The sequence below is a fragment of the Caballeronia sp. RCC_10 genome (assembly GCF_041360715.1).
In the GTDB taxonomy this organism is placed as follows: Bacteria; Pseudomonadota; Gammaproteobacteria; order Burkholderiales; family Burkholderiaceae; genus Caballeronia; species Caballeronia grimmiae.
The window spans coordinates 1-54,719 of the sequence record NZ_JBFUPT010000020.1 but is presented as its reverse complement, the minus strand read 5'-3'; the positions used below and the strand labels follow the sequence as shown (position 1 = coordinate 54,719).

Annotated in this window: 47 protein-coding genes and 1 pseudogene; 21 read left to right on the top strand and 27 right to left on the bottom strand. The window is 62.1% G+C overall.

Annotated elements, in window-relative coordinates; genetic code table 11:
* Nucleotides 1–699: 699 nt before the first annotated feature.
* From AB6804_RS25310 to AB6804_RS25295, 4 genes are all read right to left on the bottom strand, one after another.
* Nucleotides 700–1,152: a GDP-mannose mannosyl hydrolase gene (locus tag AB6804_RS25310; protein ID WP_035959888.1), complete on the bottom strand. Its 453-nt coding sequence runs from the start codon at nt 1,150–1,152 to the stop codon at nt 700–702.
* Between the two features lie 146 nt (nt 1,153–1,298).
* Nucleotides 1,299–3,230 carry a hypothetical protein gene (locus AB6804_RS25305; RefSeq protein WP_370888765.1) on the bottom strand — a complete coding sequence of 644 codons (1,932 nt, stop codon included), beginning with the start codon at nt 3,228–3,230 and terminating at the stop codon, nt 1,299–1,301.
* Between the two features lie 43 nt (nt 3,231–3,273).
* Nucleotides 3,274–3,399: a hypothetical protein gene (locus AB6804_RS25300; RefSeq protein WP_280519418.1), complete on the bottom strand. Its 126-nt coding sequence runs from the start codon at nt 3,397–3,399 to the stop codon at nt 3,274–3,276.
* A 452-nt stretch (nt 3,400–3,851) separates the two neighbouring features.
* The gene (locus AB6804_RS25295; RefSeq protein WP_244794222.1) at nt 3,852–4,211 is read right to left on the bottom strand and encodes a hypothetical protein; all 360 of its coding nucleotides are present in this window, start codon (nt 4,209–4,211) and stop codon (nt 3,852–3,854) included.
* A 162-nt stretch (nt 4,212–4,373) separates the two neighbouring features.
* Here AB6804_RS25295 and AB6804_RS25290 point away from each other — a divergent pair, with 162 nt between their 5' ends.
* The 9 genes from AB6804_RS25290 (at nt 4,374) to AB6804_RS25250 (ending at nt 16,886) form a co-directional block, all read left to right on the top strand.
* Complete coding sequence (locus AB6804_RS25290; RefSeq protein WP_035959886.1) at nt 4,374–5,375, top strand: GlxA family transcriptional regulator; 1,002 nt, start codon at nt 4,374–4,376, stop codon at nt 5,373–5,375.
* 192 nt (nt 5,376–5,567) lie between these two features.
* Nucleotides 5,568–7,091, top strand: coding sequence for a mannose-1-phosphate guanylyltransferase/mannose-6-phosphate isomerase (locus AB6804_RS25285; protein WP_244794223.1), 1,524 nt, complete (start codon nt 5,568–5,570; stop codon nt 7,089–7,091).
* Between the two features lie 123 nt (nt 7,092–7,214).
* A complete protein-coding gene (locus AB6804_RS25280) occupies nt 7,215–8,594 on the top strand; it encodes an undecaprenyl-phosphate glucose phosphotransferase (RefSeq protein ID WP_244794224.1) in 1,380 nt (459 codons plus the stop codon).
* A gap of 51 nt (nt 8,595–8,645) precedes the next feature.
* Nucleotides 8,646–9,800 (top strand): polysaccharide biosynthesis/export family protein, encoded by a 1,155-nt coding sequence (locus AB6804_RS25275; RefSeq protein WP_244794751.1) that lies wholly within the window; start codon nt 8,646–8,648, stop codon nt 9,798–9,800.
* Between the two features lie 85 nt (nt 9,801–9,885).
* Nucleotides 9,886–12,114, top strand: coding sequence for a polysaccharide biosynthesis tyrosine autokinase (locus AB6804_RS25270; RefSeq protein WP_244794225.1), 2,229 nt, complete (start codon nt 9,886–9,888; stop codon nt 12,112–12,114).
* 78 nt (nt 12,115–12,192) lie between these two features.
* Nucleotides 12,193–13,311 carry a GDP-mannose 4,6-dehydratase gene (gene gmd, locus AB6804_RS25265; protein WP_035959759.1) on the top strand — a complete coding sequence of 373 codons (1,119 nt, stop codon included), beginning with the start codon at nt 12,193–12,195 and terminating at the stop codon, nt 13,309–13,311.
* A 6-nt stretch (nt 13,312–13,317) separates the two neighbouring features.
* Nucleotides 13,318–14,274, top strand: a complete 957-nt coding sequence (locus AB6804_RS25260) for a GDP-L-fucose synthase (protein ID WP_244794226.1) — start codon at nt 13,318–13,320, stop codon at nt 14,272–14,274.
* Between the two features lie 35 nt (nt 14,275–14,309).
* A complete protein-coding gene (locus tag AB6804_RS25255) occupies nt 14,310–15,452 on the top strand; it encodes a glycosyltransferase family 4 protein (protein ID WP_244794227.1) in 1,143 nt (380 codons plus the stop codon).
* A 117-nt stretch (nt 15,453–15,569) separates the two neighbouring features.
* Nucleotides 15,570–16,886: a glycosyltransferase WbuB gene (locus AB6804_RS25250; protein WP_244794228.1), complete on the top strand. Its 1,317-nt coding sequence runs from the start codon at nt 15,570–15,572 to the stop codon at nt 16,884–16,886.
* A gap of 47 nt (nt 16,887–16,933) precedes the next feature.
* On the opposite strand, the gene AB6804_RS25245 is transcribed toward AB6804_RS25250, so the two are convergent.
* Complete coding sequence (locus AB6804_RS25245) at nt 16,934–17,386, bottom strand: hypothetical protein (RefSeq protein ID WP_370888764.1); 453 nt, start codon at nt 17,384–17,386, stop codon at nt 16,934–16,936.
* Nucleotides 17,387–17,707: 321 nt separating this feature from the next.
* Between AB6804_RS25245 and AB6804_RS25240 the strand changes: the two genes are divergently transcribed.
* The 3 genes from AB6804_RS25240 to AB6804_RS25230 all read left to right on the top strand — a co-directional run bounded on the left by AB6804_RS25240 (nt 17,708) and on the right by AB6804_RS25230 (nt 20,757).
* Nucleotides 17,708–18,391, top strand: a complete 684-nt coding sequence (locus AB6804_RS25240; protein WP_244794230.1) for a DapH/DapD/GlmU-related protein — start codon at nt 17,708–17,710, stop codon at nt 18,389–18,391.
* A gap of 86 nt (nt 18,392–18,477) precedes the next feature.
* Nucleotides 18,478–20,202: an FAD-dependent oxidoreductase gene (locus tag AB6804_RS25235; RefSeq protein ID WP_244794231.1), complete on the top strand. Its 1,725-nt coding sequence runs from the start codon at nt 18,478–18,480 to the stop codon at nt 20,200–20,202.
* 105 nt (nt 20,203–20,307) lie between these two features.
* Complete coding sequence (locus tag AB6804_RS25230) at nt 20,308–20,757, top strand: hypothetical protein (protein ID WP_244794232.1); 450 nt, start codon at nt 20,308–20,310, stop codon at nt 20,755–20,757.
* On the opposite strand, the gene AB6804_RS25225 is transcribed toward AB6804_RS25230, so the two are convergent.
* Both AB6804_RS25225 and AB6804_RS25220 read right to left on the bottom strand, forming a co-directional pair.
* Entirely contained in the window at nt 20,738–21,940 is a 1,203-nt protein-coding gene (locus AB6804_RS25225; RefSeq protein ID WP_244794233.1) for a glycosyltransferase, read from the bottom strand. The two genes, AB6804_RS25230 and AB6804_RS25225, sit on opposite strands and share 20 nt — an antisense overlap.
* A 58-nt stretch (nt 21,941–21,998) precedes the next feature.
* Complete coding sequence (locus AB6804_RS25220; protein WP_370888763.1) at nt 21,999–23,480, bottom strand: hypothetical protein; 1,482 nt, start codon at nt 23,478–23,480, stop codon at nt 21,999–22,001.
* A gap of 450 nt (nt 23,481–23,930) precedes the next feature.
* Here AB6804_RS25220 and AB6804_RS25215 point away from each other — a divergent pair, with 450 nt between their 5' ends.
* A complete protein-coding gene (locus tag AB6804_RS25215) occupies nt 23,931–25,067 on the top strand; it encodes an acyltransferase (RefSeq protein WP_244794235.1) in 1,137 nt (378 codons plus the stop codon).
* Between the two features lie 57 nt (nt 25,068–25,124).
* Here the strand turns inward: AB6804_RS25215 and AB6804_RS25210 are convergent, their stop codons facing one another.
* Entirely contained in the window at nt 25,125–26,309 is a 1,185-nt protein-coding gene (locus AB6804_RS25210; RefSeq protein ID WP_370888762.1) for a glycosyltransferase, read from the bottom strand.
* A 350-nt stretch (nt 26,310–26,659) separates the two neighbouring features.
* On the opposite strand from AB6804_RS25210, the gene AB6804_RS25205 reads away from it, so the two are divergent.
* The 3 genes from AB6804_RS25205 (at nt 26,660) to AB6804_RS25195 (ending at nt 29,766) form a co-directional block, all read left to right on the top strand.
* Complete coding sequence (locus tag AB6804_RS25205; RefSeq protein ID WP_370888761.1) at nt 26,660–27,883, top strand: oligosaccharide flippase family protein; 1,224 nt, start codon at nt 26,660–26,662, stop codon at nt 27,881–27,883.
* Nucleotides 27,883–28,965 (top strand): glycosyltransferase, encoded by a 1,083-nt coding sequence (locus tag AB6804_RS25200; protein WP_244794238.1) that lies wholly within the window; start codon nt 27,883–27,885, stop codon nt 28,963–28,965. The genes AB6804_RS25205 and AB6804_RS25200 overlap by 1 nt, the downstream gene beginning before the upstream one ends.
* A gap of 96 nt (nt 28,966–29,061) precedes the next feature.
* Nucleotides 29,062–29,766 carry a dienelactone hydrolase family protein gene (locus tag AB6804_RS25195; protein ID WP_244794239.1) on the top strand — a complete coding sequence of 235 codons (705 nt, stop codon included), beginning with the start codon at nt 29,062–29,064 and terminating at the stop codon, nt 29,764–29,766.
* A gap of 49 nt (nt 29,767–29,815) precedes the next feature.
* On the opposite strand, the gene AB6804_RS25190 is transcribed toward AB6804_RS25195, so the two are convergent.
* From AB6804_RS25190 to AB6804_RS25170, 5 genes are all read right to left on the bottom strand, one after another.
* Nucleotides 29,816–30,925, bottom strand: coding sequence for a glycosyltransferase (locus AB6804_RS25190; protein WP_244794240.1), 1,110 nt, complete (start codon nt 30,923–30,925; stop codon nt 29,816–29,818).
* Nucleotides 30,926–30,997: 72 nt separating this feature from the next.
* Entirely contained in the window at nt 30,998–32,044 is a 1,047-nt protein-coding gene (gene galE / locus AB6804_RS25185; protein WP_370888760.1) for a UDP-glucose 4-epimerase GalE, read from the bottom strand.
* Between the two features lie 25 nt (nt 32,045–32,069).
* The gene (locus tag AB6804_RS25180; RefSeq protein WP_370888759.1) at nt 32,070–33,209 is read right to left on the bottom strand and encodes a glycosyltransferase family 4 protein; all 1,140 of its coding nucleotides are present in this window, start codon (nt 33,207–33,209) and stop codon (nt 32,070–32,072) included.
* Nucleotides 33,210–33,224: 15 nt separating this feature from the next.
* Nucleotides 33,225–34,028 carry a glycosyltransferase gene (locus AB6804_RS25175; RefSeq protein WP_370888758.1) on the bottom strand — a complete coding sequence of 268 codons (804 nt, stop codon included), beginning with the start codon at nt 34,026–34,028 and terminating at the stop codon, nt 33,225–33,227.
* Complete coding sequence (locus tag AB6804_RS25170) at nt 34,025–35,287, bottom strand: oligosaccharide flippase family protein (protein WP_370888757.1); 1,263 nt, start codon at nt 35,285–35,287, stop codon at nt 34,025–34,027. The genes AB6804_RS25175 and AB6804_RS25170 overlap by 4 nt, the downstream gene beginning before the upstream one ends.
* A gap of 436 nt (nt 35,288–35,723) precedes the next feature.
* Here AB6804_RS25170 and AB6804_RS25165 point away from each other — a divergent pair, with 436 nt between their 5' ends.
* The gene (locus AB6804_RS25165) at nt 35,724–37,124 is read left to right on the top strand and encodes a phosphomannomutase/phosphoglucomutase (protein ID WP_244794245.1); all 1,401 of its coding nucleotides are present in this window, start codon (nt 35,724–35,726) and stop codon (nt 37,122–37,124) included.
* Between the two features lie 48 nt (nt 37,125–37,172).
* Here the strand turns inward: AB6804_RS25165 and AB6804_RS25160 are convergent, their stop codons facing one another.
* Nucleotides 37,173–37,604: a DUF29 domain-containing protein gene (locus AB6804_RS25160; protein WP_244794246.1), complete on the bottom strand. Its 432-nt coding sequence runs from the start codon at nt 37,602–37,604 to the stop codon at nt 37,173–37,175.
* A 175-nt stretch (nt 37,605–37,779) separates the two neighbouring features.
* Between AB6804_RS25160 and waaC the strand changes: the two genes are divergently transcribed.
* From waaC to AB6804_RS25140, 4 genes and pseudogenes are all read left to right on the top strand, one after another.
* Complete coding sequence (gene waaC / locus AB6804_RS25155) at nt 37,780–38,775, top strand: lipopolysaccharide heptosyltransferase I (RefSeq protein WP_244794247.1); 996 nt, start codon at nt 37,780–37,782, stop codon at nt 38,773–38,775.
* Between the two features lie 49 nt (nt 38,776–38,824).
* The gene (locus AB6804_RS25150; RefSeq protein WP_244794248.1) at nt 38,825–39,709 is read left to right on the top strand and encodes a Kdo hydroxylase family protein; all 885 of its coding nucleotides are present in this window, start codon (nt 38,825–38,827) and stop codon (nt 39,707–39,709) included.
* Between the two features lie 41 nt (nt 39,710–39,750).
* Nucleotides 39,751–41,064, top strand: a complete 1,314-nt coding sequence (gene waaA / locus AB6804_RS25145; RefSeq protein WP_244794752.1) for a lipid IV(A) 3-deoxy-D-manno-octulosonic acid transferase — start codon at nt 39,751–39,753, stop codon at nt 41,062–41,064.
* A gap of 84 nt (nt 41,065–41,148) precedes the next feature.
* Nucleotides 41,149–41,565: pseudogene (locus AB6804_RS25140) on the top strand (phosphatidylserine/phosphatidylglycerophosphate/cardiolipin synthase family protein); the annotation flags it as partial.
* 48 nt (nt 41,566–41,613) lie between these two features.
* On the opposite strand, the gene AB6804_RS25135 reads toward AB6804_RS25140, so the two are convergent.
* The 13 genes from AB6804_RS25135 to urtA form a co-directional block, all read right to left on the bottom strand.
* Nucleotides 41,614–42,021: a hypothetical protein gene (locus tag AB6804_RS25135; RefSeq protein WP_370888756.1), complete on the bottom strand. Its 408-nt coding sequence runs from the start codon at nt 42,019–42,021 to the stop codon at nt 41,614–41,616.
* Between the two features lie 779 nt (nt 42,022–42,800).
* Nucleotides 42,801–43,451, bottom strand: coding sequence for an urease accessory protein UreG (ureG, locus tag AB6804_RS25130; protein ID WP_244794250.1), 651 nt, complete (start codon nt 43,449–43,451; stop codon nt 42,801–42,803).
* Between the two features lie 28 nt (nt 43,452–43,479).
* Nucleotides 43,480–44,160, bottom strand: coding sequence for an urease accessory protein UreF (locus AB6804_RS25125; protein ID WP_370888755.1), 681 nt, complete (start codon nt 44,158–44,160; stop codon nt 43,480–43,482).
* Nucleotides 44,147–44,734, bottom strand: coding sequence for an urease accessory protein UreE (gene ureE, locus AB6804_RS25120; protein WP_244794252.1), 588 nt, complete (start codon nt 44,732–44,734; stop codon nt 44,147–44,149). The genes AB6804_RS25125 and ureE overlap by 14 nt, the downstream gene beginning before the upstream one ends.
* Nucleotides 44,735–44,740: 6 nt before the next feature.
* On the bottom strand, nt 44,741–46,447 hold the full coding sequence (gene ureC, locus AB6804_RS25115; protein WP_370888754.1) for an urease subunit alpha: 1,707 nt from the start codon (nt 46,445–46,447) through the stop codon (nt 44,741–44,743).
* 15 nt (nt 46,448–46,462) lie between these two features.
* A complete protein-coding gene (locus AB6804_RS25110; RefSeq protein WP_244794254.1) occupies nt 46,463–46,768 on the bottom strand; it encodes an urease subunit beta in 306 nt (101 codons plus the stop codon).
* An 8-nt stretch (nt 46,769–46,776) separates the two neighbouring features.
* Entirely contained in the window at nt 46,777–47,079 is a 303-nt protein-coding gene (locus tag AB6804_RS25105) for an urease subunit gamma (RefSeq protein WP_008342482.1), read from the bottom strand.
* A gap of 170 nt (nt 47,080–47,249) precedes the next feature.
* Nucleotides 47,250–48,110 carry an urease accessory protein UreD gene (locus tag AB6804_RS25100; protein WP_370888753.1) on the bottom strand — a complete coding sequence of 287 codons (861 nt, stop codon included), beginning with the start codon at nt 48,108–48,110 and terminating at the stop codon, nt 47,250–47,252.
* Nucleotides 48,111–48,140: 30 nt separating this feature from the next.
* Nucleotides 48,141–48,833, bottom strand: coding sequence for an urea ABC transporter ATP-binding subunit UrtE (gene urtE / locus AB6804_RS25095; RefSeq protein ID WP_370888752.1), 693 nt, complete (start codon nt 48,831–48,833; stop codon nt 48,141–48,143).
* 131 nt (nt 48,834–48,964) lie between these two features.
* Complete coding sequence (gene urtD / locus AB6804_RS25090; protein ID WP_370888751.1) at nt 48,965–49,834, bottom strand: urea ABC transporter ATP-binding protein UrtD; 870 nt, start codon at nt 49,832–49,834, stop codon at nt 48,965–48,967.
* Nucleotides 49,831–51,024 (bottom strand): urea ABC transporter permease subunit UrtC, encoded by a 1,194-nt coding sequence (gene urtC, locus AB6804_RS25085; protein WP_370888750.1) that lies wholly within the window; start codon nt 51,022–51,024, stop codon nt 49,831–49,833. The genes urtD and urtC overlap by 4 nt, the downstream gene beginning before the upstream one ends.
* 3 nt (nt 51,025–51,027) lie before the next feature.
* Entirely contained in the window at nt 51,028–52,644 is a 1,617-nt protein-coding gene (gene urtB / locus AB6804_RS25080; RefSeq protein WP_370888749.1) for an urea ABC transporter permease subunit UrtB, read from the bottom strand.
* Nucleotides 52,645–52,744: 100 nt separating this feature from the next.
* On the bottom strand, nt 52,745–54,055 hold the full coding sequence (urtA, locus tag AB6804_RS25075) for an urea ABC transporter substrate-binding protein (RefSeq protein ID WP_244794260.1): 1,311 nt from the start codon (nt 54,053–54,055) through the stop codon (nt 52,745–52,747).
* Between the last annotated feature and the right edge of the window lie 664 nt (nt 54,056–54,719).

The following is a 54,719-nucleotide window of genomic DNA, read 5'->3' as shown; positions in this document are numbered from 1 at the left end:
CATCAAGCATCAAGCATCAAGCATCAAGCATCAAGCATCAAGCATCAAGCACTGGTCACGGGTCGCTAAGCGCCGAATACCGAGCGATGAGCATCACGCATTAAGCAACGCGCAAGAGTGTCGAGCAGTGAGCATCGTGCATCTATCACGCAGTACGCGTCACCGACCATCGAGCACTGAGCACCGAGCACGAAGCTCAAAGCGCCAAACACAAAGCCCGAAGCAGAAAGCTCGAAGCCCAAGAAGACACTCGAAGCATTGTGACCGCCCTCGACGGTCTTTCACGGCTGCGTGTGGCAGACCGAGACAGCCTCATGCGCAGCGACGTTGTTGTTGGTACGTGTGCATCGCTAGCGTGATTGGGTCCGGAATCACGGGTGAACCGTATACGCGTGGCGAGGGTAGTGTCCTGTTGGTGTTGTCGAGCCAAAGGGCTCGGAGGACGTTGGTTGTCAGCGGGCGCGGAAGGTGATTCAAGGCTCTATCAAGCTGAGTGCCACCGATGTTCTACCAAGTGGCCACGCAAGTTAGTGCTTTGTGCAGTTCGAAAAAAAGCTGCTTTCTTGGTTACTTTCTTTGCACGGGACCAGAGTAAGGCGCTGAAGCGCCAACTCTGGTCGACAGCCAAGAAAGTGACCCCCGCCCAGGGGTGGGGCGCGCCAATAGACCGACACGAAAAGAAAAAAGCCCCTCGCGGCATCAGCGAAAATAAGCCTTGGTATTCTCATGCACATCATGAGCAGCTAGCAGATCATCAGCGTGCAACCACTGATACTCGCTGTGCTGATCAAAGCGCCCAATGGCCACATTGCCACTCAACGGCAGAGCGTAAGCAAGCACCACATAGTGCGTCCCAAACCCCTCAGACCCAGAAAAATTATCGCAATAGCGATGCTCGAACACCCCATAAAACCGCGCAGAAGACCGCTCGACACTGGCGACGCCTAGCTCACTCCGCACGATGCGCCGAAACGCGGCATCGAGCGATTCGTCCTTGGCGATGCGCCCGCCGGGCACGAACCACGTCCCCTGTGCAGGCCGATTTCGCCGCCGCCCCACGAGCACTCGCCGATTCCCATCAGTGACTATGAGATCGATCGACACGAGCGGCGCAAGCCGAACCACTGTCATGAAATCCGCTTCGCTCAGCATCGCCGTTGCATTGGTCATTTTCTTTTGATCGTTATGAATGATGGATGCCGGTCCCCGTTTGAACAGACGCAGCGCCAATTCAGTGTAGCGCGCACAGGCATGCGACAGTCCGCCGCAGCACTGGTCTTAAACGACTAAATCAGTCCCTATTGCCCCACATAACCCGCAGGCTTCGTGACGTTCGCGCGCATCGCTGCGGCGTTATCGGACACGACATAGACCGGCGCTTCGCTCAAGACGAGCGGCAAGCGTCCATCGCTGTATTGCATCGCCGATGCATTGCCCATCATGTCGAATACCGTCACCGTGCCCGACTTGCCCGGCGCATCCACGACGAGGCTGTAGTCGACGCCATGCGTCGAATCGAAACCGTCGCGGCCCGGCCACGATGCATTGCGATGCGTCCACAACGCAGTCACGACCTTGCCGCTATTCAAACGCTGAAACGCGTACGCATAGACGCCCCGCGGCGTGCCATTGAGATAACCGAGCGTCGTCGTGCCATCGATGATGCGCGTCATCGCGGCCACTGCCATCGCAGCGGGCTTCGGGCTGATCTGCGTCTGCCCGAAGCCGCCCTCCGCATTGACGAGATCGAAGAACACGCCATAGCCCACTTCGGGCGGATCGGCGCTATAGAACACGAAGCTCACGTCCGCACCCTCGCCAAGCAGCATCAGATGCGCGCGCGCGACAACCGCGCCTTGCGCATAGAGCACGTTCCAGCCGGGCGTATGCGGACCATACTTGCTGCCGATGTCATAGCTCACGCCCGTCTCGGTGACGAAGAGCTTTGCGCCAGGCTTCACGATGTCCGTCATCGCGCGACGCAACTCGCGCATCGCGGCGGGCATCGCTTTGGCCGACGTCGATGCATCGGCATCGAAACGCTCCGGCGGATGCGACGGCGACGTGCCCACGTCGTAGTAGCCATGCACGCTTACGCCATCCAGATACTTGCCGATGCCAAGCGGCGCGAGACGCCTGAGCCACGTCGTATTCGATGCGAGATTCGACAGCGTCAGCCCCATCACGACCGCGTTCGGATCGCTCGCATGGATGGCTTCGTGCGTGGCCTTGTACATCGCGACGAGGTTGGCATCGGAGTCGCGCCACGGCAGGCCGCCTTCGTAATCCGGCTCCCACGTCACCTGATAGTAGTTCTGCGACTGTCGCGGGAACCACGTCTTGCGCACGGTGTTCGACTCGGCGCCCACGCGCTTCATGTAGTCGCGGTAAGCATCGAGGGATACCGGCGCGTAGCTGTGCGTGCGCTCCTTCGTCGGGCTCGCCCAGGCGGGGATGCCATCGAGCTGAATGAGGCGCAACAGGTCGCCGGGTTTGAAGAAGGGCGCGAGATTGTCCGCCGCTGCATCGAACGTGTGCGGGTCTTTCTCCTCGGTCACGTACCAGTTGCGATTGTCATTGACCCACGTGAGACCGAGATCGGGATAGAGCGGCCGATAACCATCGCCCGAGCAGCATGCCTCGCCCGGCTTCAGATACGCGGCGCCCTGACCGCCGAAGCGATGCTGATCGACGCGCGCATCCGTCACGGCCGGCAGCGCCGCGGATACATCGGGCAGCACGCCGAACGTCGCGATGCCCGAAGGCCGTGTGCCGCGTCGAGGTAACGCGGCCTTGTCCGATTCGAGCGATGCGCTCACCGCGAAGTACCCCGCCGCACGCGATGAGCACGCGAGCGTGTACGTGCCCGGCTTCGCATCGACGGCGAAGCGGCCGCTCGCTTTCACGACGTTCCACGCATCGCGAATCTCCCAGCTCACCGCGTCGGCAGCCTTTGCGCGAGTCGTGATTGCAACGGAAAGCGGCGCGTTCAGCGCGAACATGCGCGTGCCGTTGCTGCCGGGCGTATCCGCTTCGATCGAGGGACCGCTTTTCGCAGCCGGTACGGGCGTTGCGGGCGCGTCGCAGCGCAGCGGCGGCGTATCGAAGGAGGCGCGCTTGCTGGCCGCGGGCGTGACGGGTTCGTCGGACGTTGCGTTGTCGCAGGCGGTCATCGTCAAAAGCATGGCGATGGCGGCTGTCGCGCGGCGTGCGGTCGGAAATCGGTTCATCGTGCGAATGATCGGATTGTGAGGGGCAAGGCGATTCGCGGCACTACAGACCGCGTGCAAGCGCCCACGATGACCGCAGCGCCCGCCGCGAACCGTGCGCATGCGCACGCGCGCCGCCCGTTCGTCCGATGAATGCGTCGTCGGAGCCGGCGAGGAACTGATCAGACATGAAACACATGCGCCTGCGGCACGGTTACTGGTTGCCAATCGAGACCGGCAAATTTGACCGGCTTCCCTCACCGTTGCGTCTTACGATTTCTTTTGACAGTACGCGCAATTAATCGGGTCAATCCAGTGGTATTCCCCGGACGAATCGTGACGACTCGGAACCGTTCGTTCGTATTAACCCTGAACTGTGCACCGCCGCAAATGAACTAGGTTTTGGCGGAAATGTCCGGCTGGGGCCGCCTTTGCTCGCGGTGCTTCCCGGGCTTTTTGCCCTCGTGCGGCGCAGCATGTCAATTCATATAAAACGCCTGGATTATGTCGGTGAATAAATAGTCGTGGTGTTATTAAAGAAACGCTGATTCGCATTCGTTGAATTAAATCGACGTTAAACGGCGATTAATAAATCAACGGATTTCGGATTTATTCGGTGGTCTGGAAGCGCCGCCGTCTGTATCAAAATCTTACCGGCGATAATCCAAAAATTGCCGATTCAACGCGTGCGAACGGCGCGCTTTGAAGCGGCCGATGTTTCATCGGTGAATCATTTTCAAACGGGCAGTTGAAAAGCGCTGGTTGGTTCGTTTGACCGCAAAAGGCCGTGCGACAGGGCTTCTGGCGATTTGAGCGGGGAACCGCACGGAAGGGAAGCCATACGGCATTGCCGAACAGATCGACCGTTCGTATGAAGAATAAATGAAATCCAGGCAATTGGCATTCAAAGACGCTCAAACCGAATGCGGACATGGATATCAATGTGCGGTCAGCCTCATAACCGAACAGATTTTGTGGTTTAAGCGCGAAAATCGAACCCACGGAAAACATTGTCTGCTTATTATTCACACCAGCGGAGACGATTCCGCCAACCTCTCGTTCCCATCGGTCACGGCAACCCGGCGAAGTTCGGGAACGCCTTGATGCAATGCAATGGCCGAGTAACTCTTCCGCACCCTGGAAACAAAGCTGCAGAGGATGACCATGCCTTACGCCACTCTCGAACCCGCAGTGATGGGTTGGATGCCTCCCTCGACGAGACCGTCGCAGGCAGAGGTGAAACGGATTGCGATTTTGCTGTTCGACGGATTCTCGCTACTGGGTGCCGGAATCGTCGCTGAAGTCTTTCACATGGCCAATGAACTGTCGTCGGCCAAGGCGAAAGCGGACTGCACCTATGACGTGCGATTCCTCTCCGTCGAAGGCGGCAACGTCGCGTGCTCGTCTTCGGTGCGTGTCTGGACCGACGGTCTCGACGCACGCCACTACGGCGGCTTCGATGCGCTCTTCGTCGCTGGCGGACGCGGCGCCGAGGAAGCCGCGAAGGACGATCGCATCGTCGAATGGCTGCGCCGCGTGAACGGCAAGACCACGGCGATCAAGTCGATCTCCGAAGGCCGCAAGGTGCTGGAGGCGGCGGGCATCGGTTACGCACACGATGCGCAGGCCCGCTATGGCAACGCGATCATGCCGCTCGTGCGCGACGAGCAATCGGGTGAAGGCGGCGATCGCTACGAATCGATGAAGGGCGCGCTGATGATCGTGAAGCGAGATCTCGGACTCGACATCTCGCGCAGCGTGGCCGAACGTCTCATGCCCGGCTCTGCCGCGAAGCTCGTGTCGATTCTTGGCGACAGCGGCGCGGCATCGGCGGGCGACAAGATTCGCGCGGCGGCGCGGTGGCTCCAGGACAACTGCGAGCGGCCGATCTCCGTCGTCGATGCGGCGCAAGTCGCCGCGATGAGCGAGCGCAACTTCCTGCGCCGCTTCAAGATCGAGATGGGCATCACGCCATCCGATTATCTGCTGCAGGCACGCCTTGCCGTGACCTGCGCGCTGCTCACCGACTCGGAGTTGCCGGTGGACAAGATCGCGCGCAGAAGCGGCATGGGCAACGGCGACAGGCTCGCCAAGATTTTCCGCAAGCGCCTTCTGATTTCGCCGACCGAATACCGGATGCAAAGCCGGCGCGAGGCAAACGGCTGAGAGCCGGACGCGTCAGAAGGGCCAGGAGACAGCAAGGCCGAAGCATCAGCGTCCCTCTGTGTGGGGTACCGGACAGGGGTGGCGTAAAGCGTCGAACATTTGGCCGGACCATCTTGGTCCGGGGCCCAATCATTCTCGGGCGGCAGTGATGTCAAGCAAGCCGCGAACGAACATGCAGGCAGGAGTCCTACGATGAGCAATGAAACACGCACGCAAGGCGAAGTGACGACAAGCAGCGAGGTGCAGGTGGGCGCCGTGACGGCCACGCCGTGCCGCCGGCTGGTTTCCGTCATTTTGGCCGGCGGCTCGGGCACGCGCCTGTGGCCGATGTCCCGTGAACAGTTTCCGAAGCAATTGATCGGCGTCGTCGGTCGCGACTCGCTTTTGCAAGCCACCGTTTCGCGCATGAAAGGCTTTACGGGCGACTTCAACGTGAGCGCCGAGCCGATCATCGTGTGCGGTGAAGAGCATCGCTTCACGACGGAAGAGCAGACGCGCGAAAGCGGCGTCAGCGCGAAGATCATCGTCGAGCCGGCACGCCGCGATACGGCGCCCGCGCTCACGCTGGCCGCGCTCGCCGCATGCAAGGATGGCCGCGACGCGATCATGGTCGCGATGCCCGCCGATCACTCTATCGCCGATATCCCGGCGCTGCATCGCGCAATCGCGATCGCCGCCGAGCACGCGGAACGCGGCGCGATCGCCACGCTCGGCATTCCGCCGACGCGTCCCGACACCGGCTTCGGCTATATCCGCCTCGGCGGCGCGCTCTCCGACGGCGCGCATCAGATCGACCGCTTCGTCGAGAAGCCCGCCGCCGAACTCGCCGCGCAATACGTCGCAGCGGGCACGTACTGGTGGAACAGCGGCATCTTCGTCGTGCGCGCAAGCGTGTGGCTGGCCGCGCTGCAGAAGCTCAATCCCGAGATGTTCGCGGCATGCAGCGCGGCGCTCGGCGAAGGCAAGGACGACGGCAAGTTCTTCCGCCCCAACGCGGCGCAGTTCGGCAGTACGCCGTCCGATTCGATCGACTACGCGGTGATGGAGCACATCGGCACGCCGAACGCACCGTGCGAAGGCATCGTGGTGCCGCTCGTCGCAGGCTGGTCCGATCTCGGCTCGTGGGACGCCGTCTGGGACGCGATGGACAAGGACGACTCGGGCAACGTCGCGAGCGGCCGCGTGGTGTTCGAAGGCGCGACTTCGAGCTATGCGCGCTCGGAAGGCGGACGCCTCGTCGCATGCGTCGGCACGACGAACATCATCGTCGTCGAAACGGATGACGCGGTGCTCGTCGCCGATCGTTCGCGCGTGCAGGACATCAAGGGTCTCGTCGCGCGCATCCGCGAACAGCATGCGCCCGAAGCCGACACGCATCGCAAGGTGCGCCGTCCGTGGGGCTTCTATGACTCGATCGAGCATGGCGAGCGGTTCCAGGTGAAGCGCATCGTCGTTGCGCCGGGCGCGCAGCTTTCGCTGCAGATGCATCACCATCGCGCGGAGCACTGGATCGTCGTGTGCGGCACGGCGCTCGTCACGCGCGGCGAAGAACAGTTTCTTCTTTCGGAGAACGAATCGACGTTCATTCCGCTGGGCGTGCGGCATCGCCTCGAAAATCCGGGCAAGGTACCGCTCGAGATGATCGAAGTGCAGTCGGGCAGCTATCTCGGCGAGGACGACATCGTTCGTTTCGACGATACGTATGGCCGTAGCTGAGCACCGCGTTTAGCGGGTGCATGGCACTGGGTCCCTCGCAGCGGCGCGCGATAGTTCGCCGCGGCATGCGAGGGGTAAATGAAAACTTAGCTGGGCGGGATCGATTTCGTTCGGGGAAAAGACATGCGCGATTTACAAGGATTGCTCGCGCGCCTCTTCGACGTCGCCATGATCGTCGGCGGCGCGGCGGTGGCGTCGCAGATCAGGTTCGAAAACATAGCGGTGCCCGCCTATTCGGCGGTGTTCGTCGCTTTTGCGGCAGCGTTTTCGCTTGCCCTCTTTCCGGGCTTCGGCGTCTATGAATCATGGCGCGGCCGCAGGAAGGTGATGCTCATCTGCCAGGTGTCGCTTGGCTGGCTGGTGGTGCAGGGCTGCGCGCTGGCGCTGATGTTCTCGCTGCATCGGCTCGACTATGTATCGCGCCTCTGGTTTGCGTACTGGACCGCGATGTCCGGCGTGCTCATGATCGGCGGGCGGCTTCTCACGCATGTCGTGCTTGCACGCATGCGCAATGCTGGCATCAACCTGCATCAGGTGGCTGTCGTCGGTTGCGGCAAGCATTGCAATTCCATCGTCAGGAAGCTCGAACGTGCGAAGAATTCGGGCTTTCGTGCGAGCGCCGTGTTCAACGTGGCGCCCGAATCGGGCCGGCTCAACGCGCGCGTTCCCGTGTTCGAGGATCACGATGCCTTCGTGAACTACGTACGCACGCACAACGTGCATGAAGTTTGGCTCGCGCTGCCGCTTTCCGAGGAACGCACGATCCATCGCTTCGTGAACGAGTTCCGCGAAGAGCTCGTGAACGTGCGCTTCATGCCGGACGTGCGCAGCCTCTCGCTCTTCGAAAGCAGCACGACGGACCTGCTCGGCGAAACCGCGATCAACCTCGTTGCATCGCCGATCTCGCAAAGCGCGCTGTTGCAGAAGGAAATCTTCGACCGCGTGTTCGCGCTCGGCGCGATCATCGCCATCTCGCCGCTGCTGATCGCCATTGCAATCGCGATCAAGCTGACGTCGCGCGGTCCGGTCTTCTTCAGGCAGCGTCGCAAGGGCGCGGACGGCCGTGTGTTTCGAATCTACAAGTTCCGTTCGATGCGACTGCACACGGAACAGGCCGGAGTGGTTCGGCAGGCCACGCGCAATGATCCGCGCGTGACCCGTGTCGGGGCATTCCTGCGCCGTACCAGCCTCGATGAGCTGCCGCAGTTCTTCAACGTTCTGCTCGGCGACATGTCGGTCGTGGGCCCGCGTCCCCACGCACTGGAGCATGACGATCTCTATCAGAAGGTCGTGTCGGGGTACATCCATCGTTACCGGATCAAGCCGGGTATCACCGGCTGGGCGCAGGTCAACGGCTTTCGGGGAGAGACCGATCTCATCGAAAAAATGGAAGGACGCGTCGCTCACGATTTGTACTACCTGGGTAATTGGTCGTTCGGCCTCGACATGAAAATCATTGCCGCAACGATCTTCAAGGGACTACGCCACACCAACGCTTATTGAATGCAGGGGACGACCATCATGCACAATCAACAACAACCGGGCACCACGACCATGGCCGCCAATACCAACGTGTCGGGCGTCTTCCGGCTTTCGAGCCTGGCGGCTGCAGCTTCTCTCTGCGTGATCTTCGCAGGATGCGCGCTCGCACCGGGCATGCACATGGAAAAGCCGGCCGCGCTCGCCGAAACGTCGACCGACCAGGGCGATACCGCGACCGCCGTGAACATTCCGATCACGCCGATCGACCTCTCGCTCGTGCGCAAGCTGAAGGCCGCGCAGCCGTCGTCAACGGTCGATCCGAACGCGAGCCTCTACGGCAAGCCGACCGCATACGTGCTCGGACCGGGCGACGTGCTCCAGATCACGGTCTGGGATCACCCTGAACTGGTCGCCGCGCTCGGGCAGCCGCCGCAGCAGACGCGTCCAGCCGATGCCGCGCCTGGCTTCGTCGTCGATGCCGACGGCAATCTGCAATTCCCGTATGTGAACCGCGCGCTGCACGTCGCGGGCAAGACCGAATCGCAGGTCCAGCGCGAACTGTACGCGGAGCTGTCGAAGGTCTTCGTGAAGCCGCAACTGACGGTGCGCGTCGCTTCGTTCCGTGCGTCGCAGGTTTATATCGACGGCGAAGTGCGCACGCCCGGCTCGCTGCAGATCAACGACATTCCGATGACGCTCACCGAAGCCATCGGGCGTGCGGGCGGTTTCGCGACGAGCGCGGATCAAAGCCGCGTCACGCTGATTCGTGACGGCGTCACCTATCACATCAACATGGCGGGCATGACCGCGAAGGGCCGCAGCCCGGCGGATATCATGCTGAAGCCGGGCGATGCATTGCGCATCGATTCACGCGAAGACAACGGCGTGTACGTGATGGGTGAAGTGACCAAGCCGGCCACGGTGATCCCGATGCGCAACGGCAAGCTGACGCTCTCGGATGCGATCTCGCAGGCCGGCAGCTTCAACGCCGAGACGTCGGATCCGAAGGAGCTGTACGTGATTCGCAATGGCCAGACGGACAACCCCGAGGTCTACAAACTCGACGCGCGTTCGCCGGTGTCCATGCTGCTTGCGAACAGCTTCGAGCTGCAGCCGAAGGACGTGGTCTACGTCGATAACAACGGCCTTGTCCGCTTCAGCCGCGTGCTGAACCTGCTGCTGCCCGCGATCAACGCGGGTCTGACGGCAGCGGTCATCACCAAGTAAAACTTCGTTTTTTTGGCTTCAACCGGCGCGCGCGGGGCGCGCCGGCGTTCTGTGCGACTTTTCAAAGAAATAAGCGAGCGAGACCATGGCCATAAACTTTGATGCACGCTACTCGGACGTCTCGACCGGCGACGAGTTGCGATTATCCGACTATCTGGCGGCCGTCTTCGGCAACTGGAAACTCGTGACGGTCGTTATGCTCGCGGTGGTCGCATTGGGCGCCGCGTATGCATTCGTTGCGCCGCCGACCTACAAGGCCGACGCGCTGATCCAGACCGAAGAGACCAACGCCAACAACAACGCGAACGCGAACGTCAACGCGGTGCAAGCCGTGTCGCAGATGTTCGACGCGAAATCCACCACGGCCGCGCAGATCGAACTGCTGCGCTCGCGCCTCGTCGTCGACGATACGGTGCGCCGTCTTCACCTCGACATCGCCGCCGCGCCGCATACGGTGCCGGTGCTCGGCGGCGTGATCGGCAGCGCATTGTCCACGTTCGACGTGAAGGTGCCGGAAGGCTATCTGTCGCGCTTCGCATGGGGCAAAGAGCAGATCGACGTGCCGCTCTTCGATACGCCGAAGGAACTGTACGAGCAGAAGTTCACGATCGTGGCGGGCGAGAACGGCGCGTATGTGCTGAACGATCCGAACGGCGTGGCGGTTCTGTCGGGCAAGGTCGGCCAGGAAGCGTCGGGCATGACGCCGCAAGGTCCGATCAGGCTGAAGGTCGACAAGCTCGTCGGCGCGCCGGGCGTGCACTTCGACGTCCAGCGTTTCTCGACGCTCACGACCATCGACAATCTGCAGCAGCGTCTGACGGTCGCTGAAACGGCCCTGCAATCGGGCATCATCAGCGTGAGCCTCGAAGGGCGCAACCCGAAAGAGATCTCGCAGATCGTCAACAACATCGCGAACCGCTTCGTGCAGCAGGACTCGGACAAGCGATCGGCCGAAGCGGAGCACACGCTCGCCTTCCTCGATCAGCAATTGCCGGTGCTGAAGAAGCAGCTCGACGAAGCGGAGCAGCGCTACAACACGTTCCGCAATCGCCAGGGCACGGTGGATCTGAGCGAGGAAAGCCGCCTGCTGCTGCAGCAGATCGTCGACAACAAGACGAAGCTCACGGACCTGCAACAGCAACGCGCGGAACTGTCGCAACGCTTCACGCCGCATCATCCTTCGGTGCAGGCGCTCGATGCGCAGATCGCTTCGCTCTCCGGTGCGCAGACGCGCCTCGGCAAGAACGTATCGACGCTGCCGGACACCGAGCAAACGGCGCTGCGCTATCTGCGCGATGTCCGCGTGAACACCGAGCTGTACACGAACCTGCTCAACAGCGCGCAACAACTGCGCATCGCGAAGGCCGGGCAGATCGGCAACGTGCGCGTCGTCGACTATGCACAGCCGGCGGACGATCCGGTGCGCCCGAAGCGCCTCATCGTCATCCTGATTTCGGCTGGCGTGGGCCTCGCGCTCGGCATCCTGTTCGCGTTCGTCCGCAAGTCGCTGTATGGCGGCGTGGAGCGTCCGGAAGAGATCGAGAAGCAGCTCGGCGTTCGCGTGTTCGCCATCGTGCCGCGCAGCGATACGCAGCTTCGCCTGCAACGCAAGGTCGGCATGCGCAGTGAAGGCATGCACGTGCTGGCCGCCCAAGCGCCCGAAGATGCAGCGGTCGAGGGCATTCGCAGCCTGCGCACCTCGCTGCAACTGCAACTCGCCGATGCGCGCAACAACGTTGTGATGATGACGGGCTCGCGTCCGGAAGCCGGCAAGTCATTCCTGTCGGCGAACCTCGCGACGCTGGTTGCATCGACGAGAAAGCGCGTGCTTCTGATCGACGGCGACATGCGCCGTGGCGATATCCACTCGCACTTCGGCGTGCGCCATTCGCCGGGCTTGTCCGACGTGCTGATGGGCGCGGATGTCAACAGCGCGATCCTGCATGACGTGTTGCCGGGCGTGGACCTGATCACGAAGGGCACGTTGCCGTCGCATCCGTCGGAATTGCTCGCAAGCGAGCGTCTCGGCGAAATGCTCGATCAACTGAAGCAGATGTACGACCTGGTGATCGTCGATACCCCGCCGGTCCTCGCCGTCACCGACGCGACCGTGATCGGCAAGCACGCGGGCACGAGCCTGCTCGTCGTGCGGCACGGCAAGAACCAGGTCCAGGAAATCGGCGAGACGATGAAACGCCTGCAGCACGGCGGGGTGAACATGAAGGGCGTTCTGCTGACCGACGTGCCGCAATCGAAGATGTTGATGGGCAGCACGTACGCGGGCTACTACGGCTACGAGAGCATCGCCGAATAAAAAAATAGGCAAGGCCAGCAATAAAAATAACGCGGCGCGTACGCGCGCCGCATTCAGACCGAAGAATAGGGGTTAAGCATGGACCGCAAAGTTGCTTTGATCACGGGGATCACGGGGCAGGATGGGTCGTATCTGGCCGAACTGCTGCTCAACAAGGGCTATGAAGTACACGGCATCAAGCGCCGCAGCTCGCTTTTCAACACTGACCGCATCGACCATCTTTATCGCGATCCGCACGATCCGGATCAGCGTCTCTTTCTGCATCACGGCGACCTGACCGATTCGACGAGCCTCGTGCGCATCATTCAGCGCGTGATGCCGGACGAAATCTACAATCTGGCTGCGCAAAGCCACGTGGCCGTTTCCTTCGAAGAACCCGAATACACGGCGAACGCCGATGGCCTCGGCGCACTGCGCATTCTCGAAGCGATCCGCATTCTCGGCCTCGAGAAGAAGACACGCTTCTATCAGGCATCGACCTCGGAACTGTATGGCCTCGTGCAGGAGATTCCGCAGCGCGAAACCACGCCGTTCTATCCGCGCAGCCCGTATGCGGTCGCGAAGCTCTACGCATACTGGATCACGGTCAACTACCGCGAAGCGTATGGCATGTACGCATGCAACGGCATTCTGTTCAATCACGAATCGCCGGTGCGCGGCGAGACCTTCGTCACGCGCAAGATCACGCGCGCCATCGCGCGTATCGCCGCGGGCCTGCAGGACGATCTGTATCTCGGCAACCTGTCCGCGATGCGTGACTGGGGCCATGCGCGCGACTACGTCGAGATGCAATGGATGATGCTGCAGCAGGAGCAGGCCGAGGACTTCGTCATCGCAACGGGCGTGCAGTACAGCGTGCGCGAATTCGTGCAGCAGGCGGCAGCGGAACTCGGCGTGCACGTGCGCTTCGAGGGCGAGGGCGTCAATGAGATCGGCATCGTCGATCGCGTGGAAGGCCGTGAGACGAAGCTGCGTCCGGGACAGGTCATCGTGCGCGTCGATCCGCGCTACTTCCGCCCGACCGAAGTCGAGACGCTGCTGGGCGATCCGACCAAGGCGCACGAGAAGCTCGGCTGGCGTCCGGTCACGTCGTTCCAGTCGCTCGTGAAGGAGATGGTGCGTGCGGATTATCAGATTGCACGTCGCGACGCACTCGTCACGCTGGCCGGTTTCAAGGCCCTCGAACATCACGAGTAAGCCGCCATGGACAAGCAAGCACGTATCTTCGTGGCGGGGCATCGGGGCATGGTGGGATCGGCGCTGGTGCGCCGTCTCAAGGCCGCCGGTTATCAGAACATCATCACGCGCACGAAGGCGCATCTCGATCTCACCGATCAGGGCGGCGTGAATCTCTTCTTCGAAGAGAATCAGATCGACGTGGTGTTTCTGGCGGCAGCGCGCGTGGGCGGCATCCTCGCCAATTCGACGATGCCCGCCTCGTTCATCTACGAGAACCTCGCGATCGAAACGAACGTGATCCATGCGGCCTGCCGCTGGAACGTGTCGAAGCTGGTTTTCTTCGGGTCCTCGTGCATCTATCCGAAGGCCTGCCCGCAGCCCATCAAGGAGACGTATCTCCTGCAATCGGAGCTGGAGCCGACCAACGAAGCGTATGCCATCGCGAAGATTGCGGGCCTCAAGATGTGCGAGGCCTATAACCGTCAGTACGGCACGCACTTCGTTTCGGTGATGCCGACCAACCTGTACGGCCCGAACGACAACTACGATCTGAAGAGCAGCCATGTGTTGCCCGCGCTGATGCGCAAGGCGCACGAAGCGAAGCTGCGCGGCGATGAATCGCTCCCGGTGTGGGGCACCGGCTCGCCGCGCCGCGAGTTCCTGCATGTCGAAGATCTCGCCGACGCCGCGACTTTCCTCATGGAAAGCGACGTGAACGACGGCGTGTTCAACGTGGGCGTCGGCCATGATCTGACCATCCGCGAACTGGCGCAGACCGTGTGCCGCGTCGTGGGCTTCGAAGGCGAACTCGTGTTCGATGCGAGCAAGCCGGACGGTACGCCGCGCAAGCTGCTCGATGTATCGAAACTGGAAAGCATGGGATGGAAGGCGTCGATCGCGCTCGAAGAAGGCATACGCGCGACGTACGGGGACTTCCTTGAACGCTATGCATCGATGCCGCAGACCCTGGTGACTGCCTGAGTCGCGACGCATCCTTTCGCGGGGATAAAACAATAATGTCAGCTTCAGTGACCATCTTTCATAACGTGGTGTGGTCGCGGCACAAAGGGGAAGTCCTGTCCGCGCTGCACAACATCTCGGGGACCGGCTCCATCCGCTATTCGATGGTGCAGATCGCGGATACCGAGCACGACCGCATCGGCTTCTCCGATGTCGATTACTCGTTTCATCGCTATCCGATGAAGAAGCTCTACAACGGATGCTATGAAGACGTGCCCACCTGGCGCATGACCGCGCGCCTCGTCTGGGAAGTGCTGAAGGCGAAATCCGATCTCGTGGTTTTGCCGGGTTATCACCGTCCCGAATACTGGGCGATGATGGCCGCATGCATCGTGACGGGGAAGCGCCGCGCCGTGTTCTGCGATTCGACCGCACGCGACAATCCGCGCCGCATGCTGACGTCGATTCCTAAGCGCGTGTTCTTTGCGCTGTGCGATGGTTATTTCGCATTCGGCACGCGCAGCCGCGAGTATCTGATGTCGCTCGGAGCGAAGCAGGAGAAGATTTTCATTCCGTGCCAGGCCGCTGCATTGCCGCGCTCGTTCTCGCCGGAAACGGTGGTTCCCGACCGGCTCGCGCATCGGCAAGGCAACAAGCCTGTGTTTCTGTTCGTTGGGCGCTTGTCAGCGGAGAAAGGTATCGATACGCTCGTCGAAGCGTTCAAGATACTGAGAAAGAGCGTGCCGGATGCGGAGTTGCGCATCGTGGGAACGGGGCCGCTCGGCGATGAACTGAAGAAGCAGGTGGCCGATGCGGGCCTGCAAGGCGCGGTGCATTTCCTGGGCAGCCTTCAGGACGCGCCGCTCTCGCGCGAATACTTCGGCGCAAGTTGCATGGTTTTGCCGAGCAAGCGCGAGCCGTGGGGCCTCGTGACGAACGAAGCATTGAATCACGGCTGTCCTGTGATCGTGAGCGAGAGCTGCGGCTGCGTGCCGGAGCTGGTCGTCGAAGGGGTGTCGGGCTATGCGTTCCCTGCGGGCGATGTCGCGAGCCTGCATCGAACCATGCTCAAATCGCTGGAAGCGTTCGCCGATACGGCGGGCGTCGCGAAGCGCTGCACCGAAGTCATTCAGCGCTTCGATCCGCCATCGGCTGCGGCCAGCATAGCTCGGGGCTGTGCGCTGCTGCTGACGAACTGATGAGTCGGTCGACACGGGGAAGGAGGGCGCTACACACGCAGTGATCGAGGGTTGGCGCTTTGCGGGCGACGAGGACACGCCCGGGATTCGAAGCGCGATTGTCGGGCGAGGGACCACATGAAAATACTGATATACGGGCTGAACTACGCGCCCGAGTTGACGGGAACCGGCAAATACACGGCGGAAATGGCGGAAGCGCTGGCGCAGAGTGGGCACGACGTGCGCGTCGTCTGCGCGCCGCCGTACTATCCGGAATGGAAGGTCGGCAAGGGCTATGCAAGCTGGCGGCCTCGCTTCGAGACGCGCAAGGGCGTGCGCCTGTCGCGCGCGCCGTTGTGGGTGCCGAAGAAGCCGAGCGGAGCGAAGCGCATGCTGCATCTGGGCTCGTTCGCGGCCCTGTCGCTGCCTGCGCTGATGCTGCACGCGCTCTGGCGTCCGCATGTCGTGATGACCATCGCACCGAGCCTGGCGAACGCGCCCGGCGCGCTCGCACTGGCCCGATTCACCGGCGCGCGGTCATGGCTGCATATTCAGGATTTCGAAGTAGATGCGGCGTTCGATCTCGGCCTGCTGAAGAACGCACGCGCGGCGCGTGGCGCGCTTGCGTTCGAACGCTGGCTGATGCGCCGCTTCGACGTGGTGTCCTCGATATCCGACAAGATGGTCGAGCGCGCGGTGAAGAAGGGCGTCGCACCCGCCGATGCCTTCCATCTCCCGAACTGGGTCGATACCACCGCGATCTATCCGCTCGACGGTCCGAACGCGTTCCGGCGCGAACTCGGCATTGGCGAGCACACGAAAGTGGTGCTTTACTCGGGCAACATGGGCGCGAAGCAAGGCCTCGAAGTGTTGGCGGCCGCCGCCGCTGAATTTGCATCGCGCGATGACGTGGTGTTCGTCTTCTGCGGCAACGGCGCGACCAAGGCCGAGCTGCAAAAGCGTTGCGCGGATTTGCCGAATACGCGCTTTCTCTCACTGCAACCGGTCGAGCGTCTCAACGAGCTATTGAATCTCGCGGACATCCACGTGCTGCCGCAACGCGGCGATGTCGCCGACCTCGTCATGCCCTCGAAGCTCACCGGCATGTTTGCAAGTGCGCGCGCTGTCGTCGCGATGGCCCATCCCGGCACCGAGTTATATGAAGCGGTATCGGGGCGCGGTGTCGTGATCGAGCCGGAAAGCGTCGACGCATTGACCGATGCCATCGAGATGCTCGTGCGCAACCCGGCGCTGCGTGCGCGCTATGGTGAGGAAGGGCGCCTCTTCGCGCAAGAACGGCTTTCGCCGCAATCGGTGTTCGCGCGGCTCGAAGAGCGCTTGAAGTCGCTCGTCGGCGATGCGGCCGCAGTCCGTGGCGGCGACGCCGTCGAACTGCCCATCGTTCGCATGAAGGAACGCGCACCGATCATGCCGCAAGTCGAAAAGATCGAGTGAGCAGTATCGTCGGCCGTTCGGTGATCTGAACGGCCGATCACCCGTCCTCAATACGGCGACTTGTAAATCTCTCTCGGCCGCACGGCTTTCGCCGGCGGCTTCAACCCATCGGGCGTGCGATAAAGCGTCGCTGCCGCGGCCTGAGGCATCATCATCGCCTTCGCATCCGCATTGCGTCCGACGCGCCGCAATTGCGCGCCCGCGCCACGATTTCCCGCATAGCCATTCTGTTGCGCGAGCAGCTTGTCCGTTGGCGATATGCCCTGCGCGGTCTGCGCATTCGTGATCGGCCCGCGCTGTCCGCCTTTGCCGTTGACCGGCGCGCCGTAGGGATCGGCGTATCGATCCGGACTGCCTAGCAAATCCATTTCCGACGGCACGCCGCCGCCCGCCTGCTTCGCGATCGCCGCATCGGCGAAATTGCCCGCATGCGCAAGGGGCGATGCGATCAGCGTAGCCAGCACAAGCGGCATGAGCGCCGCGCGTAGCTCGTGTTTCATTCGATCCTCCGGGACTTTGTTGCAGTGATCGGCATGCATTCCTGAATGCTCTGTCATGCGTTGTACAGAGATTGCACCGGCGCATCGGTACGCTACTCCACGCGGCGTGATGAATCGCATACGCATGGCCGGGAGCTTACGGTCAGGCTCCGACTAGTGCCGCCAAATGTCTTGCCGATGCGGCCAAGCGTGTCATAGCGCACGTGGCGCATTTTGACGTTCGCTGATAATCGGTTCACCGTATGCGGTCCAGCGCCATGGCGCGATCGATACGAATAACAAGCAACGAAGACTGCACATCACCTTGTATTCGAAGAATCAATGCGCGCGACCACGCGCAGCAAGCGCACAGCGAACAAGGCCGGGGATTACATGGACAGAGCGATCGACGAGCGATGCATCGGCGCGCCCAGCGACGGGCGCAGCGACGACAAACACGACGCGCGGATCAAACGCGGCAATGTCATCGATCTTTCGCTCGCGGGTCCGGGCAACTTCGTCGCGAAGCGCAGCTTTCTCATCGAGCTCGTGTGGTTCTTCGTCGAAGCATGCTTCATCAATAACAAGCTGATTCCGGTTTCGTTCGTGCGTGTGGCGCTGTTGCGGGCGTTCGGCGCGCGCATCGGCAGGAACTGTCGCATGCCGCATCCCATTCGCGTGAAGGCGCCGTGGAATCTCGAAGTCGGCGATAACTGCTGGTTCGGCGTCGATGCGTGGATCTATAACCAGACCGATATCCGCATCGGTTCGAATGTGTGCATTTCGCAAGGCACGTTTCTCACGACCGGATCGCACGATGCGGCCGGCAGCATGGATTTGCAGGTCGCGCCGATCGTGATCGAAGACGGCGTATGGATCACATCGAAATGCGTCGTGCAGATGGGCGTCACCATCGGACGATCGGCGCTCGTTACGCCGCTTTCCGTGGTGCATCGCTCGCTGGAAGCCGAGGGCGTGTACGGCGGCAATCCGGTGCGATTCATCAGGAAGCGCTTTCCTGCATGACAGACGGGCAAGGCATCACGAGGGCGCTGCATGAAGGCCGCAGCGCGGCATCGCTTAAAGCATGAAAATAAGAGGGAGCACGGGGCATGTTCATTGACAGCCGGAGCGTGGACGAAGGCGCAGTCATCGAGACCACGGTATGCATCGTCGGCGCGGGTGTCGCCGGCATAACGCTGGCGCTGGAGCTGGAGAAGCAGGGCATCAGCGCGTGTCTGCTGGAAAGCGGCGGATATAAGGCGGACAACGACACGCGCGATCTCTATCGTGGCGAGAACGTTGGCGTTCCTTACGAATTCGCCGATGGATGCCGCAGCCGCTTTCTCGGCGGCAGCAGCAACTGCTGGGGCGGATGGTGCCGCCCGCTCGATCCGTGGGACTTCGAGAAGCGCGACTGGGTGGCCGACAGCGGCTGGCCGTTCGGCCTTGAAGAACTGCGCCCGTATTACGAGCGCACCCATGCGCTGCTGCAACTCGGCGAGAACAATTTCGATCCCGCGCATTGGGAAGCGGCGATCAACCGGCCGGACGTGCGGCGTCATCCGTTCCTGAGCGGCAACGTGCGCGACACGATCTCGCAGTTCAGCCCGCCCGTGCGCTTCGGCAAGGTGTATCGCAAGGAGCTGCTGGCGGCGAAAAGCGTGCGCGTGTTCCTGTACGCGAACGCGTTGAACATCGACACCGATACCGATGCGCGCTCCGTCACGAAGATCGATGTCGGCACGCTGTCCGGCCGCCGCTTCGCGATTCGCGCAAAAGTGTTCGTGCTCGCGACGGGCGGCATCGAGAATGCGCGGCTGCTGCTTTCGTCGAACAAGGTGCAGGCGGCAGGTCTTGGCAACGGCAATGATCTGGTCGGCCGCTATTTCATGGACCATCCGCGCATCATGTCGGCGAGCGTGCACTTCAAGAAGGAGTGGGCGCGCAACAAGCTCTACGACATCAAGTATCACTATCAGAACAAGGCGGTCTCCGCGAACGGCACGTTCATCTCGTCGCAGTTTGCGCTGACGCAAAAGACACTGAAGCGCGAGAAGCTGCTCAATGCGCGTGCGTGGTTCTATTCGGTGTTCCGTGGCGAGAACACGAAGGGCTCCGAGGCGCTCATCCGCGCGAAGCAGGCCATGCTCAAGAAGGACCAGCCGGGCTACAGCATGGCGGCGGACCTCGTCACGATGATGACTCATCCCGTCGATACCGCCTGCTTCGGTCTCGCGCGTCTGTTGCAGCCGCGTCCGCTCATCACGGAAGTGAAGATTCAGACCATCGTGGAAGCGGAGCCGAATCGCGATAGCCGCGTGACACTGTCCGCGCAAAAAGACGCGCTCGGCATGAATCGCGTTAAGGTGGACTGGCAGGTGACCGAGCTCGTGAAGCGCACGTTTGATCGCACTGTCGCGCATATCGCGACGGAACTGCGGCGCGGCGGCGTGGCCGATGTCACGCTCGACGAGCCGCTGCAAGGCAAGCCGTGGCCGGCGCAGCTCGAAGGCACGTGGCATCACATGGGCACGACGCGCATGCACGATTCGCCGAAGAACGGCGTGGTGGACCGCAACCTGAAGGTCCACGGCATGAGCAATCTGTACGTGGCGGGAAGCTCGGTGTTCCCGACCGTCGGCGCGAATTTCCCGACGATCACCATCGCCGCGCTGACCTTGCGACTGGCGGGGCATCTTCAGCGCGTCATCAAGAGCGACGATGCAGCGCCGACGATCGTCACGGCGTCCGGCAAGCCGATGCGTCACGAGAAACAAGCCGAATCGCTGCCGATGGCGGCATCGGCCATGCATATGCGGGGAGACCTGGCGTAAAGCCTGGCATGTAGGGGAAGGGGGCGCCGCCGGTTCGGAAGACCGGCGGCGTTTTCTTTGGTGGCTATAATCGGCATCCGTTCATCGCTTCGAATTGGATCGCCTGTGAAAAAGCTCACCGTCATCGCTATTGCTTCCGTATTGCTCGCAGCATGTTCCTCGCCCGAGAAGGACGCGCTGAAGGCTCAGGGTTTCACGCGCTCGGAACAGGCGCTCGAGACGGCGCAGCGAAACGCGACGCTCGCGTGTCGCGACGCCGCGCAATGCAATGCGATGTGGGATATGACGAAGCGTTATATCGAGCAGAATTCGAATCAGCCGGTGATTCGCGCCGATGCCGACGCTATCGAGAGCGACTTGCCTTTGCGTTCGGGCAAGCCGGTTTATTCGGCCACGCGCGTGGCAAAGGGCAATGGCGCGACGATCTCGCTCTATGCGCAATGCCGCGGCATGTATGGCCCCGAGCGCGCGAAGGGCTCGGATTACGACGACTGCGCAAGCAAGATCATCGCGGTGCAAAACCGCTTTGCGAGCGCTATCCAGTCGCCTCGCTGACCAGACCGCGCGTGACGCCGCCATCGCGCCGGTTTGCCGTTTCGCGCAGCACACGCACGAGGTCTTTCGACATCGCATCGACGTGAAAGCGCTGCATGAAGGTGGCAAGCGCCTGCTCGCGCATCGCGGCTGCCGCGTCGGCGTCCATGCGCAGCCAGGTCGATAGCGCTTCAATGGCGCCGTCGACCGTATCGCTCGTGACGATGCCCGCGCCGTCTTCCTTCACTTCGCGCCAGATGTTGACCTTGTCGGAGATCAGTACCGGCAGCTTCGAGCCCAGCGCTTCTGCCACGGCAATGCCGAAGTTCTCCTGATGCGACGGCAACGCGAATACGTCGCTCGTGCGGAAAGCGCCCCACTTGAGATCGCCGGTGAGCATGCCCGTCCACGTCGTGCGGTCCTCGATGCCGAGTTCCTTCGCAAGGGTGCGCAGCTGTCTGGCCCATTCGCTATCGTCGGGACCGGCCATCACCAGATGCGCGCGAGGGTCGATATCGCGCACGGCCGCGAAGGCCTTCAGCAGCAGATCACATCCTTTCTTCTCGTGAATGCGGCCGAGGAAGAGAATCGCGCGCTTGCCCGCGAGTTGCGGAAACTTCGACAGAAACGCGTTGCGCAATGTCGTCGAATCAGCGGGCGGCTGGCGCGTGCCGAACGACACGACTTCTTCGTTCGCACGATAAAGCCTGAACGATTCGCGCGCGAGCAAGCGTTCCTCTTGCGTCGTGAAGAGCACGCGCCTTGCATCGCGCAACACGCGATATTCAGCCCAGGGCCAGTACAGGCACTTCTTCAGATGCTTGAGCGGATACGTGCGCTTGAACCACGGATCGAGCATGCCATGCGGGAACACGTAATACGGCACGTTGCTGCCGCGCAGCGCCTTCCATGCGCCGAAGCTGTGGTATTGCCAGAGACCGTTGACGATGATCGCGTCGAAGCGAACCGCATGTTCGGCGAGCCACGGCACGAGCCGCGGACATAGCCCATAGAAGCCGCGCGACGGACCGAGCGCATGCAGACGCAACGGAAACGCCTTGAGATAGGGCGCATCCGGTGCATCGAGCGATACGACTTCGATTTGATGGCCCATCGCGCGCATGCTGAGGCCGCTTTGCAGCACGCCCTCTGTGGGACCGCCCGCACGCGGATCGACGGTGGACAGCAGATGCAGAATCTTCATGAAGCAACGAGCCCCGGAATCGTTGACATTGACATATGCGATGGCACTGGCGATCGCATCATGCGTACGGTGCGAGCGAACCCGCACCCGATGGCGGCTCGTGTCGGTCTTGTCCATGATGATCGTGCGCGATGGCTGCTGCGTGTGATGGCAGCATGTCCGGCATCGGCCCGTAAAACGGATCGTAGTTCGGATGAACGTCCGGTCGCGTGCCGCCATAGCGCCTTCTCATCGATGCCTGATGCGCCGAAGCATGTGCCGCGCGCATCCGCATGTTTTGAGCGATGCGTGCAAAGGCCGCGACGAGCAAGCCAAGCGCGACGCCGAACACGATGCCGGAGAAGCGGTTGCCAAGCGGGTTGCCGCCGACCGATGTCGCAGGCAGCGCGGCGACGACGAGCAGCGCGCGGCCAAGCACGGGCAGATAGACGGCATCCGGCGAGCGGCGCCGCCACGCGCGATACGCCATCGAGCCGCGATACAGCGCCCACAGCACGGCGATCGGCAGCGCGATGCCGAACAGCACGCCGCCGGCGAAGAACTGATAGACCCAGAAGTTGTGTCCCGCCGCCCATTCCTTGATCGCGTAGAAATCCTTCGGCGTGAACTGGCCGGCGAGGTCCGGCAGATAGTCCGGCGAATAGCGATAGTCGTGGCCGTAGCCCTTGCCGACGATAACGGACAGCGTGTCCGACATCGTTTGATCGTACTGGTCCTTCATTTCTGCAAGACGCGTGATGGTCGTCGGATCGCGGCCCGATTCCGTGGCCTTCGCAAACGACATGCGCTGCGACCAGTGCTCGGCCACCGCAGGGAAGAACGCGGCGGAAGCGGCGACCATCGCGCCGAGCAAGGCGGCGATCATGACTGCGCGCAGTCCCGCCTTGAAGAGATGCCTGGCCGAAGGCGCGGCGAGCCACGTCGCGAAGGCGAAGAGCAGCATCGTGCCGACGAGCAGACTGCGCGTGACGCTCAGCAGCTCGATCACGACCGTCGCGAGAAACAGCAGCACGGTCAGCTTCGTCATGCGCTTGGCGACGACGAACTCATGCAGCAAGAGACCTTGCAGGCAAAGGAACGTGACCGATACGATGCGAAAGCGCACGTTCTCCAGTCCACCGCCGGTCGCCATGCCATAGGCGAAGCTGAACACGAGCGATGCCACCATCGACCAGAACATCGCGCGTTCAATCTGTTCGAGCCGCTGCGAATCCCACGGACGGCAAGCGACGAAATAGCCGAGCAGCATGAGCGCGAACGGCAGGATCACGCGCATGTAGTTCCCCGAATCGTTTCCTTGCAGCACTTGCGTCGCGACACTGCCGAGCATCGTGACGAGAAAGAGCGACGTGATGATCGTGCGCAGCCGCGAGCGCTGTGCGAATCGCGGAGCGATCATCAGCAGGGCGCAGGCCGCGCCTATCGCGGGAATGGTGAGCAGAATCTGTATGGCCTTGCTGGCGGTTTCTGCGGCCTTGAAGTCGAAAGCGAGCGGCAGCAGAAAAAGCCAGATCCAGACGACGGCGAACTTGTTGCGCATGGCGTTCTCTTTAGATGGCTTCGCGGCATTGAGCCGGTGCGTGCCCTGGAAGCCTGAAGTCGCGTGTCGGATGCTTGGTCAAAGCTCGAGCGACGGTCCCCGGGTACCCCGTATTTGTGCGTCGAATATATCAGCGGGTAGAAGCGCGATCCGCCGGCGCGGCGTTTAGCAACTAGTCTTCGGCGCGAATCGACGGATGGCCATGTGCGCCGCACCACGCTCGTCAAGTTCGCATCGTTCGTGTGTTGGCGAGGTCACGTAGCGCGCGACGCGCTGTCGGCTAAGAACGCGATTCTGGCCGATTGCACCGCCCTTCTCGAACGAACATTGCACTGCCGGAATACCGGTGTGAGACCACGATAATCGCGATGCGCGTGCGTGCGCCGATATGAGGACCCGGGCGGCGAGGCATCCAATACAAACAAGACCTTCGCAGACAGGGGGAAGGCCATGAGCCTTTTCGGCGCCACACGCATGTCAGGACCCAATCGATCGATCGAGCTCGATTTCATCCGGGGCCTTGCCATCATCGCAGTCATGGGGTTTCACTTTCATTCGTATCCGACGGGCAGTGCGTTCATTGCCGCGATCGAATATCCGCTCAAGAGCTTCGGCCATGAAGGCGTGAATCTTTTCTTCACGCTGAGCGGCTTTCTCGTCGGCGGCTTGCTGTTGAAGCAATACGCGCAGGAAGGGCGCATCGATGCAGGGCGCTTCATCGTGCGGCGCATCTTCAAGATATGGCCCGCGTACTACGCGCTGATCCTGTTCCATGTGATCGTGGGGCGGCATCCGGCCGATACGTTCCTCGTGCAGAACCTCACGCACATGCAGAACTACTTCGGTTCGTCGGTCGCGCAGACTTGGAGCCTCGCAGTCGAGGAGCATTTCTATCTGTTCCTGCCGCTGCTGCTGATCGTGTTCGCGCGCTGGCAAACCCGGATCAATACGATACTGACCGTGCTCGCCGGCATCTGCGTCGCCGTGCTGATTGCGCGCAGCATCGCGGTCTATAACGGCGATCTCCAGGGGACCTTCTTCTATACGCAATACCGCATCGACAGCCTGCTGTTCGGCGTGATGCTCGCCGCGATCTACTGGCTCAAGCCCGCGGTGTATCGCGGGATCGCCGAGAGAAAGGGCGTGCTGATTGCGATCGTCGCGGGCCTCGCGCTGTGGCTCGTGCTCGGCACGCGCAACCCGGCGGTGGATCAAAGCATCGGTTATACGGTTCAAGCGCTCGGCTATTGCGCGTTGATCGTGCTGACGCTCGAGTACTCCGGGCGCGTGCGCGAGACGCTGATCTATCGCGTGATCGGGTGGATCGGCGTGTACTCGTATGGCATCTATCTGTGGCATTCGCTGGCGCTCGCGCCGGGCGACATGCTCATCCGCAAGGCCGCGGCGCTGAATCTGCCGGCGATACCCGCGTGGGGCGTCATCATGGCGGCGCAATTCGCCATCGCAATCATCGTGGGCTATGTAACGACGCGTGCTGTCGAGTTTCCGTTCCTCCGCATTCGCGATGCGTTGTTCCCTGCGAAGCGGAAAGTCGAAGTGTCCGAAGTGGTGGGCCGTCAGGCTTGAGATGAAAAAAGCCGGTGCTTGCGGTTATCGCAAGCACCGGCTCTTTATTGCAACGGATCAGGCCATCGCCTGACGCAGCGTTTCCTTGAATTGCGCAAGCGTGTTGCGTTCGAGCAGATGCCCTTGAACGACAGGCCGAGTGCGTCGCGCGAGCACATCGTCGAGCGCACGGTTGATCGATGCAGGCGACAGATCATCGATGACGGGCCCCAAATCCCCCGTGCGGCAGAACCAGCCGATCAGTCCATCGGCCGTCGCGACCACCGGCTTGCCGAAGCGGAACGCCTGCACGAGCACGCCGCTCATGCCGTAGTGGCCTTTATAGCCGAGCCACACCACATCGCACGCGGAGAAAAGGTCCAGCTCCATCTCGCTCGGGATGAAGCGATCCAACACGACCGGCGCGGGCGTGAGCCTGGCGACCGCCGCTGCCAGCAAGGCGCGCGCATCGTTGTCCTGCTTGCCGGCGATGACGAGCGTCGGCGCATGTGCATCGCCGTTGCGCGCGGCGAGCGCATCGATCAGTTCGAAGAGGCCCTTGCGATCGTTGATCGCGCCATACACGAGCACATGCTTGCCGTCCGAAAGCCCGAGCCTTTGCTTCGCCGCCGATGGCTCGGCTGCGCGCGCATCCGGAAACGGATCGGCGAGATATTCGATCGCTGTGCGCCCGCTATGGCCCGCGTTGCGCTTCCACCAGTCCGACAAAGTCGGGTCGATGGTCAGCAGCGTCTTCATGCCGCCCACGCGAACCGCACGCGCGAAGAGCTTCGATTTCACCGCATTGACGAGCGGCCGGCGCGGCGCGCGCACGCCGACGAGATGATGATGAAAGTTCGAGCGCATCGTGACGCCGACCCACGGCGTCTTGCCGAACGGCGAGCGCAGAAACGGCAGCGCGAGCAGAAAGTAATCGACATAAGGCACGACGACGAGCGCGACCTTGCGCTCGCGGCTGGCCATTGCATACGCATGCCGGAACTCTTCGTGCGAGCGCATATAGCTGATCGAAGAAAGACCCTTGCGCCCGCGATGCTCGGGCGGCGCAACGAGCGTGATGTCGAGCGCACCGCCGCCTTGCTCGCGAATCTTCCTGACGAGCGGATGCTCGGCGTTACGCGGCTGCGTCACGATGAGGCAGCGATAACCCGCTTCCATATACGCGTTCGCGGCCCATTCCGCATAGCGCCAGCGATGGCCGCTGAAATCGGGCTCGATGATGAGGACGGTCTCGTTCGCCATGATGTTGGTATCCGGCATGGTAATGGTGGAGTGAGGCACGCTGCATTTTGAGGCGTCACCGGCATCGCCGGATGTGGTCGAGGACACGCAACGCGATCCGTCAATCCTCACTACCACCACGCAGGGCCGATTAGCACTACGCGTTGTCGTCCGCAACGGATGCGGTCACGATACTTTGCGTCAGTCGCCTGAAAACAAGCGTCGTCGTGCGCGCACCCGTCGTCCGGACATGGTGCGTCGGCGTGGCGCGCAAGGTGGATCGCGCGCGATACCGACATATCGCCGCGCCACGAATCGAATAAACATCAGCAGCGCGGGGAAATTGAGTGAGATCTGTCCGGCTACCTTTTATGCCAGCACGCGCGCGATTCGGGCACGATGCCGCGTTCTGGGTGCTCCTGCAACAAGTGGTGGTGCGCGGCCTCGTTGCCGTGAAGTTCCTGGCCATCGGCCGCATACTCGGGCCGGAAGCGATCGGCGCGGTGAGCATTGCGCTGCTTGCGGTGGCTATCGCCGAATCCTTGTCCGATACCGGGCTTGCACAGGCCGTCGTGCAAGGGCGTGATGCGCCCACGCACGATGAGCTCGGCGCGGTATGGGCCACGCTCGCGATGCGCGGCGTGTTGATCGGCCTCCTGCTTGCCGCGCTCGCGCCACTGATGACGAGCCAGTTCCACATGAGCGGCTCCATCGGACTGATTCTGCTTGCGGCCGTGTTACCCATCATGCGCGGCGTTGCCTCGCCGGCGTATTTCATCGTCACGCGACATCGCGGCTTTCAGGCGCTGGCGGGCGTGGAGACATCGGCGGCGTTCACCGATTGCGCAGTGGGACTCGTATGCGCGCTATCGGGCGCGGGCGCCTATTCGGTGCTCATCGGCCTCGTTGCGGGCGAATTGCTGAAGACCACGCTGACCTGGACCGCCATGTCGCCGCGTCCGCCGATTCGCTTTTCGTTTGCGGGCATCTCGCACTACGTCAACTTCAGCCGATGGATCTGGGCAGGCAGCGTCGTCAATCTGCTGCTCAATCAGTTCGACAAGGTGGTCGTCGCCAAGCTGCTCGGACCGATGCAGCTGGGCGCGTATCAGATGTCGTCGAAGCTCGCGCAGATGCTGCTCGCCGATGCCGCCATCGCGATGTCGCAGTATCTGTTTCCGACGTTCTCCGAGCATCTCCGGCGCGACGTTGCAGGTGCACGCAAGCTGTTTCGCCGCTATCTGCTGCTCGCGGGCGTCGGCCTGACGGTGCTCGTGATCGTGCTGCGCATCGCCGCCGAGCCGCTCTTCAATTTCGTGCTGGGACCGGCGTGGCTGTCGGCGGTGCCGCTCTTCAGGATCTTCGTCATCAACATGGCGATCGGCGCGGTCATCGCGGTGCTCGTGTCGTGGCTGCGTGCGGCGGGCATGCCGAAGGTCGCGACGCACGCGTCGATCATTCAGGCGATCGTGCTGTGCGTGACCGTGCCTGTCGCGATGCATCTGTGGGGTGTGACGGGCATTGCATGGGCGATGACAGCGGGCCTCGGTTCGGCTGCTGCATGGATGCTCTATCGAAGCGTGAAGGAGGCTTAATGCGGATCATCCATCTCGTGCTCGCGCCGCGTCTTTCCGGTGCGGAAGTGCTGGCGAAAGACTTGGCGATACATCAGCAACGCGGCGGGCAAACGGTCGCGATCGCATCGCTGACGCCTGCACATGACGACTTCACCGCGTTGCAGGCGGAACTGGTGGCGAACGGCGTGCAGTGTCTCTTTCCGCAGCACGCGCAAGGACGCTTCGGCAAGCTGTGGAATCTGTATCGGACCATGAGCGGGTATCGCGCGGACGTGATCTTCGCGCACGCGACGATCCCCGCGTTCTATGCGCGCATGCTGCCGCTCGGCGTGCCGGTCGTCTACGTGATGCACTCGGCCACCAACGACTTCGAGAGCGCGATGTTCCGGCGTGTCGAACGCATGCTGTCGCGGCGGGCGCGCGCGGTGATCGCCGTATCGCCGGCGAATATCGACGATTACGTGCGCGCCGTCGGCCGTCATCCGTCGATGACGCTGATCCCGAACGGCGTCGACATGTCGCGCTTTTCGATGCGCGCGGCGCATGGTGCAGTGAACGCATCGCAACAGATCGTGCAGATCGGACGCTATACGTCGGTGAAGAATCAGCTCTCGACGGTGCATGCGTTCCAGCGGGTCGTCGAACGCGTGCCCGATGCGCGGCTGCTTCTGTGCGGCGTGATCGAAGATCCGGCGTATCACGCAGCCGTGAGCGATCTCATCGACAAGCTCGGCCTCTCCGATAACGTGACGCTGCAGGGGCCGCGTTCGGATATCGCGGAACTGCTGTTTTCGTCGAGCGTGTTCGCGATGCCTTCGCGCTCGGAAGGACACAGCATCGCTTTTCTGGAGGCGCTGGCGTCAGGCGTGCCGGTGGTCGCGAGCACCATCCGGCCGTTTGCATTCGCGGCGGATTTTCCCGGCGTGCGTCTTTGCGATCCCGACGATACCGCCGCCTACGCCGATGCGCTCGTTTCCGCGCTGACGCAGCCGCGTTCGCACAGGCCGCTCAACGGCCTCACGCTCGCTGATACCGCTGCGCAATACCTCGCCGTCGCTCGCGGCGTCGCGCGCGGCCTGCCGGGTGCAGCGCCTGCCTGAAGGATTGGACGGCGATCGCGCTGGCGAATCGTGCTGGCGCATCCGTCGTTTTTCGCGTATCAAAGAGATGCCGCAGCCCTCATGGAAGGAGAACCCATGTCCGACATGCTCAGCATCTCTACACCCGATGGCGATTTCGACGCCTACATTGCGTTTCCCACGCAGACGCCCGCGCCCGCCGTCGTCGTTCTTCAGGAGATTTTCGGTATCAACGGCGACATGCGCGAAACCACCGACGAATACGCACGACAGGGTTACGTGGCGTTATGCCCGGACCTTTTCTGGCGGATCGAGCCGAACGTGAATCTCACGGATCGCACCGAAGCCGAATGGCAGCAGGCGATGAAGTACTACAACGCATTCGACCTGAACACCGGCGTCGAGGATATCGCGGCGACTATCGGCTTCGCGCGTGGCCTGTCCCAAGTGCAGGGAAAGATTGGCTCGGTCGGCTTCTGTCTCGGTGGGCTGCTGTCGTTTCTCAGCGCCGCGCGCACGGATGTCGATGCATCGGTGTCGTACTACGGCGGCGGCACGGACCAGCACCTGGATGAAGTGCCGAACATCAAGATTCCGCTGCTCATTCATCTGGCGGAAGAAGATGAGTTCATCAATGCCGAAGCGCGCAATCGGGTGCTCGCGGCGGTGCAGGGGCGCGAGAACATCGAGGCGTACACCTATCCCGGCTGTCATCATGCGTTCGCACGCAATCAGGGCGCACATTACGATGCCGCCGCAGCGAAACTTGCGAATGGCCGAACCGCCGATTTCTTCAGAAAGCACCTGAAATCTGGCGTGTAATGAAAACGCCGCCCGAAGAGGGCGGCGTCGGCTCGTGCAAAGGCGGGCGCTATTTCTTCACCGTATGCGGCCTGCGAAACACCATCCAGCGCGGTGCCTTGAAGCGGACAATGCTCACGTAGAGCCACACGTAAGTCACCGCGAACACGACGACAAAGCAGAACAGATGCACCGTATGCCGCCAGAAGAGCGTCGCGGGAATCACGGCGATCAGGCACAGCAGCCACAAGTAAGGTGATGTCAGCGAATTGCGCCGCGTGATTTCGCGTGCGTTCTGCGCGCCGACGGCCCAGCGCATCAGCCGCTTGTAGACGAGCATATGCAGATGCACGCCATCCGGAATGCCGGGGGACATGCCGCGAATGAACTTCTTGCGATAGATCGAGAAGCACGTCTCGAAGATCGGGTACATGAAAAGCAGCACCGGATACCAAGCGGAGACATCGCGATTGCGCATCACGAGCATGATCGACAGTTCGCTCAGCATGAAGCCGACGAAGTACGCGCCGCCATCGCCGAGAAAGATCAGGCCCGCCGGAAAATTCCAGATGAAGAAGCCCATCACCGCGCCCATCATGATGAGCGATCCCGACAGCACGATCGGGTCATGCACCTGGAACGCGACATAGGCGAGCGACGCGAACATCATGAACGTGACCATCGATGCAAGGCCGTTAAAGCCATCGATGATGTTCACCGCATTCGCCAGCGCCGCGACGGCAAGCACCGTCACCGCGCATGAAATGACCGCGTAGGAGAGCAGGAAATCGAGCGGCGGCACGCTGATGCGTGTCACCGCGATATTCAGGAGCGCATAAGCGAGACCGGCTGCGGCCATCGTACAGAGAAGGCGCACGAGTGGCGTCACGCGTTTGGTCAGGTCTTCGAGCAGCCCGGACAAAAACGCGGGCATGCCGCACGCAATGATGCCGAGAATGCCGGCCGATACCAGCGGATAGCTCCATCGCAACTGCACCGCCGATGCGGTCAGCCCGCACAGGATGCCGACGCCGCCGATGCGCGGCACCGGACGCGCGTGAAACTTCTGCACGCCGGCGAGGTCGGTGTCGCCGAGCACGCCTTCCTGCAAGTGTGCAAAGCGCACGATCAACAAGGTCACGAAGAGCGAGACCAGAAAAGCAAGCGCGAAACTAAGCATGAAAAATGGACCGGTTGATGACAGCGCCCCGCATCGAACCAACGACTATGCGATGCGGGGCGCGGCGCGACTTTAAGCGAACCCTTGCGGATTCTGCGACTGCCAGCGCCAGTGATCTGCGCACATGCGTTCGATGCCGTGCTCCGCGCGCCAGCCGATCAGCGCCAGCGCGGCGCCGGGGTCGGCATAGCAGGCGGCGACATCGCCCGGACGGCGCGGCACGAGTTCATAGGGTACGGGCTTGCCCGAAGCACGCTCGAACGCCTTCACGACATCCAGCACGCTATAGCCTTGCCCCGTGCCGAGATTGACGACGAAGCTGCGGTCGAGCCGCTTCAGCGCGTCGATTGCGGCAATGTGTCCGCGTGCGAGATCGACCACATGGATGTAATCGCGCACGCCGGTGCCGTCGTGCGTATCGTAATCGCTGCCGAACACGCGCAGCCGTTCGAGCTTGCCGACCGCCACTTGCGCGACATAAGGCATCAGGTTGTTCGGCACGCCCGCCGGATCTTCACCGATGAGGCCGCTTTCGTGCGCGCCGACCGGATTGAAATAGCGCAGCGTCGCGATGCGCCACGACGGATCGGAGACTTCGAGATCCCGCAGAATCTGCTCGGCGATCAGCTTCGACTGGCCGTAGGGATTCGTCGCGGACAGCGGGAACGATTCGTCGATCGGCACCGACTGCGGCACGCCGTACACCGTGGCCGACGAACTGAACACGAAGTTGCGCACGTTGCGCTCGCCCATCACCTTCAGCACTGCGAGCAGACTGCCGATGTTGTTGCTGTAGTAGTCGATCGGCTTCGCCACCGATTCGCCCACGGCTTTCAGCGCGGCGAAGTGGATCGCGGCGGTGATCGCATGGGCGTCGAAGATGCGGTTCAGCGCGGCTTCATCGCGTGCGTCTTCCTGATAGAAGGTCACGCGCTTGCCCGTGATGCGTTCCACGCGCTTCAACGATTCCGCGCGGCTGTTGACGAGGTTGTCGATGACCACGACGCCGTAGCCCGCATCGAGCAGTTCGACGCACGTGTGCGAGCCGATAAAGCCCGCACCGCCGGTCACGAGGATGGTGCCTTTGATGCCGCTGGCGCTTGGGTTCGTGCCATTCATTGTGATGCTCTCCAGGAAGCGCGGTTCAGAGTGAAATGCCGGTAATAGCGTGTATTGTGCTCTTGTATCGTTCGACGACCTTTTTCTCGTCGAATTCGCGGGCGACTTTTTCGCGGCCACGCAGCGCCATCGCTTCGCGTTCTTCGAAGGGCAGCGTCAGCATGCGTTCGAGCTGCTCGGCCAGGCTATCGGCGCTTTTTACTTCGCAGAGGAAGCCGTTGACGCCGTGCTCGACCACTTCGCGGCAGCCGGGCACATCGGTCGCGACGATCGGGCGGCCCATCGCGGAGGCTTCCATCAGCGTGCGCGGCACGCCTTCGCGATACGACGGCAACACGACGCAATCCGCTGCGGCGACGAGCGGACGCACGTCGTTCGCTTCGCCCAGATACTCGACGATATTCTCATGCTCCCACGCCTCTACGTCCGTGCGGCTGATCGCGCTGGGGTTATCGACGCCGACCGGCCCGAGCAATTGAAAGCGCGCATGCGGATGGCGCCGCCGCAAACGCCGCGCCGCCTCCACGTATTCCGCCACGCCTTTATCCCACAGCAGCCGCCCAATCAGGATGAACACGAAGTCTTCGCGGCGCGGCAGGGGTGCGAGCGCGAAGTCATCGAGATCGACGCCTTCACCATGCAGACGCCGCGCGCGATCCGGATGCGCGAGCAGATTTTCGTCGACGAAAGCCTGATGATCGTCGCGATTCAAAAACCAGACTTCGCGCGGAAAGCGAAACGCGAACCGATAGAGCCGCTTGGCGATCTGCGCCGTGCGGCTCTTCTGAATGAACACGTAGCCGAGACCGGTCGTCACCGCGATGGACGGCACCCGCGCGAGCATGGCGGCAAGCGAGCCGTAGATGTTCGGCTTGATCGTGTAGTGAAAGACGAGATGCGGACTCGTCGCCCGATATTCGCGGTAGAGCGCGATCATCGTGTTCAGGTCCTGGCGCGGATCGGTGCCCTTCGAAGCCACCGGCAGTTCGACGCAACGGCAGCCCATTTCGATGAGCGGTTCGAACGTGCGATCGCGCGGCGCGATGATCGTCACTTCCGCGCCGCGCTCGGTCAGCATCCGCAATACGCCGCCCCGATACGTATAAATGGCCCAGGCCGTGTTGCACACGAGGGCGATGCGTAGGCTGGACTTGTTTTCGTTCATCCGGAAGTTTTCGTTTTAGCGCGATGCGGCTTTGAACAGCCGGGCCTTGAGCGCACGCAGCGCGCGATACGGCAGCAGCAGATGCGCGATGCTTTTCACGACTCCGATCCAGTCGAACGGATTCGCCGCACGGAAGTAACGCAGTTGCAGCCGCAGCGTTGACACGGTCTGCGTTCGCCGCTTCGTCGCGCTGATGCCGCCTTCGTTCAGCTCGTAGTAAAGCCCGAATTCAGGCAGGTTCGCGCCGTCATAACGCGCCATCAGCCGCAGCACCAAATCGAGGTCTTCGGCGGCGCGATACTTCGCCTGATAGTTGCCGACTTCGCGCACCGCATCGACACGCAGCATCAGCGACGGATGCGCGAAGCAGGAGCGCGCGAGCATCGTGCGGCGAATCGCGGCGGGGTCGGTGGGCGGCGTGAGATCGAAGAGCGGGGCGCCGTTCGTCGCGACGACATGCGTCCACATGCCGACGACCGCAACATCCGGATGCGCTTCGAGATACGCGCGTTGTGCTGCAAGACGGCCAGGCGTCGCGAGATCGCCCGCGTCGATGCGCGCCGCGTAACGCATGCCGCGTTCAGCGAGCGCGTCGATGCCCGCTTGCAGCGCGCGCTCGATGCCGCCGTTCTGCGCCATGCGCACGATTTCGATGTCGAGGCCGTCGATCAAAGGCGCGACGATGGGCGGCGTGCTGCCGTCATCGACGATCAAGACGCGCACACGCGACGCTTCCTTGAACGAGGCAAGCGTGCGTTCGACATCGGCCTGGCCGTGATAGGCCGGAATCAGGACGGCTACGTCGGAAAGATCGGTCATGCGCGCAGCCGGAAACGAATGTAGTAGAAGTTCACCGATGCCGCCGCCACGTAACCCGCCGCCAGTCCGATCAACGCACCGTAGCCGTTGAAACGCGGAATGGCGTACGCATTGACCGCGAACGCAACGGCAAGCGCAAGCAGCCACTTCGCAAGCAGCACGTACTTCGCCTGATACTTGAGCAACACGAGATTGCCGATTGCTTCGATGCCCGCGGGCACTGAAAGCCACACGGCCCAGCGGAAGATATCCGCCGCGCTCGCATAGTTCGGCCCGAACACACGCGCGATGATGAAGCCCGCCAGCGCATCCAGCACGGCGGCGCCCGCGATCATCAGCACGGCTGTCATCGCGAAGAGGCGCAGCAGGTTGCGCTTCAGCCGCGGCGTTTCCGTTACGCGATACACGAACGCCGGCGCGATGGTTTGCGAGAGCATCAGCGCAAGCGCGATCCAGTTTTCGTTCAGTTGTTGTGCGGCGGAATAAAGCCCGAGTTCGGCGAACGATACGCGATGCGCGAGCATCAGACGGTCGAGCTTCAGGAACAGATACATGCAGATGAGGCCGATCCAGAACACCATGCCCGCGCTTGCGAAATGACGAAAGAGCGCGCGGTCGAAACGCCAGCCGAGCGTGCCGCCGTGACGGCGCATGTAATAGAACACGAGCGCGCCGGCGATGGCCGCCGCTTCGAGCGCCCATAGCCAGCCGAACGTCGCCGCACCCGCCGCCATGCGCACGAGCGCGTAGACGAGCGCGGCTTTCACGATGGCCGTCGTCATGCTCGCGATCAGTTGCGGCTTGCTGTACGTCATGCTTTGCAGCCACGCGTTGATCACGCCGATAAACGGTTCGCGAAAGAGCAGCGTGACGGCAAGGCCCGCGAGCATCGCGCCGACGAGCGGATCGGCGCCGCCCGCTGCGATCCACGTCCATGTCAGAAGCAGCGCGACGATCGACACGCCCATGCGCAACACGAACGCGCTGCCCAGCACGGCACCGGTTTGCGCGGGCGGTTTGTCGACGATGGTAGGGACGAGAATCTCCGCGCCGCATACCCATGTGATCGGTGCAATGACAAGCAGCAGCGTGTTCGCGTATTGCCACTTGCCGAACGCGTCGGGGCCGAGATAGCGCGCGAGCAGCCCAGAGATAACGATGGCCACCGCGATCTGCGTGAGCCGCTCGAGCCCGAGCCAGACGATGTTCGCGAGCGCGCGGGCGACGTCCGGATTGCCCGAGCGCGTCAGCACCTTCATGCGCGGCATCCTTGAATGATCGCGGGCACGCGCCGTGCTACCGAAGCCCGCTTGACGTGTTGCGCATCACGTAATAAAACCGCGTCAAGGATCAGCTTATGTGCGGTTGCGCGCGAAGGCGACTCATTCGTCGGCCTGAAGGCCAAAGAGCGTTTGGGCATTGGATTAGAATGAATGCGCAGGCTTTAACCGCGACGCGCAACATCGAAAGCGCTGAAAGACAGCGATTATAAGTGCGAACCGAAGCCCGCCCTCGCGTGGCGCTTGCAACGTTTCGTCGGCAGGCTCGCGATGGTCCGACGCTCGACACATGAGCCTCGCAGTCGTTCGCGCGCATATTGGCGGAGTCGGCGCGCACCTGTCGCCACGACTTGCCACGCCCTTATGGCTGCATCGCCGAGAATTCATCAATTAATACAGAAGAGGTAGCCATCTTATGAGCCAGGTATCCCAATCCATTTTCAAGGCGTATGACATTCGCGGCATCGTCGGCAAGACGGTGGATACGGATGTCGCGAAAAACATCGGCCGTGCGTTCGGCAGCGAGATTCGCAAGCAGGGCGGCGATTCCGTCGTCGTGGCCCGCGATGGCCGCCTGTCCGGTCCGGAACTCGTCGGCGCGCTGGCGGACGGCCTGCGCGAGGCGGGCGTCGATGTCATCGATATCGGCATGGTGCCGACGCCTGTCGGTTACTTCGCGGCGAGCGTGCCGCTGCCGCTGCCCTCGGGCGAGCGCCGCGTGGATTCGTGCATCGTCGTGACGGGCAGCCATAACCCGCCCGACTACAACGGCTTCAAGATGGTGCTGCGCGGCGCGGCCATCTACGGCGAGCAGATTCAAAGCCTGTATCAGCGCATCGTCAACGACGACTTCGAGTCGGGCGAAGGCAGCTATACGGAGTTCGACGTATCGCAGATCTATCTCGATCGCATCGTCTCGGACATCAAGCCGGCGCGCCCGATGAAGATCGTCGTCGATGCGGGCAACGGCGTCGCGGGCGGTCTCGCGCCGCGTCTGTTCAAGGCGCTCGGCTGCGAGTGCGTCGAACTGTTCACGGACATCGACGGCAACTTCCCGAACCATCACCCGGATCCGGCGCATCCCGAAAATTTGCAGGACGTGATCAAGGCGCTGAAGGAAACGGATGCGGAAATCGGCTTCGCGTTCGATGGCGACGGCGACCGTCTCGGCGTCGTCACGAAGGACGGGCAAGTGATTTATCCGGACCGTCAGTTGATGCTGTTCGCGCAGGAAGTGCTGTCGCGCAACAAGGGCGGCCAGATCATTTACGACGTGAAGTGCACGCGCAATCTCGCCAAGTGGGTGCGTGAGCAGGGCGGCGAACCGGTGATGTGGAAGACGGGCCACTCGCTCGTGAAGGCAAAGCTGCGTGAAACGGGCGCGCCGCTCGCGGGTGAAATGAGCGGTCACGTGTTCTTCAAGGACCGCTGGTACGGTTTCGACGATGGCCTTTACACCGGCGCACGCATGCTCGAAATCCTGTCGCGCGTGGACGATCCGAGCAAACTGCTGAACGATCTGCCGAATTCGCTATCGACGCCGGAACTGCAACTGAAGCTGCAGGAAGGCGAGAACTTCGAACTGATCGGGCGTCTGCAGAAGTCGGCGAAGTTCGAAGGCGCGGACGACGTGCTGACGATCGACGGACTGCGTGTGGAGTATCCGGACGGGTTCGGCCTTGCTCGCTCGTCGAACACGACGCCGGTTGTCGTGATGCGTTTCGAGGCGGACAGTGAGGAAGCGCTGAAGCGCATTCAGGAAGATTTCCGCCGCGTGATTCTGGCGGAGAAGCCGGACGCACAGCTGCCGTTTTGAGGGTGATGCTGTGATGAAGACGGCGCGATCGAAAGATCGCGCCGTTTTTTATTCAGGGTAGAACTCCGGAGACAGGATCTCTTCGGTGGACCAGGGCAGATCTTCGGGGAAGACGTCGAGTCCGGTTTCCTCGACTGCTTTCGATACGGCGTCGGCCCATGTACCGACGAGCCAGTCGGGATCACGCAACGAAGTCGTCAGACTGGGCGTCTTCTGCAATGCGACGCCGACGGCGCGGCGCTGTTCCTTGATCGTGCGTTGCCAGCTCGATCCGCGGCGTCCCGGCTGATACTGCCACTTGAGCAGATGCGCCAGCAGGACGGCCATGCGGCTGGACAGTTCTCGTTGCTCACTCTTGCCCACGTCCTCGATTTCCTCTGCGATATGTTCAACATCGATAGCCGAGAACTCCCCAGCGCGCAGCAGCGCAGCCTGTTCCCGCGCCCATGCCACGACGTCCTGTTCGTAACGCGTTCCCATCGCGTACTCCTTTCGTTGATCCATAGCCGTTCTGGCCTGCCCCGACATGTTACCGGCTTTTTCTGCGAGAAAGCCACGCCGCCGCTGCTCACCGGCCCCGTCCCGCGATCAACCCGCGCTAAAATCCTCGCTTCGTATCCATCTCCATCGCGCGAGCCGCGCCTTCCTTCACAGCGTGCAAAAGATCCTGATCGTCCGCGTGTCGTCGCTTGGCGACGTCGTGCATAACATGCCGGCCATCGCCGACATTCGCCGCCGTTATCCCGATGCGCAGATCGACTGGCTGGTCGAAGAGAGCTTCGCGAGCCTCGTAGAACTGGTCGATGGCGTGCGCCGCGCGATCCCGTTTTCGCTGCGCCGCTGGCGCAAGGGCTTCGCATCGGCGGCGAACTGGCGCGAGATCGGCAAGTTCAGGCGTGAGCTTGCCGCCGAGAAATACGATCTCGTCATCGATTGCCAGGGGCTCATCAAGACCGCGTGGGTCGCGAGCTGGGCGCGCGGGCCGCTCGTCGGGCTCGGCAATCGCACGGAGGGCGCGGGCTATGAATGGCCCGTGCGCTTCTTCTATGACCGGCGCGTGCCCATCGAGCCGCGCACGCACGTCGTCGAGCGCACGCGTCAACTCGTGGCGGCCGCGCTCGATCTGCCTCGCCCGCAGATGACCGACGACATCGACTTCGGCATCGATACTCGGCGCGCGACGCTCGCGGTGTCCGCGCTCGGGCTCAATTTGCCCGTGCCGTATGTGGTGTTCGTTCACGCGACGTCCCGCGCCGACAAGCAATGGCCCGAAGCCGCGTGGATCGAACTGGGGCAGGCGCTCGTGACGCGCGGTGCGTCCATCGTGCTGCCATGGGGAAGCGACGCCGAACGCGCGACGAGCGAGAAGCTCGCGAAGGAATTCGGCGCGGCCGCGATCGTGCCGCCGAAGCTGTCGCTGCCGGCGGTCGTCGGTTTGATCGATGGCGCCGCAGCGACGGTAGGCGTCGATACCGGACTCGTTCATATTGCCGCAGCGCTGAAGCGGCCTACCGTCGAGTTGTACAATTTCTCGACCGCATGGCGCACCGGCGGCTACTGGTCGCCCAACGTGATCAATCTCGGCGACGCGAGCCGGCATCCGACACTCTCCGAAGTGAAGGCCGCGCTCGCGGGTTTCGGCCTGCTGTGATGCCGTAAGACGCAGCGCCGTGCGCGAGCTTAATCAAGTTGGAAGGCACATGACGGAATCTCAGATCATCGAAGTCGCATCCTGCGACTGGCAGGGCAAGAACCTGTCCGTACCGCGCGAGGCGTTGCTGGCCGGCGTGGAAGACGGCAAGGTCCTCTACTTTCCCAACCTGCGTTTCGCGATCGAAGGCGGCGAACAGGCACTGCTCGATCCGGAAATCGCGGACCCGAAGCGCAAGAACATCAGCCTCGCGCCCAACGGCGGCGCGCTCAACGGCGTCGTCGGCGACAACGTGATGCAGTCCGCGGTGCGCTCGCTCATCGCCCGGTATCAGACGAACGCGCGCACGCTCGTCGACGGGCTCTTCCCCGAATACGACGGCAAGCTGCGCGTCGCACCGACGAGCCTGCGGCTGCATCAAGTCGAAACGCGCGAGACGTCGTGGCGCAAGGACGATAGCCGCCTGCACGTCGATGCATTCCCGTCGCGTCCGAATTACGGCGAGCGCATTTTGCGCGTCTTCACCAACGTCAATCCGGCAGGCGCGCCGCGCGTGTGGCGCGTGGGGGAGCCGTTCGAAGACATGGCCAAGCGCTTTCTGCCCGGCATCAAGCCGCAGGCGCCGGGTTCCGCGTGGCTGATGAATCTGCTGCACATCACGAAGAGCAAGCGCAGCGAGTATGACCATCTGATGCTGCATCTGCATGACGCGATGAAGGCCGACCTCGATTATCAGAAGTCCTCGCCGCAGGAGACGATGCCGTTTCCGCCCGGATCGGTGTGGGTGTGCTTTTCGGATCAGACGTCGCATGCGGTGATGTCCGGCCAGTTCATGATGGAGCAGACTTTCTTCCTGCCCGTCAAGGCGATGGCGCGGCCCGATCATGCTCCGCTTGGCATTCTCGAGCGCCTGAAGGGCAGGGCGCTCGTTTGAGCGGCGCTGCATCCGCGCCGGCGGCGCCGTTCTCGGCGACTGTGCTAAGGGCGATCTACCGCGCGATGTGGTGGATCGTGGCGCCGCTTGCCGTGCTGCGTCTTCTGATTCGTTCGCGCAAGGAGCGGGGATATCGCGAGCATATCGGCGAACGATTCGGACGCGGCCCCGCACGCCGCTCCGACGATTTCGCGCCGCTGATCTGGGTGCATGCGGTATCGGTCGGCGAGACGCGCGCCGCGCAGCCGCTGATCGAAGCGCTGATGAAGGCGCATCCCGAAGCGCGCCTGCTCATCACGCACATGACGCCGAGCGGCCGCGCGACAGGCATCGACCTGTTCGGCGATCGCGTCTTGCGCAGCTATCTTCCCTACGATCTTCCGCATCTCGTGCGGCGTTTTCTGCGCGCGTGGCGGCCGTCGATCGGCATCGTGATGGAGACGGAAGTCTGGCCGACGCTGATCGACGAATGCAAGCACGCCGACGTGCCGCTCGTGTTGACGAACGCGCGTATGTCGGAGCGGTCGTACCGGCGCGCGGCGCGTTTTGGGCGCGCGGTGCGCGAAGTGTTCGGCGGGTTCTCGCGTGTGCTTGCGCAGACGCCTTCCGATGCGGAACGTCTGACCGCCCTCGGCGCGCGCAACATCGCGGTGCTCGGTAACCTCAAGTTCGACATGAGCGCGCCTCCCGAGCTGGTGGCGCGCGGACAGGGCTGGCGCGCGGCGATTGGCGATCGTCCCGTGTGGGTCGCCGCGAGCACGCGCGAAGGCGAGGAGACGCTCGTGCTGCGCGCGTTCGCCGCGCTGAACGTGCCGGATGCGCTGCTGATCCTGGTGCCGCGTCATCCGCAACGGTTCGATGAAGTGTCCGCGTTGATCGCGGCTGCCGGGATGACGGGCGCGCGCCGTTCGGTATGGGCGCCGAAGCCGGCCGCGGCGGGATCGGGCGCGGATGTGCCGGCGCGATTGCCGTCGAACGTGCAGGTGTTGCTCGGAGATTCGATGGGCGAGTTGGGCGCGTATTACGCGGCGGCCGATTTGGCGTTCATCGGCGGGAGCCTGTTGCCGCTTGGCGGGCAGAATTTGATCGAGGCGTGTGCGGCGGGCGTGCCCGTGCTGATCGGACCGCACACGTTCAATTTCACGCAGGCGACCAACGATGCCATCGCGGCGGGCGCGGCGTTGCGTGTCGACGACCCGCACGGCCTCGCGGATGCGTTGCGCGAATTGTTCGCGGACAAGCCGCGCCGAATCGCGATGAGCGAGGCTGCGGCGGCGTTCGCGGCGAGGCATCGCGGGGCGACGGAACGGACGGTTAAGGTGCTCGGCGCGTTGCTGGAGGATCGCGAGGCGTAAGGCCGCGATCTCACCGGATTGCACCCTGGAGGATCGCCCCATCCATCTCCTTTCGGGACGTCCGTCCGCCAAGCGAGGCCGTGCATGGGGACGATCGCCCTGATTGTCGCGACCAATCGGAGTTACGCTCGTCGTCGTGCTGGTCATCGCGAACCTGTCGAGCGGCGAGAAGAAAATCGAGCACAAGATCGAACGGCTCTATCCGAGCGACGATCCGCAATTTCTTCGCGCGATTGGACTGCCGCTCGGATCGCCCGTCGTCGGCGGCAATCGCTTCGACCTGCTAATGAACGGCGAGCAGATCCTTCCATCGATGTTGGAAGGCATCCGCTGCGCGTCGTACCATCAGTTTCGAAAACTGATTTATCGGCATCGGCGGAATTGGCGACGAGATAGCGAGTGCGCTGCCGGACAAGGCGCCAAGGAGAATAGCCGTGCATGTACTGTTTGACTGTCGGTTCGTCGAAGATGGACAAGCGCTATCTGCGCATGCCGCGCGAAAAGATCGTGGGTCGCGTTACTGGGTTCGCCCGTTGTGAAGGTAAATGATCACGCCGGCGCGTGTCGCGCATCGTTCCAGATGATCACCTCCTGTTGCGAGTCAGGTCCGTAGCCGATTTCACCGGGCGCGTACGGGGTGTTGAACGAGGCTTGCCGCGCGAGCATCGGCGACTGGTCGTACACATGAGCGCACGTCGGATAAATGTAGACGATAGTGAGGCGTTCGATCGTGTGATCGGCGAGGGCAGCTTCGAACTTCTGCCGCATGATGGTCATGAGTTCCGCGCCGAACGGGTTGAAGAAGAATGCGACGATGTCTTTGGAAGGAAGGGGCATTCGGGTCGCATCGTCGACGAACGCGTGCATGGCCGTTCGCCCGGGAAAGCGGCGCGCGACGATCTCTGCGTTGCGGTTCGCGATATCGACGAGCGGCGCCGCGATGTCGTAGCCCAGCACGGCATCGAAGGGAACTCCGTTGCGACGATCATCGGGCGGCCCTTGCCGCAGCCTATGTCGATGAACGTGCGTCCGCTTACGTCGCCGAGCTGACTCAGCGCATGCCGGACAATGCTCGGCTGACAGCCCATATAAGGAAGGTTGCCGTTTTCCGGACCATTAGTGCCTGTCACGGATTCGGGCGGATAGATGCCGCCGGTATCGGTGCCGAGCGTGCGGTCGATCGGATGAGTCCTGTAACAGCCGCTGTAGACGACCCGCAGAATGGGCACGCGTTTGCCGAACTTGCGGACGCTTGAAACGAAAAGCAAGGTTTGCACGGAATCCGGAAGTCTGGCGACTGCGCCGATCAGAGACCATTTCACCCGCCGCTTAATTTCCGCCTTCAAGGTTGCGCTCGTATTCATGAATCTCTCCGCTGTAAAAGGAAGCGAACGACCATTCGTTATGCTGAATAAAGCGAAGCCCGTTGGGCCGGGCGTGAAGATGCGGCACCGGAAGAACGATTCTAAACAGCTTGCTATCGACGGATGCGTGATCCGGCTAACAAATGCAGATCTTTTTTGTCTTGCATTGACGTGCTCTGTCGTCCAGCGGCCCTTGCGGTCGTTCCGGAATGTCAGAAGTGATGTGAGGAAGCGATTGCTGCGGAGATGACGCTTTGGTTTTATTAGAATAGCTACATAAAACGGCGCAGTTAGCCGAACGCGCCCGAGAATGGCTTCGAGCTTGCAATGTTGAGCGGGCCACCTCCAGCAGCCGCGCGCAATCGTGTCCCCTTACACCGCCAGCAACCCTTTCTTCTCGATAAACGAAATCACTGCATCCAATCCGTCGAGTCCCTTGAGATTGCACATCACGAACGGCCTTTCCCCACGCATTTTTGTAGCGTCGCTCGCCATCACATCCAGATTTGCACCGACATAAGGCGCAAGGTCCGTCTTGTTGATCACAAGCAAATCTGACTTGGTAATCCCGGGCCCGCCTTTACGCGGAATCTTCTCGCCACCGGCGACATCGATCACATAGATGGTCAGATCGGAAAGCTCGGGGCTGAACGTAGCCGCCAGATTATCGCCACCCGACTCGATGAACACGATATCGACGTCCGGAAAGCGCGACACCATCCTGTCCACCGCTTCGAGATTGATCGATGCGTCTTCGCGGATCGCCGTATGCGGACAGCCGCCCGTTTCCACGCCCATGATCCGTTCAGCCGGTAACGCGCCCGCCACGGTCAAAAGCCGCTGATCTTCTTTCGTATAGATATCGTTGGTGATGGCGACGAGATCGTACTTGTCGCGCATCGCCTTGCAGAGCATTTCGAGCAGCGTCGTTTTACCGGAACCCACGGGCCCGCCGACGCCCACGCGCAACGGCGGCAGTTTCTTCGTTCGACGAGCGGCGGCGGAATAAGCAGGAGCGTTCATGCGATTTCGATTCGATGTTTGAAGCAAGTTAAGAACGGAAGAGCCGCGAGTATTGCGACTCATGCCGCGCCGACAAGATGCCAAGCTGCGGCGCGAATGTATTGACCTGATCGGGCGATGTAGCGAGCGCACGACTCACGGCATCATCGATCGGCGCGCGCAATGCCACGATGATCCGCTGCCCTGCAAGCTGCCCCAGCGGCACGGCCTTGAGCGCCGCTGCCGCCTGATTCTCGACCCAACTGAACGCATAAGCGGCGAGCGCCGCATCGGTTGAAGCATCGTGTGCATACGCCGCGAACGCGAAGGCCGTCGGTTGCGCGATGGGCTTCATCGCAGCGAGCGTCGCGCGACGCGCCTCATCGCCCCATTCGAGCGATGCGCACAATTGCGCAAGCGACCACCCCATCTGCTCGGTCTCGCGGCGCAACTCAGCGGACTCGCGGCTCGCGATGAATTCTTCGTTTGCATCGGCAAGTGCGGCACTGTCATGCGTCCGCCAGCGCTCGATCTGATGCGCGATGAACGGCAACTCCCCACGCGCGAGCACATGCGAGAGGCCGTTTGCAATCCACTCGCGCGTGCTATCGGCATCGTGTATGAAGCCGTGTTCGATTGCCGCTTCGAGCCCTTGCGAATAGCTGAACGCGCCGATAGGCAGCGCAGGCGACGCGAGATGCAGCAGCGCCGTGAGTTCAGTCGTGCGCATGACCGTGATGATGGTGATGATGATCGTGCGAATGGTCGTGCCCGCACTGCGAATGATCGTGCCCGTGATGCTCGTGATAGACCTTCTGCGCGAGCGCGTAGTCCTCGCTGAACGTCTCGTCATGGCCATGCTTGTGCCCGCCGCCGTATGCGCCCGTTTCCGGCTGAAACGGCTGCGATTCGCGCGTGACGGTCGTGCCGAGACGCTTGAGCATGTCTTCGAGAACGGAGTCGGCTTCGAGCTTGAGATGATCCGCGTGAATCTCGACGGGCGTATGCCGATTGCCGAGATGGTAGGCCGCACGCATCAGCACCAGCGGATTCACCGCACGCACGACGAGCACGTCTTCGGCAGCGGCAACCACCCGCACGAAGCCGCCATCGTCGGCGACGAGCATGTCGCCATCGGCGAGCACGGTCCCGCGCGGCATCACGAGCGCGGCTTCCTCGCCGTTATCGAGCGTGACCGCGAGACGGCTCTTGCCGCGCGAATCGAATGCCAGGGTCATTGTTGGCGCGCGTTTGACGAGAACCGGGGCGAGCTTCGCTGTGAGACGTTTGTCGATAGTGCGCATAGAGCTTTAGAACAGAAAATAGCGTTGCGCCATCGGCAGCACGGTGGCGGGATCGCAGGTGAGCAATTGACCATCGGCGATCACCTGATAGGTCTGCGGATCGACGCTGATGGACGGCTGCCATGCATTGTGAATCATGTCGGCCTTCGTCACATTGCGGCAGTTCTTCACCGCCACCACCTGCTTTTTCAAGCCATAACGTTCCGTGATACGCGACTCCAGCGCCAGTTGGGACACGAATGTCAGCGATGTTTTGCCGAGAGCGCCGCCGCGCGTCGCGAACATCTCGCGGTAGTGCACGGGCTGCGGCGTCGGTATGGATGCGTTCGGATCGCCCATTTGCGCCACGGCGATCATGCCGCCCTTGACGATCATCGCGGGCTTCACGCCAAAGAACGCCGGCTCCCAGAACACGAGATCGGCCCACTTTCCCGGTTCGATCGATCCCACTTCATGCGCGATGCCATGCGTGATCGCGGGATTGATCGTGTACTTCGCGACGTACCGTTTCGCGCGGAAGTTGTCGTTGCGTGCGTTGTCTTCAGTGAGCGCGCCGCGTTGCACCTTCATCTTGTGCGCCGTCTGCCATGTACGGATGATGACTTCGCCGACACGGCCCATCGCCTGCGAATCGGACGAGAGCATGGACAGCGCGCCGAGGTCATGCAGGATGTCTTCCGCCGCGATGGTCTCCCGGCGGATGCGCGATTCCGCGAATGCAATGTCTTCCGCAATCGCCGGGTCCAGGTGATGGCAAACCATCAGCATGTCTAAATGTTCGTCGAGCGTGTTGACCGTGTACGGTCGCGTCGGATTCGTGGAAGAGGGCAGCACGTTCGATTCGCCCGCCACCTTGATGATGTCGGGCGCGTGGCCGCCGCCCGCGCCTTCCGTGTGATACGTGTGAATCGTGCGGCCCTTGAACGCGGCGATCGTCGCTTCGACGAAGCCCGCTTCGTTGAGCGTGTCCGTGTGAATGGCGACTTGCGTGTCGGTATCGTCGGCGACGGAGAGACAGTTGTCGATGGCCGCCGGCGTCGTGCCCCAGTCCTCATGCAGCTTCAGGCCGATCGCGCCCGCCTTGATCTGCTCGACGAGCGGCTCCGGCAAGCTCGCGTTGCCCTTGCCGAGAAAGCCGAGATTGACCGGCCAGCCATCGGCGGCCTGCAGCATGCGTTCCATATGCCACGGACCGGGCGTGCATGTCGTCGCGTTGGTGCCGGTCGCCGGGCCGGTGCCGCCGCCGAGCATCGTCGTGACGCCGCTTGCGAGCGCCTCGTCGATCTGCTGCGGGCTGATGAAATGGATATGCGTATCGACGCCGCCCGCCGTCACGATCATCCCTTCGCCCGCGATCACTTCGGTGGCCGCGCCGATCGCAATGGTCACGTTCGGCTGAATGTCGGGATTGCCCGCCTTGCCGATGGCGAAAATCCGCCCGCCCTTGATGCCGATATCCGCTTTCACGATGCCCCAGTGATCGAGAATCAGCGCGTTGGTCACCACGGTATCGACGACATCGGCGGCGGTGCGTTGCGACTGTCCCATGCCGTCGCGTATCACTTTGCCGCCGCCGAACTTCACTTCCTCGCCGTAGGTGGTGAAGTCGCGTTCGACTTCGATGATGAGATCGGTGTCGGCGAGGCGCACGCGGTCGCCGGTGGTCGGGCCGAACATCTCTGCATAAGCGCGGCGGCCGATGCGTAGCGTCATGTCGTTATGTCCTGATCAGAGTGGGCCCATGATGAGGCCGTTGAAGCCGTACACGTGACGATCGCCTGCCAGCGCGACGAGTTCGACCGTGCGCTCCTGTCCCGGCTCGAAGCGCACCGCAGTGCCGGCCGCAATATTGAGCCGGAAGCCGCGCGCCTTCTCGCGATCGAATACGAGCGCCGTGTTGACCTCATAGAAGTGATAGTGCGAGCCGACTTGCACGGGCCGGTCGCCGCCGTTGGCCACGACGACCGATACGGTCTCGCGTCCGGCGTTGAGCTCGTGCTCGCCGTCATCGATCAGATATTCGCCGGGAATCATCGCGCGTCTCAAGGGATGGGATGGTGGACGGTGACGAGCTTCGTGCCGTCGGGGAAGGTGGCTTCGATCTGAATGTCGGGGATCATCTCCGGCACGCCTTCCATGACGTCGTCACGCGTGAGGAGCGTGGTGCCGTAGTGCATGACTTCAGCGACGGTCTTGCCATCGCGGGCCGCCTCCATCAATGCAGCCGAAATGAAAGCGACGGCTTCGGGATGATTCAGCTTGAGACCGCGTGCGCGACGGCGTTCCGCGAGCAGCGCCGCCGTAAAGATCAGGAGCTTGTCCTTTTCGCGAGGCGTGAGTTTCATGGACTTGTTCTAATGAGCGTTGGGCTTCTTCATTATGTTGCGTCAGAACCGACGCTTCAAGCGAGAGCCGTGCCACCGATGCACTGGCCTTGTGCCATGTGCGTTCGCGGGTCCGATGCGAATGGCTTGCACACGAATGGAGCGTCGCTGTGCGCCATCGTGGTGCGCAATCAGGTGGTCCAGAGCCTGAGCGGCCGCGCTTCGACACCATGCACGAGCGGGCGAAGACGCAGCCAGCATTCGGTGAGCGCGCGTTGCAGTGGCTCCATCGACTGGCTTACGGCACGCACTATCAGCACGCCGGGCGCAACGCACGATGCCCCTGCGCGTACGGTGTCGTCGAAGGGCAACTGTGCGGTGATGGCTTCGGCGAGCGCGTCGTCGCATGCGGGGCCTATCGCCCATAACGTGCCGTAAGCGGGATGACCTGCGAGGCCTTGCAAGGCATCGCGCAATGGGTCGCCTGCTTCGATCAGACTGCGTTCGAACCAGAGCGTGCGTCCATCGCGATGCGTGATGCGCGAAACCGCCTTGATATGCCCTTGCGTCCATCGTTCGCCAGCGGCGGCGCGGCCAAGCAGCATTGCATCCCAGCCGATGGCCGTTGCGCCTTCGTCGATCGTGAGCCGGAAGTCCAACTCGATGTTCGACGATTCGAACACGATGTTGTTCTGCGGAAGCCAGTCGAGCTTCGCGTGCGCCGCGAGATCGATAGCGATGTGCTGCGTCGCGAGCTTGCCGTTGGCCTTGTACCACTTCGTCGCGCCGGGTGTCGTGATGACGGCGTGCGAGCCGTCGCCGAGCTTGACGCCGATGTTCAGACGATCGCCGCCTGCGACGCCGCCGGGCGGATGCACGATCACCGCATGACAGATATCGCCTTCGGGATAGAGCGGCCGTTGCAGGCGCAGCGGCCCTTCATGCTTGCGATGCGTGCAAACGGTGCGGTCGTGCTGACGTGCGAAGCCGAGCTCGAGCGAGCCGCGCCAGATGTCGGGATCGGCGAGCGCCGCGTGGGATTCGTGATGCATGGAAACGATGCTATCGGGGATGATGCGTCATCATACGGCGATCAGCTCGCGCACTCCATGCGTATCCATTTGCGATCCCTCGCCGCCTGCGACGATTTCGCCTCGGCTCATGACCCAGTATTGATCGGCAAGTTCGCGTGCGAAGTCGTAGTACTGCTCGACGAGCAGCACGGTCATGCCCATTTCATCGACGAGCTGACGCAGCGTGCGGCCGATGTCGCGAATGATTGAAGGCTGGATGCCTTCTGTCGGTTCATCGAGGATCAGCAGTTGCGGTTCGCTCATCAATGCGCGGCCTATCGCGAGTTGCTGTTGTTGGCCTCCCGACAGATCGCCGCCGCGACGATGCTTCATGTCGCGCAGAACGGGAAAGAGTTCGTAAATGCGATCGGGGATTTTGGAAGGGGCCTTGCGGCTTGCGGCGCCGACGAGCAGGTTCTCTTCGACGGTCAGACGGCCGAAGATGTCGCGGCCTTGCGGGACATAGGCGAGGCCGTTCGAGACGCGCGTATGCGTTGGCATCGATGAGATCTTGGCGCCGCGCCAGGTGATGGTGCCGCTTTTGGTCGGCACCACGCCCATCAGGCAGCGAAGGAGCGTCGTTTTGCCTACGCCGTTGCGGCCTAGCAGGACGGTTAGCTTGCCGTCGGGGGCCGTCAGTCGCACATTTCTTAGGATGTGGCTGCCGCCGTAGTATTGGTTCAGGTTTTCTACTTCTAGCATGGGGCTTTGTCTCTCGATTTTTGTACGGGTGACTTCGGGTTTTCGTGTCCGTCTAATAGTGCGCGCCGGGGAGGGGCGAGCTAATAAACCGACACGAATACAAGCTCAACGAAAAGTCAAAAGAAAGACCCCTACCGTCCAAGATAAGACTCAACAACAGCGTCATCCCGCTTGACGCAATCGAGCGTGCCTTCTGCAAGAACACTCCCTTCCGCCATAACAGTAACCTTCCCGCTATCACCGCTGAGTGCAGCAACAAACTCCATATCATGCTCGACGACCATCATCGAGCAAGACCCGCGGAGCGTATTGAGCAACTCAGCAAGCTCCATCGTCTCGTGATCGGTCATGCCAGCGGCGGGCTCATCGAGCAAAAGCAGCGCCGGTTGCTGCATCAGCAACATGCCGATCTCAAGCCGCTGCTTCTGTCCATGCGATAACTCTCCCGCCAGCCGCGTCGCATGATGCTGCAAGCGAATCAGTTCGAGCGTCTCCTCGATGCGCGCCTGCGCCGCCCGATCGAGCCGCGCTCGCAACGAAGCGAACCACCGCTTGTCCGTCTTCATCGCGAGTTCGAGGTTCTCCCACACAGGATGATTCTCGAACACAGTCGGCTTCTGAAACTTGCGGCCGATGCCCGTGCGCGCAATCACAGGCTCCGTCATGCGCGTGAGATCGAACGTCTGGCCGAGAAAGACCTTGCCGTCATCAGGCCGCGTCTTGCCGGTGATCACGTCCATCATCGTCGTCTTGCCCGCACCGTTCGGGCCGATCACGCACCGCAATTCGCCCACGTCGATCGACAACGTGAGTTTGTTGAGCGCACGAAAGCCATCGAAGCTCACCGTCACGTCTTCCAGATAAAGAATCGTGCCGTGCGATACGTCGATCTCACCTGGCGCAGGCACATGCCCGAGTCCGGCGACGCCGTTGAGGTTCGAGTCGTCGTAGACAGGCGGAATCGGCGGCAAGTCGACGATCAATGCGTTGTGAGCGGTCATTCCGCAGTGTCTCCCGCAATCTTCTTGCGACGCGCAAGGTCGATGAGTCCCATGATTCCGTTAGGCAAGAGCAAGGGCACGAGCGTGAAGATCAGGCCAAGAAAAAAGAGCCAATACTCGGCGAAATATGCGGTGAAAAAGCTCTTCGCGCCATTGACCGCGAATGCGCCGATGATCGGGCCGATCAGCGTGCCGCGTCCGCCGACCGCGACCCAGATCGCCATTTCAATCGAATTGGCAGGCGACATATCACTCGGATTGATGATGCCGACCTGCGGCACATACAGCGCGCCCGCAATGCCGCACAGCACCGCCGACACCGTCCATATGAAGAGCTTGTAGGCGAGCGGGCTATAGCCGAGGAACATCAGGCGCGCTTCGCCATCGCGCACGCCAGTGACGACGCGGCCCAGCTTCGATGTCACGATCCAGCGCGCCGCCAGGAACGCCAGCACGAGCACGGCGAACGTGATCAGGAAGAGGGCAGTGCGCGTGCCGGGATGCGTGACGGGGAAGCCCGCGATGCGCTTGAAATCGGTGAAGCCGTTGTTTCCGCCAAAGCCCGTTTCGTTGCGATAGAAGAGCAGCATCGCCGCAAACGTCATCGCCTGCGTGATGATTGACAGATACACGCCCTTCACGCGCGAACGAAACGTAAAGAAGCCGAAGACCCACGCAAGGACGCCCGGCACCAGCACGACGAGCAGCAGCGCATACCAGAGATGCTCCGTGCCTTGCCAGTACCACGGCAACTCGCGCCAGTCGAGAAACACCATGAAGTCGGGCAGATCGCTTTGATACGTGCCTTCGCGACCGATCGATCGCATCAGATACATGCCGATCGCATAACCGCCGAGCGCGAAGAAAAGCGCATGCCCGAGGCTCAGAATGCCGCAGTAACCCCAAACGAGATCGAGCGCGAGTGCGCCGATTGCATAGCACATGAGCTTGCTGACGAGCGTCATCGCATAAGCGGACAGATGAAACGTGCTCGTTTCCGGCAGTGCGAGCGCGGAGAGCGGCACGCAGACGCCCATCGCGATGACGAGCGCGATCAGCGCGATCCATCCGTTGCGTGGCAATAGCGCGGCGCGCGGCGGCAAGCCGAGGGCGAAGCCTGCGCGTGCGGCGCTCTGCTCCGGTTGCGGCGCGACGTCGAGATTCGCGCCGATATTCGTCGAGGCGGTCATGGGTCAAGCCTCCGCGCTGCGGCCCTTGAGGGCGAACATGCCCTGCGGACGCTTCTGAATGAAGAGGACGATGAGCACGAGCACCGCGATCTTCGCGAGCACCGCGCCCCAGAACGGCTCGATGGCCTTGCTGACGAGTCCGAGTCCGAAGCCGCCGATCACCGTGCCCGCCAGTTGACCGACGCCGCCGAGCACGACCGCCATGAACGAATCGATGATGTAGCTCTGCCCGAGATCGGGGCCGACGTTGCCGATCTGCGAAAGCGCGCATCCGCCAAGCCCTGCGATGCCCGCGCCGAATGCGAACGCATAGGAATCGACACGCGCGGTCTTCACGCCGACACACGCGGCCATGCGCCGGTTCTGCGTGACAGCGCGTACGAACAGGCCGAGCCGCGTGCGCGTCAACATGGCCCACGCGATGAACACGACGGCAATCGAGAAAGCGAGGATCGTCAGGCGGTTATACGGGAGGATCAGATTCTGCGTGACCGCGACGCCGCCGCTCATCCACGAAGGGTTCGTCACTTGCACGTTCTGCGCGCCGAAGGTCGTGCGCGTGGCCTGAATCAATATCAGGGAGATGCCGAACGTGGTCAGCAGCGTTTCGAGGGGACGTCCATAAAGATGCTTCAGAACGAGCCTTTCGAGCACGATACCGACGAGCGCGGCCGCCATGAACGACGCAGGCACCGCGAGCAGCGGATACCAGTCAAAGGCGGCGGGGGCGTAGTGCTGCACGACGTTTTGAACGACGTAAGTGGCGTACGCGCCGATCATCAGGAACTCGCCATGCGCCATGTTGATGACGCCGATCAGGCCATAAGTGATCGCGAGTCCGAGCGCCGCAAGCAGCAGCACGCTGCCGAGCGACAGACCCGCGAAGATCGTCCCGGCGATCTCGCTGCGGCGCTGGATCGAATCGAGTTCCTCCATGCCCGCTTGCGCAACGGCGCGCACGCGTTCATCGGATTCGTTATAGCTGCCGTCGCTTTTCCTGACGACGATGGGGCGCAGCAATTCATACATGTCGAGGTCATGGCGAGCCGCGACGAGTTGCGCCGCTGCGAGACGCTTGCTCGCGTCGGGATCGTGCAGCGCGGTCATCGCCCAGAGGGTGTCGAGGCGCTTCTTCAATTCGGTGTCGGTTTCGGCGGCGCGGGCGCGATCGATCAGCGGCTTCATCGATGCGTCCGGGTTCTTCAGCAACGCGGCGACAGCTTCGCGGCGCTTTGCGACATCGGGCGAGGCGAGTTGCAGGCCCGATAACGCGCCCGCGACCTTCGTTCGCAGCGAATTGTTCAGCGTGATCGCTTGCGCGTCGGGGGCATCGACGATCTTGCTGGTGATAGGGTCCTTGTTGCCGTCGTCGGTTTGCATCATGACGTGGCCGTCGTCGGTCGCGACGAGCGAGCCATCGGCGAGCGCGTTCAGCACGGCGACGGAAGGGGCATCGGCGTTAGCGATGAGCTTGTCGATGGCGGCGGACTTCGCCTGGAAATCGTCGCCGGCGAGCGGGGCGAGCTCATCGGCGGTGAGCGCATGAGCCGCGAATGGCGCGAGCGCCATGAAGCATGTGAGCACTATGCGCAGAAAAGGGGAGGCGAGCGAGCCGGTCATGGTGGCCTTTCTGATCGAACTGAAACGGCCGCGCGCGCGATGACGCCGTGACGTCATGCACGAACGCGCGGCCTTGCATCAAGCCATCAATGCAACGGACTTATGCCGTGCGCACGCGCGAGCGGCGCAGGAACGACGGAATGGAACTAACGACATCCGGCTTTCCTTCGTTGCCCGCGATGAACGGGCTCCACGGTTGCGCGCGCACGGCGGTCTTCGTTTTCCAGACGACGTTGAACTGGCCGTCGCCGCGAATCTCGCCGATCATCACCGGCTTGTGCAGATGGTGATTGCCGTCCATCGTGAGCGTGAAGCCCGAGGGTGCGGCGACACTCTGTCCGATCATCGCGACGCGCACCTTGTCGACATCGGTGCTCTTCGCTTTCTCGACGGCCTGCTTCCACATGTGGATGCCGACGAAGGTCGCTTCCATCGGATCGTTCGTCACGCGCTTGTTTCCGCCGGGCAGATTCTGCGTCTTGACCCATTCGGCGAATTGGGCTTCGAACTTCTTGTTGGCGGGGTTCTTCACCGACATGAAGTAGTTCCATGCGGCGAGATGGCCGACGAGCGGCTTCGTATCGATGCCGCGCAGCTCTTCTTCGCCGACCGAGAAGGCGACGACGGGCACGTCGGTGGCTTTCAGCCCCTGGTTGCCGAGTTCCTTGTAGAACGGAACGTTCGAGTCGCCGTTGATCGTCGAGATGACCGTGGTCTTTCCCCCTTGCGCGAAGGTCTTGATGTTCGCGACGATGGTTTGATAGTCGCTATGTCCGAACGGTGTGTAGACCTCCTGAATATCCGCATCCTTGACTCCTTTCGAGTGGAGGAAGGCGCGCAGGATCTTGTTGGTCGTGCGCGGGTACACATAGTCGGTGCCGAGCAGGAAGAAGCGTTTGGCGCTGCCGCCTTCCGGTCCCATCAGGTATTCGACGGCGGGGATGGCCTGCTGATTCGGCGCGGCGCCGGTATAGAAGACGTTGCGTGACATCTCTTCGCCTTCGTATTGCACGGGATAGAACAGCAGGCCGTTGAGTTCTTCGAACACGGGCAGCACTGATTTGCGCGATACCGATGTCCAGCAGCCGAACACGCACGCGACCTTGTCTTGCGTCAGCAACTGGCGCGCTTTCTCGGCGAAGAGCGGCCAGTTGGAAGCGGGATCGACGACGACGGGTTGAAGCTGGCGCCCCATGACGCCGCCGTTCTTGTTGATATCGGCGATGGTCATGAGGGCGGTGTCCTTGAGCGATGTTTCGGAGATCGCCATGGTGCCGGACAGCGAATGCAGAATGCCGACCTTGATCGGACCGGTCGTGTCGGCGGCGTGCGCCCTTGACATGGGCAGTTGGCCGGCGAGCGCCAGCGCGCCCGACATGGAGCCGAGTTTCAGCAGACTGCGTCGTTTCATTTTTGGTTTCCCCTTGGCGGATGTGGCTTTGGTTTCGCTGCTTTTGGAAAGCTGCCGAAATTTGATGTTGTGGGTTCTTTTGCAAGGGGTATGCCAATTGGGGCCGTTCGCACGGCTGGCTTGGGTTTGCTAGGTTTGTGCTTCGTTCTTCGCTTGCGGCCTTGCGGTTGTTCGAATTGTTTTGGTGCACCAGACGGTGAGCTTGCATCGTTGCGGTGCGCTTCGTTCTGTTTGTGCCTCTTTGTTTTCGGTGGTTTTGTTTTTTTCGTGTCGGTGTTTAGTGCGCCCCTGCCCGGGGCGGGGGCACTTTCCTGGCTGTTGACCAGAGTTGGCGCTGCAGCGCCTTACTCTGGTCCCATGCAAAGAAAGCAGCTTTGTTGGCCGGAAGCACAGACTCGTGTTACCACTCCGTAGAACATCGGTGGCTCTCGAGTTAATTGGCAGCCTTGAATCACCTTCCACGCTCGCTGAACACGACCCATGCAAGCACCTTGGCTCGACAAAACCAATCCGGACACATCACACCACGCACGAACATTTCAACCGGGAAATAAGCCTTGAAACCCCTGGCCGCAAGCCGCGAGCGTTAAGGAGCGTCTGCACAATTCGTTTCGGAAGCATGCGACAGGCGTGACGTAGACTGGATGGAAAGATTTTGCATTGG

Excerpts from the sequence above, each read along its gene's own strand:
- AB6804_RS25175 (WP_370888758.1), bottom strand. The coding sequence starts at position 34,028 with ATGACCGATCTTTCCGACGTAGCCGTCCTGATTCCGGCCTATCACGGC.
- AB6804_RS25250 (WP_244794228.1), top strand. The coding sequence starts at position 15,570 with ATGAAAATACTGATATACGGGCTGAACTACGCGCCCGAGTTGACGGGA.
- AB6804_RS25190 (WP_244794240.1), bottom strand. The coding sequence starts at position 30,925 with ATGCTTAGTTTCGCGCTTGCTTTTCTGGTCTCGCTCTTCGTGACCTTG.
- AB6804_RS25110 (WP_244794254.1), bottom strand. The coding sequence starts at position 46,768 with ATGATTCCCGGCGAATATCTGATCGATGACGGCGAGCACGAGCTCAAC.
- AB6804_RS25305 (WP_370888765.1), bottom strand. The coding sequence starts at position 3,230 with ATGAACCGATTTCCGACCGCACGCCGCGCGACAGCCGCCATCGCCATG.
- AB6804_RS25165 (WP_244794245.1), top strand. The coding sequence starts at position 35,724 with ATGAGCCAGGTATCCCAATCCATTTTCAAGGCGTATGACATTCGCGGC.
- AB6804_RS25240 (WP_244794230.1), top strand. The coding sequence starts at position 17,708 with ATGCGCGCGACCACGCGCAGCAAGCGCACAGCGAACAAGGCCGGGGAT.
- AB6804_RS25260 (WP_244794226.1), top strand. The coding sequence starts at position 13,318 with ATGGACAAGCAAGCACGTATCTTCGTGGCGGGGCATCGGGGCATGGTG.
- urtB (WP_370888749.1), bottom strand. The coding sequence starts at position 52,644 with ATGACCGGCTCGCTCGCCTCCCCTTTTCTGCGCATAGTGCTCACATGC.
- AB6804_RS25205 (WP_370888761.1), top strand. The coding sequence starts at position 26,660 with ATGCCAGCACGCGCGCGATTCGGGCACGATGCCGCGTTCTGGGTGCTC.
- AB6804_RS25170 (WP_370888757.1), bottom strand. The coding sequence starts at position 35,287 with ATGAAGGTGCTGACGCGCTCGGGCAATCCGGACGTCGCCCGCGCGCTC.
- AB6804_RS25235 (WP_244794231.1), top strand. The coding sequence starts at position 18,478 with ATGTTCATTGACAGCCGGAGCGTGGACGAAGGCGCAGTCATCGAGACC.
- AB6804_RS25275 (WP_244794751.1), top strand. The coding sequence starts at position 8,646 with ATGGCCGCCAATACCAACGTGTCGGGCGTCTTCCGGCTTTCGAGCCTG.
- AB6804_RS25210 (WP_370888762.1), bottom strand. The coding sequence starts at position 26,309 with ATGGCGAACGAGACCGTCCTCATCATCGAGCCCGATTTCAGCGGCCAT.
- AB6804_RS25180 (WP_370888759.1), bottom strand. The coding sequence starts at position 33,209 with ATGAACGAAAACAAGTCCAGCCTACGCATCGCCCTCGTGTGCAACACG.
- AB6804_RS25225 (WP_244794233.1), bottom strand. The coding sequence starts at position 21,940 with ATGAAGATTCTGCATCTGCTGTCCACCGTCGATCCGCGTGCGGGCGGT.
- urtE (WP_370888752.1), bottom strand. The coding sequence starts at position 48,833 with ATGCTAGAAGTAGAAAACCTGAACCAATACTACGGCGGCAGCCACATC.
- urtA (WP_244794260.1), bottom strand. The coding sequence starts at position 54,055 with ATGAAACGACGCAGTCTGCTGAAACTCGGCTCCATGTCGGGCGCGCTG.
- AB6804_RS25125 (WP_370888755.1), bottom strand. The coding sequence starts at position 44,160 with ATGCGCACGACTGAACTCACGGCGCTGCTGCATCTCGCGTCGCCTGCG.
- ureE (WP_244794252.1), bottom strand. The coding sequence starts at position 44,734 with ATGCGCACTATCGACAAACGTCTCACAGCGAAGCTCGCCCCGGTTCTC.
- AB6804_RS25160 (WP_244794246.1), bottom strand. The coding sequence starts at position 37,604 with ATGGGAACGCGTTACGAACAGGACGTCGTGGCATGGGCGCGGGAACAG.
- AB6804_RS25300 (WP_280519418.1), bottom strand. The coding sequence starts at position 3,399 with ATGTCTGATCAGTTCCTCGCCGGCTCCGACGACGCATTCATCGGACGA.
- AB6804_RS25255 (WP_244794227.1), top strand. The coding sequence starts at position 14,310 with ATGTCAGCTTCAGTGACCATCTTTCATAACGTGGTGTGGTCGCGGCAC.
- AB6804_RS25105 (WP_008342482.1), bottom strand. The coding sequence starts at position 47,079 with ATGAAACTCACGCCTCGCGAAAAGGACAAGCTCCTGATCTTTACGGCG.
- ureG (WP_244794250.1), bottom strand. The coding sequence starts at position 43,451 with ATGAACGCTCCTGCTTATTCCGCCGCCGCTCGTCGAACGAAGAAACTG.
- AB6804_RS25285 (WP_244794223.1), top strand. The coding sequence starts at position 5,568 with ATGAGCAATGAAACACGCACGCAAGGCGAAGTGACGACAAGCAGCGAG.
- AB6804_RS25310 (WP_035959888.1), bottom strand. The coding sequence starts at position 1,152 with ATGCTGAGCGAAGCGGATTTCATGACAGTGGTTCGGCTTGCGCCGCTC.
- ureC (WP_370888754.1), bottom strand. The coding sequence starts at position 46,447 with ATGACGCTACGCATCGGCCGCCGCGCTTATGCAGAGATGTTCGGCCCG.
- urtD (WP_370888751.1), bottom strand. The coding sequence starts at position 49,834 with ATGACCGCTCACAACGCATTGATCGTCGACTTGCCGCCGATTCCGCCT.
- AB6804_RS25215 (WP_244794235.1), top strand. The coding sequence starts at position 23,931 with ATGAGCCTTTTCGGCGCCACACGCATGTCAGGACCCAATCGATCGATC.
- AB6804_RS25280 (WP_244794224.1), top strand. The coding sequence starts at position 7,215 with ATGCGCGATTTACAAGGATTGCTCGCGCGCCTCTTCGACGTCGCCATG.
- gmd (WP_035959759.1), top strand. The coding sequence starts at position 12,193 with ATGGACCGCAAAGTTGCTTTGATCACGGGGATCACGGGGCAGGATGGG.
- AB6804_RS25200 (WP_244794238.1), top strand. The coding sequence starts at position 27,883 with ATGCGGATCATCCATCTCGTGCTCGCGCCGCGTCTTTCCGGTGCGGAA.
- galE (WP_370888760.1), bottom strand. The coding sequence starts at position 32,044 with ATGAATGGCACGAACCCAAGCGCCAGCGGCATCAAAGGCACCATCCTC.
- AB6804_RS25245 (WP_370888764.1), bottom strand. The coding sequence starts at position 17,386 with ATGAAACACGAGCTACGCGCGGCGCTCATGCCGCTTGTGCTGGCTACG.
- AB6804_RS25270 (WP_244794225.1), top strand. The coding sequence starts at position 9,886 with ATGGCCATAAACTTTGATGCACGCTACTCGGACGTCTCGACCGGCGAC.
- AB6804_RS25150 (WP_244794248.1), top strand. The coding sequence starts at position 38,825 with ATGACGGAATCTCAGATCATCGAAGTCGCATCCTGCGACTGGCAGGGC.
- AB6804_RS25220 (WP_370888763.1), bottom strand. The coding sequence starts at position 23,480 with ATGCGCAACAAGTTCGCCGTCGTCTGGATCTGGCTTTTTCTGCTGCCG.
- urtC (WP_370888750.1), bottom strand. The coding sequence starts at position 51,024 with ATGACCGCCTCGACGAATATCGGCGCGAATCTCGACGTCGCGCCGCAA.
- AB6804_RS25100 (WP_370888753.1), bottom strand. The coding sequence starts at position 48,110 with ATGCATCACGAATCCCACGCGGCGCTCGCCGATCCCGACATCTGGCGC.
- AB6804_RS25290 (WP_035959886.1), top strand. The coding sequence starts at position 4,374 with ATGCCTTACGCCACTCTCGAACCCGCAGTGATGGGTTGGATGCCTCCC.
- AB6804_RS25195 (WP_244794239.1), top strand. The coding sequence starts at position 29,062 with ATGTCCGACATGCTCAGCATCTCTACACCCGATGGCGATTTCGACGCC.